The sequence below is a fragment of the Streptomyces sp. NPDC018833 genome (genome assembly GCF_044390825.1).
In the GTDB taxonomy this organism is placed as follows: Bacteria; Actinomycetota; Actinomycetes; order Streptomycetales; family Streptomycetaceae; genus Streptomyces.
On the sequence record NZ_JBIRZM010000004.1, the window covers coordinates 1 to 48,085 of the forward strand.

General features: G+C 69.2%; 38 protein-coding genes and 1 pseudogene. 20 read left to right on the top strand and 19 right to left on the bottom strand.

Going from position 1 to position 48,085, the window contains the following annotated elements; all coding sequences use genetic code 11:
- Positions 1 to 477: 477 nt before the first annotated feature.
- From ACH5AF_RS09790 to thyX, 3 genes are all read right to left on the bottom strand, one after another.
- Positions 478 to 2,163: a ribonuclease J gene (locus ACH5AF_RS09790; protein ID WP_398901029.1), complete on the bottom strand. Its 1,686-nt coding sequence runs from the start codon at positions 2,161 to 2,163 to the stop codon at positions 478 to 480.
- A 181-nt stretch (positions 2,164 to 2,344) separates the two neighbouring features.
- Positions 2,345 to 3,244, bottom strand: a complete 900-nt coding sequence (dapA, locus tag ACH5AF_RS09795; RefSeq protein WP_398901030.1) for a 4-hydroxy-tetrahydrodipicolinate synthase — start codon at positions 3,242 to 3,244, stop codon at positions 2,345 to 2,347.
- A 201-nt stretch (positions 3,245 to 3,445) separates the two neighbouring features.
- Positions 3,446 to 4,186 carry an FAD-dependent thymidylate synthase gene (gene thyX, locus ACH5AF_RS09800; protein ID WP_398901031.1) on the bottom strand — a complete coding sequence of 247 codons (741 nt, stop codon included), beginning with the start codon at positions 4,184 to 4,186 and terminating at the stop codon, positions 3,446 to 3,448.
- A gap of 229 nt (positions 4,187 to 4,415) precedes the next feature.
- Between thyX and ACH5AF_RS09805 the strand changes: the two genes are divergently transcribed.
- Both ACH5AF_RS09805 and ACH5AF_RS09810 read left to right on the top strand, forming a co-directional pair.
- On the top strand, positions 4,416 to 4,682 hold the full coding sequence (locus ACH5AF_RS09805; protein WP_398901032.1) for a hypothetical protein: 267 nt from the start codon (positions 4,416 to 4,418) through the stop codon (positions 4,680 to 4,682).
- Between the two features lie 125 nt (positions 4,683 to 4,807).
- Positions 4,808 to 5,356 (top strand): hypothetical protein, encoded by a 549-nt coding sequence (locus ACH5AF_RS09810; protein WP_398901034.1) that lies wholly within the window; start codon positions 4,808 to 4,810, stop codon positions 5,354 to 5,356.
- A 56-nt stretch (positions 5,357 to 5,412) separates the two neighbouring features.
- Here ACH5AF_RS09810 and ACH5AF_RS09815 read toward each other — a convergent pair whose 3' ends face one another.
- The 8 genes and pseudogenes from ACH5AF_RS09815 to eccD all read right to left on the bottom strand — a co-directional run bounded on the left by ACH5AF_RS09815 (position 5,413) and on the right by eccD (position 13,078).
- On the bottom strand, positions 5,413 to 5,577 hold the full coding sequence (locus tag ACH5AF_RS09815) for a hypothetical protein (RefSeq protein WP_398901036.1): 165 nt from the start codon (positions 5,575 to 5,577) through the stop codon (positions 5,413 to 5,415).
- A 30-nt stretch (positions 5,578 to 5,607) separates the two neighbouring features.
- Positions 5,608 to 5,964: pseudogene (locus ACH5AF_RS09820) on the bottom strand (transposase); the annotation flags it as partial.
- Positions 5,965 to 5,998: 34 nt separating this feature from the next.
- Positions 5,999 to 6,451, bottom strand: a complete 453-nt coding sequence (locus ACH5AF_RS09825; RefSeq protein WP_215187277.1) for a tetratricopeptide repeat protein — start codon at positions 6,449 to 6,451, stop codon at positions 5,999 to 6,001.
- A 13-nt stretch (positions 6,452 to 6,464) separates the two neighbouring features.
- Positions 6,465 to 7,217: a 4-hydroxy-tetrahydrodipicolinate reductase gene (dapB, locus tag ACH5AF_RS09830; protein ID WP_398901037.1), complete on the bottom strand. Its 753-nt coding sequence runs from the start codon at positions 7,215 to 7,217 to the stop codon at positions 6,465 to 6,467.
- A 20-nt stretch (positions 7,218 to 7,237) separates the two neighbouring features.
- Positions 7,238 to 8,617, bottom strand: coding sequence for a M16 family metallopeptidase (locus tag ACH5AF_RS09835; protein ID WP_398901038.1), 1,380 nt, complete (start codon positions 8,615 to 8,617; stop codon positions 7,238 to 7,240).
- Positions 8,614 to 10,830, bottom strand: a complete 2,217-nt coding sequence (locus ACH5AF_RS09840; protein WP_398901039.1) for a polyribonucleotide nucleotidyltransferase — start codon at positions 10,828 to 10,830, stop codon at positions 8,614 to 8,616. The genes ACH5AF_RS09835 and ACH5AF_RS09840 overlap by 4 nt, the downstream gene beginning before the upstream one ends.
- A 296-nt stretch (positions 10,831 to 11,126) precedes the next feature.
- Positions 11,127 to 11,414 carry a 30S ribosomal protein S15 gene (gene rpsO / locus ACH5AF_RS09845; RefSeq protein ID WP_073949078.1) on the bottom strand — a complete coding sequence of 96 codons (288 nt, stop codon included), beginning with the start codon at positions 11,412 to 11,414 and terminating at the stop codon, positions 11,127 to 11,129.
- 164 nt (positions 11,415 to 11,578) lie between these two features.
- Positions 11,579 to 13,078, bottom strand: coding sequence for a type VII secretion integral membrane protein EccD (eccD, locus tag ACH5AF_RS09850; RefSeq protein WP_398901040.1), 1,500 nt, complete (start codon positions 13,076 to 13,078; stop codon positions 11,579 to 11,581).
- A 224-nt stretch (positions 13,079 to 13,302) separates the two neighbouring features.
- On the opposite strand from eccD, the gene eccCa reads away from it, so the two are divergent.
- The 5 genes from eccCa (at position 13,303) to ACH5AF_RS09875 (ending at position 21,069) form a co-directional block, all read left to right on the top strand.
- Complete coding sequence (gene eccCa / locus ACH5AF_RS09855) at positions 13,303 to 17,274, top strand: type VII secretion protein EccCa (protein WP_398901041.1); 3,972 nt, start codon at positions 13,303 to 13,305, stop codon at positions 17,272 to 17,274.
- Positions 17,274 to 17,927 (top strand): hypothetical protein, encoded by a 654-nt coding sequence (locus ACH5AF_RS09860; RefSeq protein ID WP_398901042.1) that lies wholly within the window; start codon positions 17,274 to 17,276, stop codon positions 17,925 to 17,927. The genes eccCa and ACH5AF_RS09860 overlap by 1 nt, the downstream gene beginning before the upstream one ends.
- 69 nt (positions 17,928 to 17,996) lie before the next feature.
- Positions 17,997 to 18,443: a hypothetical protein gene (locus tag ACH5AF_RS09865; RefSeq protein ID WP_398901043.1), complete on the top strand. Its 447-nt coding sequence runs from the start codon at positions 17,997 to 17,999 to the stop codon at positions 18,441 to 18,443.
- Positions 18,443 to 20,524 (top strand): hypothetical protein, encoded by a 2,082-nt coding sequence (locus ACH5AF_RS09870; protein WP_398901044.1) that lies wholly within the window; start codon positions 18,443 to 18,445, stop codon positions 20,522 to 20,524. The genes ACH5AF_RS09865 and ACH5AF_RS09870 overlap by 1 nt, the downstream gene beginning before the upstream one ends.
- Entirely contained in the window at positions 20,521 to 21,069 is a 549-nt protein-coding gene (locus ACH5AF_RS09875) for a hypothetical protein (RefSeq protein WP_398901045.1), read from the top strand. The genes ACH5AF_RS09870 and ACH5AF_RS09875 overlap by 4 nt, the downstream gene beginning before the upstream one ends.
- Positions 21,070 to 21,179: 110 nt before the next feature.
- Here ACH5AF_RS09875 and ACH5AF_RS09880 read toward each other — a convergent pair whose 3' ends face one another.
- Positions 21,180 to 21,656, bottom strand: coding sequence for a hypothetical protein (locus tag ACH5AF_RS09880; RefSeq protein ID WP_398901046.1), 477 nt, complete (start codon positions 21,654 to 21,656; stop codon positions 21,180 to 21,182).
- A 793-nt stretch (positions 21,657 to 22,449) separates the two neighbouring features.
- On the opposite strand from ACH5AF_RS09880, the gene ACH5AF_RS09885 reads away from it, so the two are divergent.
- The 4 genes from ACH5AF_RS09885 (at position 22,450) to ACH5AF_RS09900 (ending at position 28,071) form a co-directional block, all read left to right on the top strand.
- Positions 22,450 to 22,611, top strand: a complete 162-nt coding sequence (locus tag ACH5AF_RS09885; protein WP_398901048.1) for a GntR family transcriptional regulator — start codon at positions 22,450 to 22,452, stop codon at positions 22,609 to 22,611.
- A gap of 197 nt (positions 22,612 to 22,808) precedes the next feature.
- Positions 22,809 to 23,732, top strand: coding sequence for a serine/threonine protein kinase (locus ACH5AF_RS09890; RefSeq protein WP_398901049.1), 924 nt, complete (start codon positions 22,809 to 22,811; stop codon positions 23,730 to 23,732).
- Positions 23,733 to 23,737: 5 nt separating this feature from the next.
- Complete coding sequence (locus tag ACH5AF_RS09895) at positions 23,738 to 25,960, top strand: protein kinase (protein WP_398901050.1); 2,223 nt, start codon at positions 23,738 to 23,740, stop codon at positions 25,958 to 25,960.
- Positions 25,961 to 25,989: 29 nt separating this feature from the next.
- Positions 25,990 to 28,071 carry a serine/threonine-protein kinase gene (locus ACH5AF_RS09900; RefSeq protein WP_398901051.1) on the top strand — a complete coding sequence of 694 codons (2,082 nt, stop codon included), beginning with the start codon at positions 25,990 to 25,992 and terminating at the stop codon, positions 28,069 to 28,071.
- A 140-nt stretch (positions 28,072 to 28,211) separates the two neighbouring features.
- Here the strand turns inward: ACH5AF_RS09900 and ACH5AF_RS09905 are convergent, their stop codons facing one another.
- The 7 genes from ACH5AF_RS09905 to eccB all read right to left on the bottom strand — a co-directional run bounded on the left by ACH5AF_RS09905 (position 28,212) and on the right by eccB (position 35,595).
- A complete protein-coding gene (locus tag ACH5AF_RS09905) occupies positions 28,212 to 28,511 on the bottom strand; it encodes a WXG100 family type VII secretion target (RefSeq protein WP_398901052.1) in 300 nt (99 codons plus the stop codon).
- Positions 28,512 to 28,570: 59 nt separating this feature from the next.
- A complete protein-coding gene (locus tag ACH5AF_RS09910) occupies positions 28,571 to 28,933 on the bottom strand; it encodes a WXG100 family type VII secretion target (protein ID WP_398901054.1) in 363 nt (120 codons plus the stop codon).
- Positions 28,934 to 29,043: 110 nt separating this feature from the next.
- Positions 29,044 to 30,285 (bottom strand): S8 family serine peptidase, encoded by a 1,242-nt coding sequence (locus tag ACH5AF_RS09915; protein ID WP_398901055.1) that lies wholly within the window; start codon positions 30,283 to 30,285, stop codon positions 29,044 to 29,046.
- 38 nt (positions 30,286 to 30,323) lie between these two features.
- Positions 30,324 to 32,093 (bottom strand): hypothetical protein, encoded by a 1,770-nt coding sequence (locus tag ACH5AF_RS09920; RefSeq protein WP_398901056.1) that lies wholly within the window; start codon positions 32,091 to 32,093, stop codon positions 30,324 to 30,326.
- Positions 32,094 to 32,096: 3 nt separating this feature from the next.
- On the bottom strand, positions 32,097 to 32,567 hold the full coding sequence (locus ACH5AF_RS09925) for a hypothetical protein (RefSeq protein ID WP_398901057.1): 471 nt from the start codon (positions 32,565 to 32,567) through the stop codon (positions 32,097 to 32,099).
- Between the two features lie 245 nt (positions 32,568 to 32,812).
- The gene (gene mycP, locus ACH5AF_RS09930; protein WP_398901058.1) at positions 32,813 to 34,054 is read right to left on the bottom strand and encodes a type VII secretion-associated serine protease mycosin; all 1,242 of its coding nucleotides are present in this window, start codon (positions 34,052 to 34,054) and stop codon (positions 32,813 to 32,815) included.
- A gap of 14 nt (positions 34,055 to 34,068) precedes the next feature.
- Complete coding sequence (gene eccB, locus ACH5AF_RS09935; protein ID WP_398901059.1) at positions 34,069 to 35,595, bottom strand: type VII secretion protein EccB; 1,527 nt, start codon at positions 35,593 to 35,595, stop codon at positions 34,069 to 34,071.
- 179 nt (positions 35,596 to 35,774) lie between these two features.
- On the opposite strand from eccB, the gene eccE reads away from it, so the two are divergent.
- The 9 genes from eccE to ACH5AF_RS09980 all read left to right on the top strand — a co-directional run bounded on the left by eccE (position 35,775) and on the right by ACH5AF_RS09980 (position 47,934).
- Entirely contained in the window at positions 35,775 to 37,109 is a 1,335-nt protein-coding gene (gene eccE / locus ACH5AF_RS09940) for a type VII secretion protein EccE (RefSeq protein ID WP_398901062.1), read from the top strand.
- Positions 37,109 to 37,825, top strand: coding sequence for a hypothetical protein (locus ACH5AF_RS09945; protein ID WP_398901063.1), 717 nt, complete (start codon positions 37,109 to 37,111; stop codon positions 37,823 to 37,825). The genes eccE and ACH5AF_RS09945 overlap by 1 nt, the downstream gene beginning before the upstream one ends.
- 261 nt (positions 37,826 to 38,086) lie before the next feature.
- A complete protein-coding gene (locus tag ACH5AF_RS09950) occupies positions 38,087 to 38,320 on the top strand; it encodes a DUF397 domain-containing protein (RefSeq protein WP_215187253.1) in 234 nt (77 codons plus the stop codon).
- A 454-nt stretch (positions 38,321 to 38,774) separates the two neighbouring features.
- Positions 38,775 to 41,831: an SCO5717 family growth-regulating ATPase gene (locus ACH5AF_RS09955; RefSeq protein WP_398901064.1), complete on the top strand. Its 3,057-nt coding sequence runs from the start codon at positions 38,775 to 38,777 to the stop codon at positions 41,829 to 41,831.
- 200 nt (positions 41,832 to 42,031) lie between these two features.
- On the top strand, positions 42,032 to 43,921 hold the full coding sequence (locus ACH5AF_RS09960) for an ABC transporter substrate-binding protein (RefSeq protein ID WP_398901065.1): 1,890 nt from the start codon (positions 42,032 to 42,034) through the stop codon (positions 43,919 to 43,921).
- A gap of 3 nt (positions 43,922 to 43,924) precedes the next feature.
- On the top strand, positions 43,925 to 44,974 hold the full coding sequence (locus ACH5AF_RS09965; protein WP_398901066.1) for an ABC transporter permease: 1,050 nt from the start codon (positions 43,925 to 43,927) through the stop codon (positions 44,972 to 44,974).
- Positions 44,971 to 45,891, top strand: a complete 921-nt coding sequence (locus ACH5AF_RS09970; RefSeq protein WP_398901067.1) for an ABC transporter permease — start codon at positions 44,971 to 44,973, stop codon at positions 45,889 to 45,891. Before ACH5AF_RS09965 ends, ACH5AF_RS09970 begins: the two co-directional genes overlap by 4 nt.
- The gene (locus ACH5AF_RS09975; RefSeq protein WP_398901068.1) at positions 45,888 to 46,865 is read left to right on the top strand and encodes an ABC transporter ATP-binding protein; all 978 of its coding nucleotides are present in this window, start codon (positions 45,888 to 45,890) and stop codon (positions 46,863 to 46,865) included. The genes ACH5AF_RS09970 and ACH5AF_RS09975 overlap by 4 nt, the downstream gene beginning before the upstream one ends.
- Positions 46,866 to 46,947: 82 nt before the next feature.
- On the top strand, positions 46,948 to 47,934 hold the full coding sequence (locus ACH5AF_RS09980; RefSeq protein WP_398901069.1) for an oligopeptide/dipeptide ABC transporter ATP-binding protein: 987 nt from the start codon (positions 46,948 to 46,950) through the stop codon (positions 47,932 to 47,934).
- Positions 47,935 to 48,085: the final 151 nt, after the last annotated feature.

Below are 48,085 nucleotides of genomic sequence, written 5' to 3' on the forward strand. Positions count from 1 at the left end.
GAGGAATAGTCCCGACCGTTCACAGCGTCCTCGCTGTGTATTGCCTGTCGACCACATGGGCCGGCAGGACTTTCAAAGGAACCTCATCTCCCGAGGGAGACGGGGTATCAACATATCTGGCGTTGATTTTTGGCACGCTGTTGAGTTCTCAAGGAACGGACGCTTCCTTTGTACTCACCCCGGACACTGTCCGACGCTTTCCTCCGGGCGCTTCCCTTCGGTCTTGCGTTTCCGACTCTATCAGATCTTTCCGACCCGATTTCCTCGGTGCTTTCCAGTTCTTCGCTTTCGCGCTTCCCTTTCCAGCGGCTCCGACTTTATCAGAGATTCTGAGTCGGAATTCCCGCCCCGTTCGGGCACCCGTTCGCGCACATGACTGTGCGGGGTTCCCGTTCAGGCGGAGATGTAAACGTACTGGAGCGGGGCGCCCCGATGCAAATCGGGGGCCCCGCTCCGGTGTGACGATGTGTCGGGGCGTCAGACCTCGACGACGACGGGCAGGATCATCGGCCGTCGGCGGTAGGTGTCGGAGACCCACTTGCCCACCGTGCGCCGCACGAGCTGCTGCAGTTGGTGCGGCTCGGCGACGCCGTCGGAAGCAGCCTTGGCGATCGCGTCCTCGATCTTCGGCATGACTGCCGCGAACGTCGAGTCCTCGATGCCTGAACCCCTGGCATGGATGTTGGGCCCGCCGAGGACCTTGCCTGTCGTGCTGTCGACGACGAGGAAGACGGAGATGATGCCTTCTTCACCGAGGATGCGGCGGTCCTTGAGGGCCGGCTCCGTGACATCGCCGACCGAGAGACCGTCCACGTAGACGTAACCGGCCTGGACCTTCCCGACGATCTTGGCCTTGCCGTCGACCAGGTCGACGACCACTCCGTCCTCGGCGATGACGATGTGGTCCTTGGGGACACCGGTAAGGGCGCCCAGCTCGGCGTTGGCACGCAAGTGGCGCCATTCGCCGTGGACGGGCATCAGGTTCTTCGGCTTGCAGATGTTGTAGAAGTACAGCAGCTCGCCGGCCGAGGCGTGGCCCGAGACATGGACCTTGGCGTTGCCCTTGTGGACCACGTTCGCGCCCCAGCGGGTCAGTCCGTTGATCACGCGGTAGACCGCGTTCTCGTTGCCCGGGATGAGCGACGAGGCCAGGATCACCGTGTCGCCCTGGACGATGCGGATCTGGTGATCGCGGTTGGCCATCCGGGACAGTGCGGCCATCGGTTCGCCCTGCGATCCCGTGCAGACGAGGACCACCTCGTGGTCGGGCAGGTCGTCGAGGGTCTTGACGTCCACGACGAGTCCCGCGGGGACCCGGAGGTAGCCCAGGTCGCGGGCGATGCCCATGTTGCGGACCATCGAGCGGCCGACGAAGGCGACCCGGCGGCCGTACTCGTGCGCGGCGTCGAGGATCTGCTGGATGCGGTGGACGTGGCTCGCGAAGCTGGCGACGATGATCCGCTTCTGGGCGTTCGCGAAGACCGTGCGCAGCACGTTCGAGATGTCGCGCTCCGGCGGGACGAAGCCGGGGACCTCGGCGTTCGTCGAGTCCGACAGGAGGAGGTCGATGCCCTCCTCGCTGAGGCGCGCGAAGGCGTGCAGGTCGGTGAGGCGCCGGTCGAGCGGGAGCTGGTCCATCTTGAAGTCGCCGGTGTGCACCGCCATGCCCGCGGGGGTGCGGATGGCGACGGCCAGGGCGTCAGGGATGGAGTGGTTGACGGCGATGAATTCGCAGTCGAAGGGGCCGATGCGCTCTCGGTTGCCCTCGGCGACCTCCAGCGTGTACGGGCGGATGCGGTGCTCCTGCAGCTTGGCCTCGATGAGCGCGAGGGTCAGCTTGGAGCCGATCAGCGGGATGTCCGGCTTCAGGCGGAGCAGATACGGGACACCGCCGATGTGGTCCTCGTGGCCGTGCGTGAGCACGATGCCGTCGACATCGTCGAGGCGGTCCCGGATGGTGGTGAAGTCCGGCAGGATCAGGTCGATCCCGGGCTGCTCCTCCTCGGGGAAGAGGACCCCGCAGTCGACGATGAGCAGCCGGCCGTCGTACTCGAAGACCGTCATGTTGCGGCCGATCTCGCCGAGACCGCCGAGGGGCGTGATGCGTAGTCCGCCCTTGGGCAGCTTCGGGGGCGCGCCGAGTTCAGGATGCGGATGACTCAAAAGACTCTCCTCACCATGTACGCCACGCGCCGCTAGGCACGTGGCGTACATGACATTCATGCCACTTGCTGATGTGTGTTTTCCGGCCGGTCCGATCGGGGTCGCGGCTCACCGATTCCGCGGGTGTGCGACCTCATCGATCACGTCGGCCGGTTCTTCTATTCAGTTGTGAAGTCTGTATTCAGAGCTGTACCCCGCCGGCGGCGAGGTCGATCTTGAGCTGTGCGGTTTCCTCCGGGGAGAGCTCCACGAGCGGCAGGCGCAGCGGCCCGGCGGGCAGTCCCTGGAGGGCCAGTGCCGCCTTGGTGGTGATCACGCCCTGGGTTCGGAACATGCCGGTGAAGACGGGAAGCAGCTTCTGGTGGATCTCGGTCGCCTTCTGGACGTCGCCGCCGCGGTGGGCGTCGAGGAGGGCGCGCAGCTCCGGGGTGACGACGTGGCCGACCACGGAGACGAACCCGATCGCGCCGACGGACAGCAGCGGCAGGTTGAGCATGTCGTCGCCGGAGTACCAGGCGAGGCCGCTGCGGGCGATGGCCCAGCTGGCGCGGCCGAGGTCGCCCTTGGCGTCCTTGTTGGCGACGATCCGGGGGTGCGCGGCGAGGCGGACGATCGTCTCCGTGTCGATCGGGACGCCGCTGCGGCCGGGGATGTCGTAGAGCATGACGGGCAGCTCCGTCGCGTCGGCGATCGCCGAGAAGTGACGGAAGAGGCCCTCCTGAGGGGGCTTGTTGTAGTACGGCGTGACCGCGAGCAGGCCGTGTGCGCCGGCACGCTCGGCGGCGCGGGCGAGCTCGATGCTGTGGTGGGTGTCGTTGGTGCCGATACCGGCGACGACGTGGGCACGGTCTCCGACCGCCTCCAGGACGGCCCGTACGAGCTGGTCTTTCTCCGCGTCGCTGGTGGTGGGCGACTCGCCGGTGGTGCCGTTGACGACCAGGCCGTCGTTGCCTGCGTCCACCAGGTGGGCGGCCAGTCGCTGGGCGCCTGCGATGTCGAGTGCGCCGTCCGCCGTGAAGGGCGTGACCATGGCGGTGAGGACTCGCCCGAAGGGAGTCTGCGGAGTGGAGATCGGAGCCATGGGTAACACGCTACTCGCTGCTCAACGCCCGGGGTCCCTCCGGGGGACGTGACGTACGACGTGGCATGTGGAACCCGGCACTGCCTGCTCGGGGGTTCAAGCAGTGCCGGGTCCGTTTGATCAGCCTAGATGAACTTCACGAAACGCCGCAATACGGACACTTCGCCAGGCTGACCGCACATCTGTGCCCTGCGGCTGCCATCAGGGGGCGACGCGCCCATTGGCGTTGAAGGCCGCGTACGTGAGCGGCATCAGCTTGGCCCAGTGCTGCTCCATCTTCTCGCCGACCATTTCGATCTCACGCTGCGGGAAGGACGGGACCGTCGCGTCCTCGTGCTGGGTACGCAGTCCGAGGAAGTGCATCAGCGAGCGTGCGTTGCACGTGGCGTACATCGAGGAGTAGAGGCCGACCGGGAGGACGGCGCGGGCCACCTCGCGCGCGACACCGGCTTCGAGCATCTCGTGGTACGCCTCGTACGCGTGGAGATACGCGTCCTCCATGACCCGGCCGGTGAGCTCCTGCTGCGCCTGGGTGCCCTCGACGAAGACGTACTTCCCCGGGCGGCCCTCCTGAACGAGCTTGCGCTCCTCGTCCGGGATGTAGAAGACGGGCTCCAGGCGGCGATAGCGGCCCGACTCCTCGTTGTACGACCAGCCGACGCGGTGGCGCATGAACTCGCGGAAGACGAAGATCGGGGCGCTGATGAAGAAGGTCATCGAGTTGTGCTCGAAGGGGCTGCCGTGGCGGTCCCTCATCAGATAGTTGATCAGGCCCTTGGAGCGCTCGGGGTCCTTCGAGAGCTCGTCGAGGGACTGCTCGCCCGCGGTGGAGACCCGGGCGGCCCACAGCACGTCGGAGTCACCGGCGGTGTGCTTCACCAGCTCGACCGTGACATCGCTGCGGAAGCTGGGCTTGACGTTCTCTGCGGGGGTGTCGCTCACCGGCGGGTCCTTCCAGTTGCATCGCTCGGGCGGCGCCCACTCTACGGCGCACCACCGACACCAGCGGAAACGGTGGCGGTGGGGGGCCTTCTTTGGTCAATTCGTGGAATTCGGGCACCGAATGACCGCGTTGCACGTCTGTATGTACAGCAGCTGTGTGAGCAGCAGCTGTGTGAGCAGCAGCTGTACAGACAGTGCAGCACATCACGAGTGTCAAGGAGAGTCCCAGATGTCCCTCCCCCAGCTACCGCTGGGCGGTGCCTCCAGGCGAGAGGCCGTTCCGTTCTCGTTCGTCGCGGAGGCGGACGCCTTCCGCAGTAACGTCACTCCCCCACCCCGGGAGCGGCCGAACAGGTCGCAGCTGCTGGGGCGGGTGATGATCGGGCTGACCATCGTCGGCGGTCTTGTCGGTTCCCTGCTGCTCGGGATGCCCGCCCTGGAATCGGGCCAGGCTCCCACCCACTCCCAGAAGTCCGAGGCGTCGCAGGGGCGATGACCTCCCGGTGCCCGGCCGGCGTGGCGACCACCCCCATGGCCCCCCGGGGGTGGTCGTGCCCCGGGCGCCTCGGTAGCCTCACCGGGCACAGCCCAATCGAGTGTGCTGGTGAGTGAGGATCAGTCGTGCCCCTGCCCTTCCTGACGGCCGACCGTGCTTTTGACACGCAAGCGGACGACGTCGCGCTGCCCTTCGACGACCACGACCGCTGGCGGCGTCCCTACCGTCCGGGTCCGTGGCGGGTCGGTGCCGCGGCACTGCTGCTGTTGTTCGCCTCGTTCGTGCTCATCGCCGGGATGATCACCGCGTTCGCGGGCGCGCTGGCCGGGGCCGCTGGGTGCATGGGCCTCGGCGCCGTCGTGATCGTCGCCGCGATGCGGCTGCTGCGCATGGGCACCTGGGTGAGCCGCCACGGCGTGCGCCGGGTGGCGTTCTTCTCGACCACCACGGTCCCGTGGCACCGCACGACCGCGCTGCGCACCGTGCAGCAGCCGGTGCGCTGGCTCGTGATGCCCCGGACGGTGCAGGGCCAGGCACTGCTCCTCGTACTGCAGGGCGGTGAGCAGCTGCCCCTGCTCACCGACCACGACGGAGACTTCCTGTCGCGGCTCGAGGCGTTCGACCGGGCCACGGACAGCATCGAGGCGTGGGGCGCGGAGTACCGCGCCGGCTGACCGGCGACGGCAGACGGCCCGGGCCGCGCCGCCCCGGGTGAAGCTCCTATAGATCGTCAAGCGGTCTGAAGGAGCGGTTGACGATTGATGCGGGGGCTGGCGAGGTGCTTGTAGACCTCGCGGGCGATGAAGCGTTTGAGGCAGCGCAGGATGTCCTTCTTGGACATGCCTTGAGCGGTTCGTCGGATCACGTAGTCCTTCGTGCGTGCGTCGTAGCGCATGCGGACGAGCGCGATCGTGTGCAGGGCGTTGTTGGCCTGGCGGTCGCCGCCGCGATTGAGGCGGTGGCGGTGCGTGCGGCCCGAACTGGCCGGGATCGGTGCTGCCGCGCACAGGTGTGCGAAGGATGCCTCCGACCTGAGCCGATCGGGGTTGTCGCCGGCAGTGATGAGGAGTTGGGCGGCGGTCTCGGTGCCGACGCCGGGCAGTGCGACCAGATTGGGGGCGGCATGTGCGACCAGGGGCTTGAGCTCGGCGTCGGCGTCGGCGTCGGCGATCTCGTCGGTGAGGTACCGGTAGCGGCGGGCGAGGCGCCGTAGGGCGGTGCGGACCGCGCAGGCCGGGTCGGACGAATCCGCACCCGGGCGGGAGCGGGCCAGGTGCCGGATGGCACGCGCCGGCCGGCCGTCTACATCCTCACAGTCAGTCGGTCACGGGCTTGCCGTCGTGCAGGGCGATCGCCCGCTGCATCGCCTTGCGGGCGCGCGGGGTGTCGCGTGCGTCGTGGTAGGCGACGGCGAGCCGGAACCAGCAGCGCCAGTCGTGAGGCGAGTCCTCCGTCTCGGCGCGGCGCCTGGCGAACACCGCGTCGGCGGAGTCGCGGTCGATACGGCCGCCCGGGGTGCGGACCAGCTCGTCGACCGGCAGGCCGCCCTCGGCGTCCAACTCGGCCGCGAGCCGGTTGGCCCTGCTGACGAACTGGGTGTTCTTCCACAGGAACCACAGGCCGATCACCGGCAGGATCAGCACCGCCACTCCGAAGGTGACGGTGAGCGCGGTGCCGTGCCGTAGCAGCATCAGACCACGGCTGCCGACCAGGACGAAGTAAACGACCAGGACGGCTGCCGTGACGAAGTACGTGATCTTTGCGCGCATGTGAAGTTCCCGGTCAGCCCAGGTCGAGGAAGTTTTCCAGCCCGAAGGTGAGGCCGGGAGCGGACACCACTCGGCGGACGCCGAGCAGGATGCCGGGCATGAAGCTGCTGTGGTGCAGCGAGTCGTGCCGGATGGTCAGCGTCTCGCCCTCGCCGCCGAGCAGGACCTCCTGGTGGGCGAGGAGGCCGCGCAGGCGGACCGCGTGTACCGGCACGCCGCCGACGTCGGCACCGCGGGCGCCGTCGAGGGCGGTGACGGTGGCATCGGGTTGCGGCGCACAGCCGGCCTCGGCGCGAGCGGCGGCGATGAGCTGGGCGGTGCGGGTGGCGGTGCCGGAGGGGGCGTCGGCCTTGTTCGGGTGGTGGAGCTCGATGACCTCGACGGACTCGAAGTACCGCGCCGCCTGCTGGGCGAACTTCATGGTGAGCACCGCACCGATGGAGAAGTTCGGTGCGATGAGCACGCCGGTCTCCGGGGAGGCGGCGAGCGAGGCGTTCAGCTGCGCGAGGCGTTCGTCGGTCCAGCCGGTGGTGCCGACGACCGCGTGCATGCCGTGGCGTACACAGAAGTCGAGGTTGCCCATCACCGATGCCGGCGTGGTCAGCTCGACCACGACCTGCGTGCCGGATTCCACGAGGGCCTCCAGCTTGTCGCCGCGGCCGAGGGCCGCGACCAGCTCCATGTCGTCGGCGGCCTCGACGGCTCGTACGGCCTCGGAGCCGATACGGCCCTTGGCACCGAGAACAGCCACGCGCAGCTTGCTCATTGCACTCTTCCTTCAGGGGGTTACGAGACCGCTTCGTGCAGGCGGTCCGCCTGCTTGTCCTTGAGCGGGCCGATGACCGACAGCGACGGGCGCTGCCCGAGGATGTCAACGGCCACCGCCCGCACCTCGTCGGGTGTGACGGCCGATATCCGGGCGAGCATTTCGTCGACCGACATCTGGGAACCCCAGCACAGCTCGCTCTTGCCGATGCGGTTCATCAGGGCGCCCGTGTCCTCCAGGCCGAGGACCGTGGAGCCGGCGAGCTGCCCGATCGCACGGCCGATCTCCTCGTCGGACAGGCCCTCCTTCGCAACCCGGTCGAGCTCGTCCCGGCAGATCCCCAGGACGTCGTGGACCTGGCTGGGCCGACAGCCCGCGTAGACGCCGAACAGTCCCGTGTCGGCGAAGCCCGAGGTGTACGAGTACACGCTGTAGGCCAGGCCCCGCTTCTCGCGGACCTCCTGGAAGAGGCGGGAGGACATGCCGCCGCCGAGCGCGGTGTTCAGGACGCCGAGGGCCCAGCGCCGGTCGTCGGTGCGGGCGAGGCCCGGCATGCCGAGAACGACGTGCGCCTGCTCGGTCCTGCGGTTCAGGTGCTCGACCCGGCCCGCGGTCCGAAGGACGCGGCTTCCGTCGCGAGGCGGTGTGGGGACCGCGTCCGTACGCGTGAGGGCGCCGGCCTTCTCGAAGGCGCTGCGGACCTGGCGTACGACGGTGGCGTGGTCGACGTTGCCCGCCGCGGCGACGATCAGGTGGGTGGGGTCGTAGTGCTTCTTGTAGAAGCGGCGGATGCGGTCCGCCGTGAGCGCGTTGACGGTGTCGACGGTACCGAGGACCGGCCGGCCCAGCGGGGAGTCCCCGAACATGGTGTGCGCGAACAGATCGTGCACGCAGTCACCCGGGTCGTCCTCCGTCATCGCGATCTCTTCGAGGATCACGCCGCGCTCGGCGTCGACGTCCTCCTGGAGGATCAGCGAGCCCGTGAGCATGTCGCACACGACGTCGATGGCGAGCGGCAGGTCGGTGTCGAGCACCCGCGCGTAGTAGCAGGTGTACTCCTTGGCCGTGAAGGCGTTCATCTCCCCGCCGACCGCGTCGAGCGCGGAGGAGATGTCGAGGGCGGAGCGCCGGCTCGTGCCCTTGAACAGGAGGTGCTCGAGGTAGTGGGTGGCGCCGCCGAGCGACGGCGTCTCGTCACGGGAGCCGACGTTCGCCCAGATCCCGAAGGTCGCGGAACGGACGGACGGCAGCGTCTCGGTGACCACGCGCAGCCCGCCGGGCAGGGTCGTGCGCCGGACGGTGCCGATGCCGTCCTTGCCCTTGAGCAGGGTTTGGGTACGGGCGACGGCCCGCGCCTTCGAGGAGGCACGGGCCGTCGCCGAGGAACCACGGGACGTCACTTGTCGGTGTCGTCCTTGTTCTCATCGCTCTCTTCGCCCTCGACCACGGGGATCAGGGAGAGCTTGCCGCGCGAGTCGATCTCGGCGATCTCGACCTGGACCTTGGAGCCCACGGCGAGGACGTCCTCGACGTTCTCCACGCGCTTGCCACCGGCGAGCTTGCGGATCTGCGAGATGTGCAGCAGGCCGTCCTTGCCCGGGAGCAGGGACACGAACGCACCGAAGGTGGTCGTCTTCACGACGGTGCCCAGGTAGCGCTCGCCGACCTCCGGCATGGTCGGGTTGGCGATGCCGTTGATCGTGGCGCGGGCGGCCTCGGCGGCCGGTCCGTCGGCGGCACCGATGTAGATGGTGCCGTCGTCCTCGATCGTGATCTCGGCGCCGGTGTCCTCCTGGATCTGGTTGATCATCTTGCCCTTGGGGCCGATGACCTCGCCGATCTTGTCCACGGGGATCTTGACGGTGATGATCCGCGGGGCGTTCGGGGACATCTCGTCCGGCGTGTCGATCGCTTCGATCATCACGTCGAGGATGTGGAGGCGGGCGTCGCGGGCCTGCTTGAGGGCCGCGGCCAGGACGGAGGCCGGGATGCCGTCCAGCTTGGTGTCGAGCTGGAGGGCGGTGACGAACTCCTTGGTGCCGGCGACCTTGAAGTCCATGTCACCGAAAGCGTCCTCCGCACCGAGGATGTCGGTGAGGGTGACGTAGTGCGTCTCGCCGTCGATCTCCTGGGAGATCAGCCCCATGGCGATACCGGCGACGGGGGCCTTCAGCGGCACACCGGCGTTCAGCAGCGACATGGTGGAGGCGCAGACCGAGCCCATGGACGTCGACCCGTTGGAGCCGAGGGCCTCGGACACCTGGCGGATCGCGTACGGGAACTCCTCGCGCGTCGGCAGGACCGGCACGAGGGCGCGCTCGGCGAGCGCGCCGTGGCCGATCTCGCGGCGCTTCGGCGAACCGACACGGCCGGTCTCACCGGTGGAGTACGGCGGGAAGTTGTAGTTGTGCATGTAGCGCTTGCGGGTCACCGGGGAAAGGGTGTCCAGCTGCTGCTCCATGCGGAGCATGTTCAGGGTGGTGACGCCCAGGATCTGGGTCTCACCACGCTCGAACAGCGCCGAGCCGTGCACGCGCGGGATGGCCTCGACCTCGGCGGCGAGCGTACGGATGTCCGTGACGCCGCGGCCGTCGATGCGGACCTTGTCCCGGATGACGCGCTCACGCACCAGGGCCTTGGTCAGCGAGCGGTACGCGGCGGAGATCTCCTTCTCGCGGCCTTCGAAGGCCGGGAGCAGCTTCTCGGCGGCGACGGCCTTCACGCGGTCCAGCTCGGTCTCGCGCTCCTGCTTGCCGGCGATGGTGAGCGCCTGGGCCAGCTCGTCCTTGACCGCGTCGGACAGGGCGGCGTAGACGTCGTCCTCGTAGTCGAGGAAGATCGGGAACTCGCCCTCGGGCTTGGCGGCCTTGGCGGCGAGCTCCGACTGTGCCTTGCACAGGACCTTGATGAACGGCTTCGCGGCCTCGAGACCGGCGGCGACGATCTCCTCGGTCGGCGCCTCGGCGCCGCCCTTGACGAGCTGGATGGTGTTCTCGGTGGCCTCGGCCTCGACCATCATGATCGCGACGTCGCCGTCCTCCAGGACGCGGCCGGCGACCACCATGTCGAAGACGGCGTCCTCGAGCTCGGTGTGCGTCGGGAACGCGACCCACTGGCCCTTGATCAGCGCGACACGGGTGCCGCCGATGGGGCCGGAGAAGGGCAGGCCGGCCAGTTGCGTGGAGCAGGAGGCGGCGTTGATCGCGACCACGTCGTAGAGGTGATCGGGGTTGAGCGCCATGATCGTCTCGACGACCTGGATCTCGTTGCGCAGGCCCTTCTTGAAGGACGGACGCAGCGGGCGGTCGATCAGACGGCAGGTGAGGATGGCGTCCTCGGAGGGCCGGCCCTCCCGGCGGAAGAAGGAGCCGGGGATCTTGCCGGCCGAGTACATCCGCTCCTCGACGTCCACCGTGAGAGGGAAGAAGTCGAGCTGGTCCTTGGGCTTCTTGGACGCGGTGGTGGCCGACAGCACCATCGTGTCGTCGTCCAGGTACGCCACGGCGGAGCCGGCGGCCTGCTTGGCCAGGCGGCCCGTCTCGAAGCGGATGGTGCGGGTGCCGAAGGTGCCGTTGTCGATGACGGCCTCGGCGTAGTGGGTCTCGTTCTCCACTAGCGATTTCTCCTACGTGTTCGTCTTTTCGCCCCGGCACCCGTGTGGTGGCGGAACGGTGGCAGAGAAGCACGCCTGGTGTGCGGGCCGGTCTTCGATCGAAGCACCCGGGATGTGTCCGGGGGCCACTACCGAGGACCGGCGGCGAGGAGGCGTCTTCTCGCTCGATGAGTGTTGTGTTGTTGCGACCAGACTAATTGCCGTCCGGTACGTCGCGCACGTACAGCGCGACGACAGCCGGCGTACAGCAAAGGGAGCGGCCCCCTTCACGGGGAAACCGCTCCCTTCACGGCGTCTTACTTGGCGCCGGCCGCACCGCGGCGGATGCCGAGCCGGTCGACCAGCGCACGGAAGCGCTGGATGTCCTTCTTGGCCAGGTACTGCAGCAGACGGCGGCGCTGGCCGACGAGGATGAGCAGACCACGACGGGAGTGGTGGTCGTGCTTGTGCGTCTTGAGGTGCTCGGTCAGGTCCGAGATACGGCGGGAGAGCATCGCGACCTGAACCTCGGGGGAACCGGTGTCGCCCTCCTTGGTGCCGAACTCGGCGATGATCTGCTTCTTCGTAGCGGCGTCGAGAGACACTCGGTACTCCTCTAGGTGTTCGATGCGCCCACGAGTGCCCCTGGTCTTGGTCTCAGGGGAGCTTCCGTGACTCGGAGGCGAAGGTCCGATGAGCGCTGGTCCAGAGCTTTGAGGGCTCCGGGGATCGCGTACACAAACGGCCGTCACACAGAGTACCAGGCCGTTCAGGACGTCAGTGCCCGGATGGAGTGGTAGACGTCGAAGACGGCCAGACACAGCGGGATGAGCGTCAGCAGCACGAAGGTCTCGGCGACCTCCAGGAAGCGGCCCCAGAACGGAGTGACGCCCTTGCGCGGCACGATCAGGCCGATGGCAGTGATCAGCGCGGCGACGCCGGCGATCGCGGCGGCGAGCCAGATCGTACGGATGTCCAGCGCCGTGCCCTCACCCCTGAGCGCGTCACGGAAGAGGTCCGTGGGCGGGTTCAGGGACAGCCCGAGCCCGAGCAGCACGAGAGCGCCGAGACCGGCCGCGAGCGCGCAGCCGACCTGCGCGGTGTAACGGAAGAGGTGGGCCCGCATCAGCATGGCGACGCCCGTGGCGAGTGCCAGCAGCTGCCCCCACACGTTGTCCGAGAAGCCGAGCACGGCAGCGGCGCCGACGGCGACCAGCGCGCAGCCGCCGACGAGGCCGACGAGCAGTTCGTGGCCCCGGCGGACCTGGGCGGCGATGCGAACGGCGTCGACCGGCCCCTGGGGCTCAGGGTCGGCGCCGTAGCCCCCGACGCCGGTCCTCGGCGGCTCGAAGCCGATCGGAAGCCGGGCGAACCGGGTGGAGAGTCCCGGCAGGAAGGCGAGCGCACCGACGGCGAGCGGCGCGCAGACGGCGGCGGTCTCGGCGGGCTCCAGCTTGGTCAGGATGGCGACGAAGGTCACGAGGATGCCGACGGTCGCGGCGAAGACGAACGCGACGAACGGGCCGTCGCCGCCGGGGGCCACGATCGTGAGGATCACCGAACACACGAGGACGGCGGCACAGGCGAGCAGGAACTGAAGCTTGCCCACGCCTTCCCCCTGCGCGAGGGGCAGCAGTCCGGAACCGGCGACTGCGGCGTTCGCCATTGCACCGATGCCGAGGGCCACTGCCGAGCCGCGGTCGTCGTACACCCGGGCGCGGACGCCCGCGAGCGCCATGAGCAGCACGCCGGTGACACCGGCCAGGATGCCGGGCAGGCTGTGCATGTCGTGTCCGGGCTTGGCCGTCCACAGGGCGAAGGCGAGCAGGACGAGCAGGACCGAGCCCCCGAAAAGCCCGGAGCCGCGCATCAGGTCGTCGCTCCACAGGGTGCGGTCGCGGGCGACGGCGGACGCCACCGCGTCCGATACGTCGTCGAAGACCGCCGGCGGCAGCGACTCCGCGAAGGGCCGCAGCGACAACAGCTCACCGTCGAGAATGCGTTGGGCGGCGAGGGAACGGCCGCCGTCGAGCACCGTGCCGTCGCGGCGCACCAAGTGGTATCCGACCGGGGCGCCCTGTGCCGGGCTCTGGCCCGACAGGCGGAGCACCTCCGGGTAGAGGTCGGCGACGGCGATGTCCTCGGGCAGGGCGACGTCGACGCGACCGTCCGGTGCCACGACCGTGACCCGGCAGAAGCCGGTGCCGCCGCTGGACACGGTCGTGGGAGCGGACTGCCCGGCTCCGGTGGCCGTGGCTGGGGCCGTCATACTCACCTGCTGCTTCCCCTCGTGGTGATCCTGGCTAGCAAGCCTGACATTGCGCTCCGAATGACCCTTTTTTTGCGGTAGTTCATGGGCGCGCAAACATGTCGCGCCACCCTACCGCCCACCCGTGACTCCCCACGCAAGTAGGATCCCTCCCCGCGGATGGAGCCCGTCGCCACGGGGGCGCCGATAGGAACATTTCCGTCCGGCAAGGGAATTGGTGAGCTGTGAGTCAGATCGTCGTCAAGCGCCCACCACGGGCCCTGCCGTCCGAAGTGCCCGGAGAGCAGGTGCAGCTGCAACCCCCGCCCGAGCTGCCCCGCGGGCAGCAGGAGGGTGCGCTGATGCAACTCCTGCCCATGCTCGGCATGGGCGGTTCGGTCGTCTTCTTCTTCATGACCCCGAATCCGATCATGCGGATCATGGGCATGGTGATGATCGCCTCGACGGTGGCCATGGCCATCGCGATGCTCGTCCGCTACCGGCGCGGCACCCAAGGGCAGCTCGCGGACCTGCGGCGCGACTATCTCAAGTACCTCACACAGACACGGCGCACCGTCCTCAGAGCCGCGCATCTCCAACGGGACGCGCAGTTCTATCTGCACCCGTCCCCCGAGCAGTTGTGGGCGCTCGTCGCCGAGGGCAGCCGGGTCTGGGAGCGCCGGGTCGCCGACGACGACTTCGCGCAGGTGCGCATCGGGCGGGGCAGCCAGCAGCTCGCCACGCCGCTCATCGCTCCGGAGACCGCTCCCGTCGACGAGCTGGAGCCGCTCACCGCGGGAGCGATGCAGCAGTTCCTGAACGCGCACAGCACACTCGACGGCCTGCCCATGGCCGTTTCCCTGCGGGCCTTCTACCACTTGACGGTCAGCGGCGATCCCGACTCCGTGCGCTCTGCCGCACGCGCGATGGTGGGTTCCCTCGCGGCGCTCCACTCCCCGCAGGACCTGGTCATCGCCCTCGCCGCGGACTCCGCCGCGGCACCGCAGTGGGAGTGGGCGAAGTGGCTTCCCCACGTGCAGGCACCGGGTGCGGGTGACGGCGCGGGCAGCCGGCGTCTGATCACCACGGACGCACGGGACTTGCAGGACATGCTCGCCGTACGTCTGGAAGGACGCCCCCGCTTCCAGGGCGGGAGCCACCCCCTCCTGGACCAGCCGCACATCGTCGTCGTGCTCGACGGCCAGTCGGTCCCCCAGGCGTCGGCGCTCGCCGCCCCGGAGGGCCTTCAGGGCGTGACCATCATCGAGGTCGTACCGGGCGACATCACGGGAGCCCGCGGCGGCCTCTCCGTGATCGTGCACCCCGACTCCCTGCAACTGGAGTCCGGTCACGGCCTGGTGTACGACGGAACCCCCGACCGTCTGAGCCTCGAGGCCGCCGAGGCCCTTGCCCGTCAACTCGCCCCGCTCCGTATCGCCTCGGGGTCGGACGACGACGAACCGCTGCTCGCCAACCTGGACTTCACCGACCTGCTGAATCTCGGCGACGCCGCGTCGGTCGACGTCAGCCGTACCTGGCGGCCGCGGTCCCAGTCGGAGCGGCTGCGCGTGCCGATCGGTGTCGGCGAGGACGGCACTCCGGTCATGCTGGACCTCAAGGAGGCGGCGCAGGAAGGCATGGGGCCCCACGGTCTGTGCGTCGGCGCCACTGGTTCCGGTAAGTCGGAGCTGCTGCGGACGCTCGTGCTCGGCCTGGCCGTCACGCACTCCTCGGAGACGCTGAACTTCGTCCTCGCGGACTTCAAGGGCGGCGCCACCTTCGCCGGCATGTCCCAGATGCCGCACGTCGCCGCGGTGATCACCAACCTCGCGGACGACCTCACCCTGGTGGACCGCATGGGCGACTCCATCCGCGGTGAACTCAACCGCCGCCAGGAGATGCTGCGCGACGCGGGCAACTACGCGAACATCCACGACTACGAGAAGGCCCGCGCGGCGGGCGCGCCGCTGCAGCCCATCCCGTCGCTCGTCCTGGTGATCGACGAGTTCAGCGAGCTCCTCACCGCCATGCCGGACTTCATCGAGATGTTCGTGCAGATCGGCCGTATCGGACGTTCGCTCGGTGTCCACCTGCTGCTGGCGTCGCAGCGCCTGGAAGAGGGGCGGCTGCGGGGCCTGGAGACGTATCTGTCGTACCGGATCGGTCTGCGCACCTTCTCCGCTGCCGAGTCCCGTGCGGCCATCGGTGTCCCCGACGCCTACACGCTGCCGAACGTCCCCGGCTCCGGGTACCTCAAGTACGGCACGGACGAGATGGTGCGCTTCAAGGCGGCCTACGTCTCCGGTGTGTACCGCTCCAACCAGCAGGCAGTCGTTCCCGGCGGGCCCCTGCCCGTCGACCGCCGGCCGGTGCCCTTCACGGCTGCGCCGGTCGCGGTCCGTTACGTCCAGCCGACCAACCAGGCGCGCGTTCCCGACGCCCGGCCGGCGGAGGACGACGCGCTGGCCGACTCCGTACTCGACGTGATCGTGCGGCGTCTGGAGGGGCGCGGCGCCGAGGCGCACCAGGTGTGGCTGCCACCTCTGGACAACCCGCCGCCGTTGGACGAGATCCTGCCCGGCCTCGCGGGTGTGGATGGCCGCGGCCTGACGCAGCCGGGGTACGAGGGCGCGGGCCGGCTCGTGGTCCCGCTCGGCGTGGTCGACAAGCCCTTCGAGCAGCGCCGCGACACGCTGTACCGGGACTTCTCCGGAGCAGCGGGTCACATGCAGATCGTCGGCGGTCCGCAGTCGGGCAAGTCGACGCTGCTGCGGACGCTCATCTCCGCGTTCGCTCTGACGCACACCCCGCAGGAAGTGCAGTTCTACGGGCTGGACTTCGGTGGTGGCGGCATGTCATCCATCGCGGGCCTTCCCCACGTGGGCGGCGTCGCCTCCCGGCTCGACCCGGAGCGGGTGCGGCGTACGGTCGCCGAGGTCTACGGCATCCTGTCGCGGCGCGAGGAGTACTTCCGCAGCGCGGGCATCGACTCCATCGCCACGTACCGCAGGCTGCGGGCCCGCGGCGAGATCTCGGTGACCGACCAGCCGTGGGGCGACGTGTTCCTCGTCATCGACGGCTGGGGCAACTTCCGCAGCGACTACGAGGGCCTCGAATCCGCGGTCGTCGACATGGCGGCCCGCGGGCTCGGCTACGGCATCCACGTGATCCTGACGGCGTCGCGCTCCATGGAGGTCCGCTCCAATCTCAAGGACCACCTGATGAACCGTCTGGAGCTGCGCCTCGGCGACACGATGGACTCCGAGGTGGACCGCAAGGTCGCCGCCAATGTCCCGGCAGGCGTTCCGGGGCGTGGTCTGACACCGGAGAAGCTGCACTTCATGGCCGCGGTGCCGCGCATCGACGGCATCAACTCGGACAGCGACCTGTCCGAGGCGACCGCCGCCATGACGCAGGAGGTCACCCGGCACTGGACGGCGCCCGGGGCCCCGGCCGTCCGGCTGCTGCCGCGCGAACTGCCGGCCCAGAACCTTCCGGCCGGCTTCGCGGAACCGACGCGTGGCGTCGCGTTCGCCATCGACGAGAACGCGCTGGAGCCGGTCTTCGTCAACTTCGAGCGAGACCCGTTCTTCCTGGTCTTCGGTGAGAGCGAGTCCGGCAAGTCGAACCTGCTGCGGCTGCTCATCAAGCAGCTGACGGAGAGGTACGACGGAGACTCCGCCAAGTTCTTCGTGATCGACAACCGGCGTGCGCTGCTGGACGTCACCCCGGCCAGCCACCTGGCCGAGTACGTCCCCATGTCCAACAACATGGACCACCACGTGGACGCGCTCGCCGACCTGATGCAGCGACGCACTCCTTCTGCCGACGTCACCGCCCAGCAGTTGCGTGACCGCAGCTGGTGGCGCGGCCCGTCGGTGTACGTGGTCGTCGACGACTACGACCTGGTGTCCACGTCGAGCGGCAACCCGCTGGCGAAGCTGACGGAACTGCTGCCGTTCGCACGGGACGTCGGTGTCCGCTTCATCATCGCCCGCAGCGCGGCGGGGGCGAGCCGGGCGGGCTACGAGTCGTTCATGCAGCGGATGATGGAGCTGGGCGCGCAGGGTGTGCTGCTCTCGGGCGATCCGCAGGAGGGCGACGTGCTCGGCGGCGTGCGTATGCGTCCGATGCCGGCGGGCCGCGGCATCTTCGTCTCGCGCCAGCGGGGGAACCCGCTGGTACAGACGGGTCTGATGCCGCCGGAGCTGTCCTGATGATCGGGGCCGCCGTCTTCGCCGGGGTGTTCGCGGTGGCGTTTGTCGCCTGCGGCCTCTTCGTCGACCCGCGCAAACTGTGGTGGCGCTTCCGGGCCCGTCACTTCGACAACCCGGAGGCACACGAGCCGTCGGCGTCGTCGTTCATGTGGCGCCGGGTGGCACTGGTGGTGGTGGGGCTGTTCCTGGGGTGGCAGGTGATCAGCCTGCTACGGCTGGCGGGCGTCTTCGAAACGGGACCGGATCACGCGGAGATCCTGGATCGGGTGGAGAACGCCGCACTGAATCTGGAGACCGAGGACGGCGAAGGCCGCCACAAGTGGTCTTTTGGAGACGGCTCATGGGGCGCGTTCATCGACCCACGGCTCAAGGGGCCAGAGCGTGACGACCCGGTCGCGTCGCTGGTGGAGGACGAGGACGACTCCGGCGGCAAGTGGGACTCCGAGGCCAGCAGGGAAGGGATCGGGGCGGGGTCGGAGTCCGACAGCGAGTCGGGCACTCCCGGCCCGTTCGTGGAACGGTACGAGGTCGACGGCAGCATCTGCCTGACGGTTCACGCGGTTCCGCTGCCGGGGCAGTCGGAGAGGGATGCTGCGATCGACAACTTGCTGTACGGCATCACCACGGATGTCGTGGACGGCCCTTGCACTTAGGCGCAACGCATCACATAGGTTGATTCGGAATTGCAGCCTCATCGTTGTACGGGGGAAGGAGCCCTGCGGATGGCTTGGGACGAGTGGGAGCAATTGAAGGCATCGGCAGCCGAAAAGGACTCGGCGGCGATGCAGCTCAACCGTGTGCCGGACGATCCGGGCGGAGCCGCACCGGGGGGTGACCTGAAGGTCGGCCAGCAGGATCTCGCGGCTGTCGGTGACGCGGCGTTCCGGCTCTTCGACAATCTAGGCAAATACGGCCGTGACGCCTGGTCCATCAGCCAGACGGCCGCGAAGGACCTGAGCACCCAGGGCTTCGCACTGGGCGGCGCGCTCGACCATGTACAGGAGCGCTGGGAGAAGCAGCTCAAGACCCTGCTGGACGCCTGCGCACACATTTCCAATCACATGGATTACACAAAAGGTGCACACGCCGGTGACGAGTACTACATCTACGGCGTTGTGAGCAGCATCGCGACGCTGGACGACGGATTCACCGAGAGGACGCAGCGCTGATGGACCTCGAAACGCTGCGCCATGGGAACTTCGCCCAGCTCGGCCGAGCCATAACTGCGTGGAAGGGCGTGGTGGACAAACTCAAGACGCTGGAATCGGACGCACGGGACGATCTGAAGGCGAAGGCGGACAAGGCCAACTGGGCCGGTGTGAACGCCACGGTCTCCCGTGAGTTCATCACCAAGACGGCGGGTGAGTTCTCCGACGCCCACACCCAGGCAAAGAGCATCCACGACATCCTCAATGACACCCGTGACGAGCTGGTGAGCTACAAGGAGCAGCTGGAGCAGGCACTGGAGCGGGGCCGCAAGAAGAACCTCACGGTGACCCCGACCGCCGGCGGCGGCTTCACCGTGACCATGCTCATCCACCCGGACCGCGCCGCAAAGGGCCACGAGGTCCCGGACCATTCTCCGCAGGACGCGGAGCAGCTGGCGGACGACGTACAGCGCATCCTGAACCGGGCGACGGAGAGCGACACGACGGCGGCGACCGTCCTGCGCGCCCTCGTCGACCAGGCCGAGGTCGGCTTCTCGGGGGCCTCGTACGGCGACCGTGACTCCGCGATCGACGCCATGCGCAAGGCGGAGGAAGCAGCCAAGCTCCTCAAGGAGAAGGGCGACGAGATGTCGCCCGAAGAGTTCCAGCGGCTGAACGGGCTGCTCGCCTCGTACAAGAACGACCCGCTGTTCCAGGAGAAGTTCGCCACGCAGGTGGGACCGAAGGGGATGCTGGAGTTCTGGGCGGACCTCTCAAGCCCCGACACAACGAAGGACCTGACCCGCACGCAGCTCAACCAGCTCGGCGAGTTCCAGAAGAACCTGGGCCACGTCCTGGGCGGCGCCACCCAGTCGGACAGCCCTGCCATGCGGCAGTGGGAGAACGACATGGTGAGGCTTTCGGGCGAGCGGTACAACACCCGTCACGGGGACGTGTGGGGCTTCCAGATCATGAGCAATCTCATGCGCACGGGCGACTACGACGACCAGTTCCTCAACAAGTACGGCAACGAGCTGGTCGCCAAGGAAAAGGAGATGAAGCTCCCGGACCGCTACTGGAACATGCAGCCGAAGCCGAAGATGAACTTCATCGGTGACGAGGAGTTCGGCCGCGACCCGATGACGGGTTTCCTCACCGCACTCGCCAACAGCCCGGACGCTTCAACGGACTTCTTCAACGCGAAGGAGCCTCAGGACAACGCGCAGTGGGTGCTGAAGGACCGCCCGTACTTCGACGACTCCCCATTGGACGACGGCCCGAACGAGGCCAAGGACGCGGCGGGCAAGGCCATGTTCGCGGCCGTGTCGGGCGTCACCGACCCGGAGGCGCCCGGGGCAAAGTTCGAGGAGCACACCCCGGAGCAGCGGGAAGCCATGAAGCGCTCGCTGGCCATCCTGGCCGGCACGGGTAACGACTTCCCGCCGGAGATGCGCGACAGCATGGCGTACGCCATGGGCAACCACGGTGACTGGGTCCACAAGGCCATGAGTGACCCGGTCGGGCGCCACGAGTTGGATGCCGGCCAGCTGATGGAAGTCAGCAAGCAGATCTCGCGGAACAGGGACGACTACCAGACCCTCACCCAGGTCATGCATCAGTCGGTCGTGGCCGACATCGTCACGGAGAAGGCGCACCCGGAGGACAGCCTGGACCGCGCCGGCCGCACCATCGGTTTCCTGGAGGAGGCCCGCTACCAGGCGACCAACACGGACAAGGGCGAAGCCCTCGCCGACGCCTCGTGGGAGAAGTCGTGGAGGTACCACATCGTGGGTGGTCTCCTCACGCCGTGGCATCCGGCCGGCGACGCGGTACAGCGCGGCGTGGACCTGATCACCGCGAAGATGCTCGAGGACGAACAGAACAGGATCAACGCCCAGGCCACCGCCGACCACACCAAGACATACGAGAACCGCAGCGAGGAGCTGCGGGGGCTCGCAGACCTCTGGTACAGGGAGAACAAGGAGTGGGCCGAGGACCCCACGCACGAGGGCTACTCAAAGGATCACGGCATCTACTCGCAGATCGAGGGCGCGGCCAACGACGGCAACAAGAAGGCCGAGGGGGTGTCGGGCACCCAATGACCAGGACACTGCGCCGCACCGCCGCCTCCGCCGTTACCGTGTGCCTCGCCCTGTCCCTCACCGCGTGCGGCGGTGGACGCGAGTACACGGTTCCGAAGGAGGCCTGCGGGGTGCCTCTGAACGAGAAGGTACTAGAGCCGTTCCTCGTGGACGGCGAGAAAATCGACGTCAAGGGCGGCTCCGTGATCGAGACTGGCACGGATACCCGGGGCGCGTGCTGGATCCGGGTGGACGGGAAGCTGGTCGTCAACCTCCAGGTCGACAAGGTCGACAAGCTTTACGACCCGATGGACGCGTCGGAGGAGTTCCGGTTCACCAACCGGGCCAAGATGGAGGACCTGCCGTTCGCAGGGCTCGGGGCGTTGGGCGACTCCTTCTCCATGGTCAGCACGGACTGCTCCGGACCCAAGGCCGACTACCTCATCGCGTACGTCAGCGTCGACGGTGAGGCTGGCGGTGACGTCGCCGAACGCCGCAAGAACATCGAGGCCTTCACGTTGGACTTCGTGCCGAAGGTCAAGAAGACTCTCGGCTGCACGACCTGACGCATCGGCAGCCCTGGCCTTCGAAGGTTCGGCCACGCCTGTGATCCTGCGGACCGCACGCGGTCCGCAGGATCACAGGCCAGGGGTACGAGGCACGCCCTGGCCCAGCTTCAGCACGGCCCCTCCGCGACGTCCACCGTGAGCTCGACGGTCAAGCTCGACATACCTGTTTCCGGCCTCGGAGGAGACACGCGCATGCAGTAGGTGGTCTCGACGTCGTCCGTGGTGATCTCGAAGGCGTCAGCATCGACACCGGCCGCGTCCGAGTCCTCGATTTTCTCGACGTGGACAAGCCCGGGCTCAGGCCCCTCCCCGGTCTCCTCGATGGCGTCCCCGATCAAACCCTCGTAACCGTAGTAGCCCCGCAATGTCTGCGGCTCTGCTTCCATGTGGCGAGCGGACTCGTGGACGGCGTCACGTAGCTCGCCCTCGCTCCACTGCGCGCTGTCGAAGAGGTCGTACAGGTACGCGATCAGCAAGACGGCGCTGACCGCGATCAAGGCCCTCCCGATGGGGTTGTTCGGGTTGTACGCATACCCTCCCCACCTGCGGACGAAGATCGGCTCATCATCATGGGCTCCGCTCACGCCGTGAGCGTAACGAACGACCAGTCGCGGCCCGCGGCGAAGTCCCCGCCACGACGAACACCGAGCCGGGAGGCAACGTCGGCCGGCGGTGAGCGTGCAGTCGACGAGAGCTGGCGCAGCGCCGCGCCCGAACCGAACCCGAGGGAAAGGCAGAGGATGTCAAGGCGTCATGGCCTGTCGCCGTTGGTCTGACCGGGTCCGGGGCATGGCAGGGGCAGCCACAGATCAGGTGGTACACCCCGGGCACGCCGCTGCCGCAGACCACGTGATCCCGGCGGCGGTCGTGGCGGTGCCGACGATGCAGAGCGGCGACCGGAACTCGGGTTCGGGGGCATGGTCCGTCACTGGTCCTGCTCCGGCTGCCCGAACGCGCCGGGCAGCCGAGGGCGAGCAGGGTCACGTTCACCGCGTCGGCGATCTCAGGGCTGACCCACCAGGCGTCCCCCACGCCGTCGCGATGTGGACCCTCGTGCCCCGTTCCGCCAATACACAGACCGATCCATCACACACCGGCCTGACCACGGCAGCGACGGTGAACACACACCGCCGCACCCCGCAGCTGCCCATCACGCCCCGGCTCACCGGGCAACCTCGACGACGTGGATGTTCCGGTGGTCGTTGTCCACGCGCGACCGTGGCCAGCCACAACGCCCGCCGCCTCCTGTGCTGCGCGGCTGGGCAGGAGTAGGCCGGGAGGTACGGGCACCAGGGGTGACCGGGCGCCGTCCCGCTGTACATGCAACTGGCTGACGCGATCGCAGCAAAGATCGCCAGCGGGGTGTAGCAGGACCGCATGATTCCCACCCCTGCCCGCCTCGCCGATGAATATGGCATCGCACAGATGACGGCGCGTCGCGCCATGCGTGAACTTTGCGAGCGCGGCCTGATCTTCACCGTGCCCGGCAAGGGCTCTTATGTCACGCCCGCCGCCGGGGCACCAGGGTCCCGCCGATGAGCCGCGCAAAGCGTAACGACACCTCTCGAGTTGGACAGCCAACGCTGACAATCGTGGGAGCAGGAGGCAGCGGTTCTCCACTGACCACCGATTGACGCAATGACGCCCGCTCGCGAGCCCGTGAACCCCGGACGCGAAACAACCCCTACCTCTCGATAGGCTCCCGTGGTTGTTCACTTTCAAAGGGGGATTCGCAGATGGAACGCGGGCGCACGGAACGCCCCACGGGCGACGGCGTGCGCCGGATCGGCCCGTACCAGCTGATCACCCGGCTCGACCCGATGGGCCCCGGTATCCCGCCCGTGCCGGAGCACCGGTTCGTCGCGCGCAGCGCGGACGGTGACCGCACGGTCCTGGTCAGCGCGCCGTTGGAGGGGATCGACGGAGGGCGGTTCCTCGTCGAGGCGCAGGCCGCGCGCGGGTTCGGCGGGCCGTGGGTGCTGCCCGTGACAGAGGTGTCGCCGACTCCGGCCGCAGCCTGGTACGCGACGCCTTATCTCCCCGTGCTCCCTCTGCCCGTCGCGCTCGACGTGCACGGCGGCCCGTTGCCCGAGCACACCGTACGAGCCCTGGGAACGGCCCTCGCCGACACCCTGGCGACCGCGCACGCGGCGGGCGTCACCTATGCGGGCCTGTCCCCCGCCGCGGTGCTGGTCGCCTGGGACGGGCCACGTCTGACCTGCTTCGGCTCCGTACGGGCGGCTGCGCCGGACGGAGAGCCGCGCAGCGGCCGTCCCGGGCTGGAGCCGGGCAGCCTGGCCCCGGAGGCGGCAGCCGGCGGACGCCCGCGCCCCGCGGGCGACATCCACGGCCTCGGCGCGGTCCTCGCGTACGCCGCCACCGGCCACACGGTCCCGGAGCGCTCCGAACTCCCGGAGTCCCTGCGCCCCTTGATCTCACGCTGCCTGTCCCGCGATGCGGCCGACCGCCCGACGGCCTCCGAGCTGCTGCTCGCGCTTCCGCCGGCCTCCTCGGCGCCGTCGGCGACGGTGCTGGACTCGTCGGCGTCACTGCTGTCACCCGGCTGGCTGCCGGGCCGTGTGGTCGCGGCACTCGCCCGCCAGTCGGCCCAGCTCCTCGCGGCCGAGATCCGTGTCCCCCAGACCGCCCCCAGGACCTGATGACCATGCTTGCGCCACTGACCCACGACGACCCGGGCGAGATCGGCGGCCACCGGCTCCTCGCCCGCCTCGGCCACGGCGGCATGGGCACCGTCTACCTCGCCCGCACCCCTGGCGGACGCACCCTCGCCCTCAAGACGATGCACGCCCGCATCGCGACCGACCCCGCGGCGCGCACCCGTTTCCACCTGGAGACCGACGCCGCCCGCATCATCGGCGGCCACCACGGCGCCACTGTCGTCGACGCCGACCCCACCGCCGAAACCCCCTGGCTCGCCACCGAGTATGTGCTCGGACCACCCCTAGACGACGCTGTCGCCCTGTGTGGCCCCCTGCCCGAGGCGTCCCTCCGTGCCCTGGGCGCGGCCCTCGCGGGCGCCCTTGCCCAGCTCCACGGCTCCGACGTCGTCCACCGCGACCTGAAGCCCTCCAACGTCATGATCACGGCCCACGGCCCCAAGATCATCGACTTCGGCATCGCTCGCGCGGCCGGCGACGACCGCCTCACCCGCACCGGCACCGCCGCAGGCACCCCCGCGTTCATGTCCCCGGAACAGGCCACGGGCCAGGAACACACACCCGCCGGCGACGTGTTCGCGCTCGCCGGGGTCCTGGTCTTCGCGGCCTCGGGCCACGGCCCCTTCGGCACGGGCCAGGCGGCCGACCTCCTCTACCGCGTCCGCTACGCCGACCCAGACCTGGCAGGGGTGCCGGCGGGGCTGGCCGCGATCTTCCAGCGCTGCTTGGCGAAGGACCCTGCTCAACGCCCCACCACCGGCCAGCTGGCGGCCGAACTGCACGACGGGCACGGCGAGTTTGCCGACCACCTTCCGGCCCCACTGCTCACCGACATCGCCCGCCGGGCGACGGAGGTCTGGCAACACCGGCCACAACGATTGCCTGCACCGGCAGGCCACACCGCCGAGGACACCGTCCCGGCACCCCTCCGGGAAGTCAGCCGCCGCAAGCTCCTCACAATCGGTGGCGCGGGTCTCGTCGGCGCTGCGGCGATCGGTGGTGGCATCTGGACGTGGGCGACCTCGGCGGACAGCAGTAGCGCCCCGGGCCCCAGGAACACATCCCCCACGCCGGTGGCCGAGAAGGGCGACTGGCTGTGGGAGCTTCCGCTGCGTCTGGAGGGAGCCTCGCTGGCGCCGCCAATGCCCCTGTCGTTCGGCCCGACGCTCGCCATCGCGGACGACGACGGGCTGCGGACCATCGACGTCAACACGGGTCGCGTCGACACCCCCCTGCTGAAGGGCCCGGCCCACCGGTGCGTTTCCGACGAAGACATCGACTCGAGCGGGGTCTACGCCTCCGAAGCCCTGCCCTCCAGCCACCACACGCTTTCCATCGCGTGGATCAGAAGCTTCCGCGACCTGAAGCCCGCTGTCGTAGAACTCAAGGACTACAACGGAGCTCTCCCCGCGACTCAACTCCTGGGCGCTTACGCTGGTGTCGTCTTTCTTGCGGCAGGACAGGGTGAGCACTCCGGCACGGGCGTCGGCTACGACAGTTCCCAGAAGTGGTACCTGCTCGCTGTCGACGTGCACACTGCCAAAGTGCGGTGGCGGCAGCCGCTTCCCTCCCGACCGCGAACGTCGGACCGGTTGCATTTCCTGGCCGCGCGGTCGGTCAAGGACCATCTGGTCGTCCTTCAGGAAATGCCCGACGGCACGGTCACTCTGGCCGTCCACGACTCGCGCCGGGGAAAGGAACTGTGGCGGCAACCACTCGACGTCCCCGACCCGGACGCCATCAGGGGAATCCTGGAGGCCGATGACTGGGGCGTTTACCCCCCGGTGGGTCAACTACGCGCGCTCGAGCTGAAGGACGGTAAGGAGAAGTGGTCCTTTGGGCCGGGCCGCGCCAAGGCACAGACGGGACCGCCCGTAGAGAAGGGAAGTGAGTTGTACGCCGTCGAGGAGGGCCTCGGTCTTGTTGCCCTCAACTCGATCACGGGGGACCTGCTGTGGCGAACCCCCGACCGCAGCGGGGCCGACCTAGACGTGACGCTGCCGCCCGCACCCGGCGTCGGCGAAGTTTACGCATACAGCAGCGAGTCCGGACTGCTGCGGTCGTTCTCCATTTCCATCGAACCGAGCAACGGAGGCAAGGCAGGCAGGACCCGCAAGGCTCGAGGGGATCGCTTCTATGCATACCACGGCATCCCGGAGGCGATTGTCGCCATCGGCAAGGATTATTTCGCCGCCTATCCATACAGCTGACCCCGATCGCATAGAGAGCAGCCTCCCTCGTGAAACCCCTCGGCACCGGCGACCCGCTCCGACTCGGACCGTACCGACTCCTCGGCGTCCTCGGCGAGGGTGGCATGGGCAAGGTCTACTTCGGCCAGGACTCGTTCGGCAGAAAGGCCGCCGTGAAGGTCCTCCGCCCTGAACTGGCACATAACACGAATCTGACGCAACGCTTCGTCCGCGAGGCCCAGATGGCGCAGTCCGTCACCAGCACAGGCGTGGCAAGGGTGCTCGGGGCGGACACCGAAGGCGGCCGCCCGTGGATCGCCACCGAGTTCCTGACGGGTCCGACACTGGACGATGCCGTCCGCAGTCATGGGCCACTGGACGAGCCGACACTGCGCGTATTGGCCTCCTCACTGGCCCGGACACTGGCCGACATCCATGCCGCCGGGCTGATTCACCGCGACCTCAAGCCTGCCAACATCGTGCTGACCTCGGCAGGACCGCGGGTCATCGACTTCGGCATCGCCCGGCCCGAGCACGGGCTCACCCTCACGACCACCGGACAGATCCCTGTCACTCCCGGCTTCGGCGCTCCCGAGCAGGTGTTGGGGCAGCGTGTCGGGCCGGCGGCGGACGTGTTCTCGCTGGGTGCCGTGCTGATCTACGCGGCCACGGGGAACCAGGCATTCACCGGAACCCACGTCGCCGCGGTGCAGTACGAGGTCGTGCACGGAACACCCCGTACGGACCGCGTCCCACCGCATCTCGCGCCACTCATCGGCCCCTGCCTCGCCAAGGACCCCTCGCACCGACCGACACCCGGTCAGCTGGCGGCGGCGTTTACTCCCGCCCGTGGCGCTGAACGGGTGTGGCGCCACGGGCCGCTGGCCTCGGACATCAAGGAGCTGGAGCGTACGATCCACCACCTGACGACTGTGGTGACCTCTTCGGCCTCTGAGCGAATGTCGCGACGACGCCTGCTCACCACGCTTGCGGTGGGCGGCGCGGTGCTTGCAGCCGGAGCCGGGGCGACGGCCTGGTGGCTGGGAAGCGGTGGTGACTCGGGTCCCTACGCCCTGCCTCCGGCGGCCGACACCCCGATGGCTGACCCGGTCGACGCGACGGCCAAGGGGCCCAAGCCACTGTGGGGCCCCGTGCGGCTGCTCGGTGAGCAGGGGGGCGGGCTGGTGCCTGTACGCGATGTCGTGCTCGCTATAGGCAACGCGGAGACTGGAGTGACTGCCCACAGCGTCGTCGACGGCAAGCGCCGCTGGCACGCCCCCAGCCCGGTCGCGGCCGCCGGCATCATCACCTTGTCGGACGCCCTCGTCGCGGGCGTGGACAAGAAGGGCGACGTCGTGACGTTCGTCGCCTCGTCGGGCGAAGCCCGGTGGTCGGTCCCCGCATCCGCGAAGTACATCCTCGCGGCCGACGACTCGGCCGTGTACATCGTCACCCAGAACGACCGCCTCCGCGGCATCAGCCGCTCCGACGGCACCATCCTCTGGACCGTCCGCCCCAGGGTCTTGCTGGATGCCGAGACCCGTCCGCGCAGCGTCGCCGGGGGCGGCCGACTGGTGATCGCGACGGGCAAGGGCCGCATTCTGGTCGTCGACACGGCCGACGGACACGAGGTGTGGAACATCGACGACCAGGGGCCCATCGGGTCGGGTCTCCGCCCCGTGTTGCACGAGGACATGGTCCTCATCAACGGTGGCACGCTGACCGCCCGCAGTCTGTCGGACGGCACCGAACGGTGGGCGAAGACCATCACGGACCACGGCATGCTGCGGCCCTCGGGCCCCCCTCTCGTCCAGGACGACATCGTGTACAGCACACAGGGCCAGCACATATGGGGCTTCGACGCCGCAGACGGCACCGAGATCTGGAGATCACCAGGGGGCTACTTCGCGGACAGCCCGGTGGTGGTGCAGGGCGATGCGGTGTGTGCCATCAGTTCGAGGACAAGCGATGGCGACGACTGGGCACTCCATGCAATGTCGCGCAGCAATACCAAGCACGTCTGGAGCCGCCCACTGCCGAATGACGGCGGCACCAACTGGGTGTACGGCGACGGCAACCGCCTCTTCGTGAGGTCGGGCAAGGAAGCGGTGGTGCTTCCGGTGTTTGAGTGACACCTGATCCGCGCGACGACTTCGCGACAGCCCTCTGGCGTGCGGCACATCGGCGGGGCCGGAGCATAGGCACAGGGTGGGCACCTCCCGCGCGTGCCCACCCTGTCGGTTGTCCAGCTGTCTGTTGTTCGACCGTGGGCCTAGAAGTGACCGGCTGCCTTCTTGTCGCCGGTCTGGTAGGCCGGGCCCGCCTCCCGAACTACCTTCGCAATGCCCTTCAGCGCCGTGTGAATCGCGCGCGTCTCGTCGTCCCACTTCTTGTGGGCGCCGTCGGCCGCAGTCTTCGCCTCACCCTCCCAGTTGTTGGAGGCGGTGCGGATCTGCGTCTGGATGGCCTCCAGCGTGTCGTCCAGGCGCTTGGCCTGCTTCTCGATGGTCGTAGCGGCCTCTTCGAGCGAGGCGTAGGTGACGAGCATGACGCCGTCGTTCTTTGTCGACATGGTTCCTCCAGGTTCTGTGGATGCCTATGAGTTGGCTGGTGTGGTTTCCGACGCGTATGTCAGTAGCCCGCGATGTTCGACGTGGCCTTCTTCTCGGCTCCTGCGTCGCCCGAGAAGCCCGCGGTCACGTCGACGCCCTTCAGGGCCGCCTCGATCTCGTCTTCGGTGTTGCCTGCGGTCACCCGCGTCACCTGGATGGCTTCCTGGAAGTTGAGCATCAGCTTGGCGATGCGCACCATGCCCTGGTTGATCTCGTTCTGCGTACGGTCGAAGGCACCGGCGCCGATGCCCTTCCAGCGACCTTCGAGGCTGTCGATGACGCCCTGGAGAGTCTTCAGCTGTCCCTTGACGTCCTCGAACTTGCGGGTGAGTTCGTCCTGGAAATCCTTGAGACTCTGATCGCCAACCTTCTGCACTGACATGTGTCGCTTCCCTTTCCTGGGTTCTCATTGGAGCTGCGCCCGCCCTGTCGCGCGCACGCAGAATGGTCTGAGTCGAGCGTCCCGGCCGGTGCCTCCGGGCCGGGACGCTGTCAGGCGGTGCGCCGCTTGCGTGCGAACGCGTAGGCCGCCCCCGCAACAACGACCACGGCTGCGGCACCACCGATGATCAGTCCGAGCCGGCTGTCGTCGTCGGCACTGTTGTCAGACCCTGTCACGGCGGCAGCGGAGTCGGGCTTGTCCTTGGGGGCTTGTGACGAAGCTGGTGCAGAGGGCTTTGGTGAGGCGGATGAGCCAGGAGCACCGCCGACCTTCTCATTTGTGAGAGGGCTGATGCTCGGGTCACCCGGCTTGCCGATGCCTCGGTTGATGTGGGCGCCGGGACGGACGATGCCGTGACCGAGGTACCGGCTGAGAGTTCCCTCTTCCCAGTCGTCTCCACGTGCGGCTGACTCGAACATGACGCGGAGGACCTGGTTGGCGGTCCAGTCGGGGTGCGCGGACCAGATGAGGGCGGCGGAGGCGGAGGCGAGGGCGCTGGCCGAGCTGGTGCCGCCGTCTCCATCGCAATAGCGAGTGAAGTCCTCGTCACACCAACCGGGGATGTCGTTAGCGGGAGCGGCAAGATCCACGAAGTCGCCGTGCTGGGAGTAGTCGGCTACTTGGCCATCTCGATCGGTTCCGGCGACAGCAATCGCCTCGGGGTAACTCGCCGGATACTGCGGCTTGTTGCCCTTCTTGGCGGTGTTCCCTGTACCCGCGAAAAGTAGCTTCCCCTTCTGTTGAGCATACTCAACCGCGTCCCGAACTGCCGAGCTGTAGTAGTCGCTGGCCATCGAGATATTGATGATCTGGGCCTCGCTGTCGGCTGCGGCCTTGATCGCCTCCTCCATGTCGAAGGCGTTCACACCCTGATTGTTCTGCAGCTCGGTATCGCTGACCCGAAACGGAATGACCTTGGCTCCGGGTGCCAGACCCTTAAGGCCGCCGCCAGCCCCGGTGCCGGCAATGAGCTCGGCCATCGTCGTTCCGTGACCACTGTAGTCATCGGTCTCGTCGCCCTTGGCCTCCGCGACATCTATTCCCTTCAGGACCTGGCCCCTGAGGGAGGATGTGCTCGGGTTCACGCCGGTGTCGATGACGGCGACTTTGATCCCTTGGCCAGTTGAGGTCTTCCAGATTTCCTCGGCGTGCATGGCGTCCAAGTACCACTGCTTCGACTGTGCATCAGCAGCATTTGCGGCTGGTGCGATCCCCGAGAAACTTGCTGTCAGCGCTGCGACCACCGTCACGGGGCCCATCAATCGCCGTCGAAACCCTCGGACCTCAATCATTCCTGCCGTCATCCTGACTTCCGAACCTTCCCCAGTGCTTACTCGATCACCGGCGGCACGGGTCCACGCCGACGGTTGGCCCACGTCTCTTCGTCTTCTGTCAGGTAGTCCGGGCGAGTCGATCCCTCGCGGTCCGTACCGTCATCACCTGCCTGGCGTCGGTTTCCACGACCGCCCACAGAATCCGCGCCCCTGGACACCTTCGCCCCGGTGCCGGGGCGAGAGCCGGGAGTACGCGGCATCCCGACAACTCCGTTCGCGCTGGGAGTACCCCGCCCGACCGGCCTGTTCGCCTTGTCACCGGTTCCGGCACCGACGACACCCGCCTGGCTGGGCCGACCCACGGAGGGCCGGCGCGCGCCCGGGCTCTCCCCACCGATGACCGTGCCCTTGGGAAGCCGCGATACTGCGGTCCCGCCGGTGGCGCTCTGTGGCCTGCCCCCGACGATTCCATCAGCCCGTCCACCACGGGTGACCGCAGGGCCGGTGTTGCGCCCGCCGACGGGCAGTCCGGTACTGGTGGGCCGACCGACAACAGGCGGCTGGCCCTTGCCGCCACCGACGGCCGGCCGCATTGTGTTGTTGGGCGGAGTACCCATGACAGGAGGGCGTCCGGTTGGGTTGGCGCGCCCGGTGGTCGGCGCAGGAGCCCGCCCCGGAGGAACTGTGTTCCTTCCGGCAGGTCCAGTAGTCCGTCCAGTCGGAGGTTCACCGGCCTTGCCAAAGCGCTCCATTGGGGGCCTCGTGCCCGAGGGACCAGTCCTTCGGGAGTCGCCGGCCGGGCCGAACCGAGGCACCGCCTTGGACACCGGGGGGGCAAAGTTCTCCGCCATGGGGGGAACAGGACCCTGGTTTGTGGGGGGCGTTCCCGTCGTAGGGGAAGGCGGCGTTGCGGTGGGCGAGGGCGGAAGCGTCGTGACGGTATCGATCTCCATGGAGGTCGAGTCCGGAACCGGCTCCGCCTTGCCGAGCGCCCCGGTTCTGGGTGCCGTCTCCGCGGGGCCGACCTCAGCAATGCCCGTGCCCCCGCTGGACGACTGCGACAGCTCGCCCCGAAAGGCGCCAGAGCTGGAGTCCTCCGGAGGCCGGATTGACCCCGTTGGCGCCGGCACCGCCGCCCTGTACGACTTCGGCGGCGGCGGCATCTCCTGGCTTGCCAGCGTCGACTGCGACACCACGTAGTACGAGCCCAGACGGTTCATCTGGTTGATGGCCTCCTGCCGGTCCTTCTCGACCTGCAGCGCCTTCTGGTACTCGGGGTTGTCCTGCCGCTTTTCCTCCGCCTTGAACTGCTGCGGCGTCCTCTGCTCGGCAGGAGCACGGTCGTCGCGTGGCGGCCTCGCGTTCCGCACCGATGCGAGACCCGTGCTGGCAACCTTCATCTGCGCGCCGACGGCATTGGAGACCTTGGCGATCTTCCACGCGTAATCGACCACACCGAGGCCGTACTCCTGGAAGGCGGTGGCTCCCTCGCCCTCCCATTCGGTCTTCTTGACGAAATCGTTCAGGTCTTTGGCCGCCTTGTTGATGGCAATCGTCGCCTTCTCCAGGGCCTCGCCGGCGTTCTCCAGGTCGGCGGGTTTGGCGTGCTCCACGAGGTCCAGCAGGTAGTTGAGCTTCTCGCCCTCGAAGGAGGTCTCGCCCAGGGCGATGTAGCCCGCGCCGGGGCCGAAGATGTCGACAATGTCCGACACGCGCGCCAGCATGTCGATGCCGGCGAACTTACCCTGAATCTGGGCCTCTTCTGCCTGCTGCTGCTGCTCCGGCGTCTTCGGCTTCTCAGGCGTCGGCTGCTTCTCTTCACTCATCGGTCATCCCCCATATCCGCCACCGCTCTTGGCGTCATTGCGAACAGGCGGGGGAGGAGCAGGCTTGTCGCCCTTGCCCTTCTCCCGCTCCTCCTTCTCCCGCCGTTCCACCTCCTGCTGGCGCTCGAACTCGTCCCGCTCCTTGTCCAGGCGACCCTGAATCTCGTGGAATCGACGACGCTCGTCCTCGTCCACGTTGTCGTAGCCGACGTCGGCCGCGTGGACTCCGATCGTCAGCAGCTCGATCTGATCGCCCAGTTTCTTCGACAGCACAACGAGCGCCTTGTGAACGCGGTTGTACTCCTGGTAGAAGTCCTCCGCCTGCGCGAAGTTGCCGCCGAACGAGGCTCGCGTCACTCGCTCCGCAGCGACCTTGGCCGTACCCCCGTCGCCGCCCTCCAGGTCCGCGAGCACGGCGTCGACCCGATCACGGAACTTCTTCAGCGCGCCTACACCGCGCTCGAGGTCACTCACCACTGCCGCCCCCGTCACCAACTACCTCGAGCACGATGCCCATTCCTCCCCGTTTGCTACAGCCGTCCTGCATGGCGATCGTGGTGACTCGCCATCCCCCGATCGATTGCATCGGATACCACTCTAACCACCGGCTACGACAGTCCCAAGTGCCTTATCCGTCACGGGACTTCAACGCTTCGACCCGCCCACGCCGTGTGCGGCTGCAATCGTCACCGCCCTGTCACGGTCTTGGCACAACCGCCTCAGCCGGCCGCCCGCCGCGTGACCCTTCGGCTCCTGCGCCGGGAGTCGCGGAGAGCGACCGCCGCGCCCGTGATCGCCGCGACCAGCACACCGCCACCCACCATGACGTACGTCGCGAGGCGGGCGTTGCGTTCCTCCGGCGTCTCGCCCAGGTGCAGTTCGGCCGGGGTCGGGGCCTCCGCGCGGGTGACGCCTTCGTGTGCGACCGGCTTCTCGATCGGCTTGTCGTCCTCGGTCAGGGCCCGGACCGGGTCGACCACTCCCCAGCCGACGAGGCGGTCATGACCGGCGATCGAGCGCTCCGCGGTCTGCTGGATCTGGGCGACGATCTGCTCCTGGGTCCAGTCGCCGTGCTTGGCCTTGACCAGGGCGGCCAGTCCGGCGACGTAGGGGGCGGAGAAGCTCGTGCCGGTGTCGGCGCAGTGGCCGCCTCCCGGCACCGTGGAGATCATGTCGACGCCCGGGGCGGCCACGCCCACGAAGTCGCCGGACTGGGAGAACTGGGCCCGTTCGTTGTTGCGGTCCGACGAGGCGACGGCCAGCACGCCGTCGTACGAGGCGGGGTAGGTCCGCTTGACGTTGCCGCCCAGTCCGTCGTTGCCCGCCGACGCGACGACGACGATGTCCCGCGCCAGGGCGGCATCCACGGCCTGCTTGAGCGCGGGTGCCGGTTCCACGGCATTCGCCGTGTCCTGCGAGATGTTGATGACGTCGGCCCTTTCGTCGATCGCGTGGCGGATCGCCTGGGCCAGGGTCTCCGCGGTGCCGCGACCGTCCGCGTCGTTCTGCTGGATCGGGATGATCGTGGCGTTCGGCGCCAGCCCGACGAAACCGGTGCCCTTGGCGGGGCGGGCGGCGATGATGCCGGCCACCTTGGTGCCGTGCCCCACCGTGTCCGTGGTGCCGTTCTCCTTGCCGCGCTCGATCTTGTTCCCGTTGTCGTCCTTCGCGTTCTTCGGGATCAGGTTCACGCCGCTCTTGGTGTCCACGGCCTTCGTCAGCTGGGGGTTCCTGACGTCGACGCCCGTGTCGATGACGGCCACACGAACCCCCTTGCCGGTCGACTGCTTCCACAGCTCGTCCAGCAGGACGCGCTGGAGCGACCAGGGGCGGCCTTCGTACTTCTTCCCGGGAAAGGTGCACTGCGTGTCATCCGCCGCCGCGGTGGTCATGGGCAGGCCGATGACCGTGAGCGCGGTGGCGGCCGCGACGTTGAGCAGGCGCCGGCTGGTGTTCGTCATCTTCGTACCGGCCCTCACGAGCCCTGGGGCTGCCGCGCGGCCCCGGTCGACAGGCGCGGCCCGGTGGGCAGGAACGTCGACCACTCCGCGGGGATGGGCAGCGGGTCGACGCCCTTGTAACCGAGCCGGTTCTGGGCCTGCTGGGCTTCCGCCTGGCGCGCCTGCTTCTCCGCGGCCGAACCGGAGGAGCCAATGCCTGAATCGTCGGTGGCGCTGTCGCCGTTGGACTGCATCGCGTAGCGCAGCCCGGTGTCGGTCACGAGGAAGAGGAAGCCGCTGCCGGTCGTGGATCCCTTGAACTGCCGGAACAGCTGGCCGGATCCGGGCGTGACGTAGGCGCTGCTGGAACCGGTCGGCATCGTGGCCGGGAAGTTGGTGCCCGCCCAGGTGCTGAGCGTGGTGGCTCCGTTGTCGGCGTCCACCGATCGCAGGACGTTGCACACCGTGTTGCGGCTGTCCTGGGCCGTGCTCGCGTCGTTGACGGGCACCGGTGCCGCCTGCGGCCACTTCTTGTCCTGGCCGAACGCCCGGCCCGGCTGGAAGGCGCCGGCGCTGACCGCGGTCGCCTCGCCGGCCTGGCCGAGGTCGACGAGCTGCCGGCTGTTGAGCAGCAGCTTGGCGGTGAAGTCCGACACGGGGGCGACCCGTCCCTGCAGGACGACGTACATCTGCTTCTTCGTGCCACTGGTGGCGGACAGGACCATGCCGACCCTGTTGACCTGGGGGTCGAGCTCACCGGGGATGTTGGCGGGGGTGTTGACCTGCCCGGGGACGGTCGGGAAGGTGATGGTGTCGCCCTTGTGGAGGGTGGCGAGCCACGCCTCGGACACCCGCTGCGCCGCGCGGTCCTGGCCGACCAGCTGGCGCAGCAGCAGTTCGTCCTTGTCCACGCGGTAGGCCGTGCCGGCCGCGTCGACCACGTAGCGGGTCTTGTCGGGGCCTTCGACGTAGAGCAGTTCGCCGCCGGTCAGACGGTTCGCGCCTTCCGTCTTCTTCGCCTCGCGCTCGGCGAGGACGAACGCCGCCTTCTGGATCGCCCGGCCGCCCTCGCCCGGCCGTTCGCACACGGCCCAGCGCTTGGCCGCGCCGGCTTCCTTGCTGTCGGGCAGGCGGTCGGGGGCGTACGGGATGCCGAGCGTGGCGCCGTGCGGGATCTTGCCGCTGTCGAGGACCGACTCGTCGACGTTGATGACCTTGCCCTTGTCCGGGTTGAGCAGGAGCTTGGCCGACGACATGTTCAGCACCGGATGCAGCTGCGTCTTCTTCCCGGTGGTGAGCACGACGTAGCGAGTGGTGGACTTGCTGGCGATGATGACGTTCTCACCCGGCTTGTCCCAGTCCTTGGGGGCAACCGGCTTGAACATTCCCCAGGCACCGAAAATCGCGAGAATCACCACACCGACGATCGCTCCGGGAGCCACCGCACGCAGCGGGCGCGGTGCACCTTCCTCCGAGCCGGTCGCATTCGGCTGCACGAACTGTGCAATAAGCCTCCGCTTCGCGAAGGTGTAGGCGTTCAGTTCGTCCCGTCGTGATGCCATCTGTTCGCTGTCCCTCTCCCCGCTGGGCGACCAGGTTCCCACACTCATCGGAACGGCCTGCCGTCCTGCCGCCCCTACTATGCCTGCTGGCGCTTGCGTCTCACTGCTCAGGTAGGGTGATCGCCCGGTCAACGCCCATGGGAATTTGGTTATTACGGACACGAGGGGGCAACGCGGCGATGGGTACGGCGACGCGTGCGCGTAACGGGCGGACCACCGGTCAGGCCCCTGGGACTTCCCGACGGCAACGCAGCAATGCGCCGACTGCACCTGCCGCGCGGGGCGTTCCGGCGGTGACAACACTGCGCCCTCTGTCGCGCACCAGCCGTGTCGGTCCGTTCCAGCTGCGGCAACTGGTGCTGGTGGAGTCGGCGTTGGCCCTGGTCGCGGTCGGATTCGCACTGGGCGGTCTGTGGCTCGTGCCGACGTGCGTCGTCGCGGGGCTGCTGGTGCTGCTCGCGGTGATCCGCCGCCGTGGCCACGCCCTTCAGGACTGGCTGGCCACGGCGATGTCATTGCGTACGCGCAGGAGGAACACGGCTCCTTCGGCGCCCGATGCCGACCCCTCCCTGGCACCTGTCACGGAAAGCGTTCCGGGCCTGCGCCCCTCTCCGTTCGTCGACCGGAACCGTCGCACCGTCGGAATGCTGGGTGACGGCACCTTCCTGACCGCCGTGGTGCGCGTCGAGGCCAGCGGGTCGGCGCTGCGGCCGGCGTTCGGCGCCCGTGCACTCCCCCTTTCCCTCCTGGGCGATGCCCTCGCGGTGGACGACATCGTGGTCGAGTCGGTGCAGTTGGTACAGCAGGTTCGGCCGGCTCCGGCGCCCCACCTCCCGCAGCAGTCGGTGGCCCGGCTCTCGTACGCGCCGCTCCAGGAGCAGACGGGTGCACCCGCGCTGCGGATGACCTGGGTGGCCGTGAAGATTGATCCGGAGCTCTGCCGGGAGGCCGTGGAGGCCCGTGGGGGCGGCTTCGAAGGGGCCCAGCGCTGTCTGGTGCGCGTCGCGGACCATGTCGCGAGCCGTATCACCGGAGCGGGCTTCCAGGCCGTCGTCCTGGATCAGGAGGAGCTGAACTCCACTGTCGCGACCGCGGCATGCGCCAGTCCGCGCGCGGCGGCCCGCGCCGGGCGGCCCGACGCGGCCCCCGCGCGCCGTACCGCGGAGACCTCCCGGGTCTGGCGGTGCGACGACCGGTGGCACACCACGTACGCGGTCGGCCGGTGGCCCGAGCTCGGGCGGGGAGCGGCTCCCCTGCCGAAACTGGTGTCGCTGCTCACCGCGGTCCCCGCGTACGCGACCACGTTCAGCCTCACCGTGCGGCGCGGATCACGCCAGGGAGCGATGGACGTGGGCGGCCACGTACGGATCACGGGTGGCTCGGACACGGAACTGGTCGGAGTCCGGCGTGCGTTGGAGCAGGCCGCGCGCACCGCGAAGGTCGGTCTGCTGCGACTGGACCGCGAACAGCTGCCCGGCGTGCTCGCGACGATGCCTCTGGGAGGTGCTCGGTGATGGCTCGTGCCGGAACGTCGAAGGGTCTGCGGGGTCTGATCGGGCCGCGTCACGCGGGGCACACCATGGCCGCCGATCACCTCGGTGCCCTCTCCCTGCCGGTGGGTGACGACGGCGTGGTCATCGGCGACGACGCCGAGGGCCGTCCGCAGATGGTGGGCTTTCACCGCTCGACCCCGTACGAGGTGCTGCTGATCGGCGGCCTGTGGACCGCGCAGATACTGGCACTTCGGGCGGCGGGTACCGGCGCGAGGGTCGCGGTGGAGACCGGGCGCGCACGGGAGTGGAGCGTTCTGGCCCAGGCGGCCGGCGCGGGCCTGGAGTGCATCACGCTCCATGACGTGGGCCGTGTGCCTCCGATGGGTGCGACCGTCGGCAGTCCCGTCGTGGTGGTGCGCGACTGCGGTATGCGGCCGCCGCGCGGGCGCGTCGTGTCCTCGCCGTGGCAGTCCGTTCTGACCCTGCTGCCGTATCTGAGTCCGGTGGCGCCGCGGTTGTTGCGTTCCGCGACGCTGGTCGGTGTCCAGCGGGTCTCGCCGCAGGAAGCGCACCAGATCGGACGCATTCTGGGGCTTGCCCAGGGCGAAATCGATGCTCTGCCGACGCTGGCTGACGGCGTCACGCTGTGGTGCGCCGGACGTGAGCGCCACTGGGTCATGACGAGCGCGACGGATGCGGAGTCCGGTCTGCTCGGCGTGGCCCGCCGGATGGACTGACCCTGTGCGTGAGGTCTGTGGACCCTGCGCGTGAGCTCCGCGGACGTGGATTCTCCGGCGGACGCCACGTAGGGGTGAACGGCCGCGGTATCCGGCGACACGTCACCTCACCGAGGGCGGTCCCGAAGTCGTCCACCCGCGCGGCCCACTGGCCTAGGATGTTCCACGGTGACGGAGAGCGACGCTGAACTACGCGGCGCCACGAGGCACTTGGGCCGTTCACCCGGCTGCCGACTGTCGGCTGTAGCGAAAGGAACCCTGATGGGGAGCGCGCAGGAGAAGGACGAGCTGTACGCCCTGGACATCTCCGACGTCGAATGGCAGGGCCCTCCCGGCACCAGCCCGGACGAGGAGCGGGTCGAGATCGCGCACCTCCCGGGCGGCGCCGTCGCCATGCGTTCCTCCCTGGATCCGGACACGGTGCTTCGGTACACGGAGGCGGAGTGGCGCGCGTTCGTGCTCGGCGCACGGGACGGCGAGTTCGACCTGCGCTGAGGCTTCCGTTCCACGCCGAGGCATCGGCCTCTTCGCATCGAGCCGGCGGCTCACGACGACCGGGCAGGGGTCGCGGGACCGCCGGTTCGTCACGACAGGCGGTTCGTCACGACGCAGGCCGGCGACGCCGAGACCGGATTGTTGGGCAGTGCCTGGCACATGGACTGAGCAGTCGCACATCTCGGCGTAGTTGTACCGGTTTACCCCAATGGGATTCTGCACGCTCCGGCGTACCGTCGTCACCTGGGGGCAGTGCGTGACGTACGGGACAGCGGACGGGGACGGGCGGGCCTGACGCGGTGGCGTTGTTGGCGATTAGGGTGGGTCGGGGCACGGCAGAAGAACCTCCGGGCATGTTCACCGCGTCCCCAGGGGGAGAGCCGGGCCGATCGGAAGTCAACGGTGGCCCCCACCCACGACGGCACAAGGGTGCTCGACCACACCAGGAGGCAAAGTGAACGGCGATCGGGACGACATCCACGGGGGCTGGAACCTTCCCGTCGACGAGTCCGACGCGGAGCCCGCCGAGCTGACGGGTGAGTTCACCATCGACTACACCCCGCCTGCCTGGTACACGCAGAACGCGTCGGGCGACACCTCGGGCGGGAGCACCGGTCAGCACACCCCGCCTCCGCCGCAGGGCGCTCCGGTCGCCGTGCCCGGGCTGCCCGCGGGGAGCGGTTTCGAGCCGAACTGGGCACCGGCGCCGCCCGCGACTGCCGCGACGCAGGAGCCCGCGCCGCACATAGCACAGGAGCCGGGCCCCGCCGCACCGCCGCCCGCGCCCGCTCCCGTGGCGCACGAGCCAGGTCCCGTCGCACCGCCGCCGGCTCCGGCTCCCGCACCCTCCGCGCCCGCCCCCGTCGTGCCGCTGCCCGCACCCGCGCCCGCACCGGTGGCCGAGCAGGCGCCGCCGGTGGCTCCGGTCGCGCCCGTGGCGGACGAGGCATCGTCGCAGTCCCTCGGGGGCGGCGATCTGGAGAGCGGCGCCACCATGCGCTTCTCCGCGGCGGCGCTGAAGCGGGAGATGGCCGAGCTCGCCGCCGCCCAGGACGCCGCGGACTCCCGGGCCGCGGAGGGCGCCGAGGGCGCCGCAGGCACCGGCGACGCCGATGCGGCGGAGCCCTCGAGCGACGCCGGTGCCGCCCGGCAGGACGACGAAGCGGGCGAGTCCGAGAGGTCCCGCGCCGGTTCTGAGGCCGACGCGGACGACCACCGGGTCGAGCCCGCGGACTCCTCAGAGATGGCCGGGGCCGACGGCGACGCCCCCGGCGACGCGGTTGCCGACGTCACGCCGGCGGAGGACGAGGCGGCTGCCGACAACGACGTCCAGGACGCCGTGCCCGCCGCCGTCGCCGACGTCCAGGACGCCCCGCCCGCAGCCGAGGTCCAGCCGTGGACCCCTGCGTCCGCCCCTGTCGCGCCGCAGAGCGAGCTGCCCCCGCTACCGGCCGCGTACCAGCCCGCCGCACCGGCTCCCGCCCAGCAGTGGCCCGCACCCACGCCCACCGCCGACCAGTCGGCGCAGCCGCAGTCGCCCTCGGCGCCATGGCCCACGCCTGCGCCCGGCCAGCCCGGTGGTTACGGTTTCCCGCAGCAGACGCAGCCTGGCCAGACACCGCATGCCCAGACACCTCAGCCGCAGCCAGGCCAGCAGCAGCCCATCCCCCCTGCCCCGCAGGGCGGTTACGGCTTCCCCCAGCAGGGCCAGCAGCCCGGACAACCGGCACAGCCCACACCCAACACCCCCGCACCGCAGAGCGGTTACGGCTTCCCCCAGCAGGGCCAGTACCAGGGACAGCAGCCCGGACAACCGGCACAGCCCACACCCGCACCGCAGAGCGGTTACGGCTTCCCCCAGCAGGGCCAGCACCAGGGACAGCAGCCCGGTGGCTACGGCTTCCCGCACCCCGGACAGCAGGGACAGCCCGCCCCGCAGGCTCCGCTCCCCGTTCCGCCCCAGGCCCAGCAGCCGTACCCCCAGCCCGGTCAGCCGCTTCCGCCGGCGGCCCACCCCGGGCAGCTGCCGCCCCAGGCACCCGATCCGCAGGTCCCCGGCGCACCCGGCCCGCAGGGCGAGGCCGTCGACCCGCGGACCGGTGGCGCGTGGCCCACGCCCGTCACGCACGACCAGCGCGAGCGGTCCGTCCCCGGCGCGCCCCTCGGGTACACGGCCGCCGTCGAGCTCTCCTCCGACCGGCTGCTGCGCAACAACAAGCAGAAGCCCAAGTCGAGCCGCAACCCCTCCAGCGCCGCCCGCTTCAAGCTCGGTGGCAAGAAGGAGGAGGCGGAGCGGCAGCGCAAGCTGGACCTGATCCGCACGCCGGTGCTCTCCTGCTACCGGATAGCGGTGATCAGCCTCAAGGGCGGTGTCGGCAAGACCACCACGACCACCGCACTCGGCTCGACCCTCGCCACCGAGCGCCAGGACAAGATCCTCGCGATCGACGCCAACCCCGACGCCGGCACGCTCGGGCGGCGGGTGCGCCGGGAGACCGGTGCCACCATCCGTGACCTCGTCCAGGCGATCCCGTACCTCAACTCGTACATGGACATCCGCCGTTTCACCTCGCAGGCACCCTCCGGACTGGAGATCATCGCCAACGATGTGGACCCGGCCGTCTCCACGACGTTCAACGACGAGGACTACCGGCGCGCGATCGATGTGCTGGGCAGGCAGTACCCGATCATCCTCACGGACTCCGGCACGGGGCTGCTCTACAGCGCCATGCGCGGGGTGCTGGACCTCGCCGACCAGTTGATCATCATCTCGACGCCGTCCGTCGACGGTGCGAGCAGCGCGTCGACGACGCTGGACTGGCTGTCCGCGCACGGGTACGCCGACCTGGTGCAGCGTTCGGTGACGGTCATCTCCGGTGTGCGCGAGACCGGGAAGATGATCAAGGTGGACGACATCGTGCAGCACTTCCAGACGCGCTGCCGCGGTGTGGTCGTGGTGCCCTTCGACGAGCACCTCGCCGCAGGTGCCGAGGTCGACCTCGACATGATGCGCCCCAAGACGCGTGAGGCGTACTTCAATCTGTCGGCGCTGATCGCCGAGGACTTCGCACGTGCCCAGCAGCAGCAGGGGCTCTGGACGGCGAACGGCAACCCGCCGCCGCAGGCCGCGCCGCCGATGCCCGGCCCTCAGGGCCAGGGACAGCCGCAGTGGCAGGGCCAGCCGCACGCGCAGGGCCAGCCCGTCCCAGGTCAGCCGATGCCCGGTCAGCCGTACCCGCAACAGCCGCAGCATCCGCAACAGCCGCAACAGCCTTACGGCGGCCCGCAGCAGGGTTACCCGCCGCAGGGCTGGCAGCAGTCGCCGCCGTCGCAGGCGCAGTCGCCCGCGACGCCGGCCGGGCCGCCGCCCGGCGCGGCCGGACATCCGGGCGCACCCGCCGTTCCGGGTCATCCGGGCGCCATGGGGCAACATGATTCGGGGGCACCCGTGTTGCCGGCCGCATGGCCGCAGCAGCAGCCTCCTCAGGCACCGCCAGCCCCTCAGCAGTAACGCTACAGAGGTCTGAACCAATGAGGGCCCGCACCGGCTTCCCGGTGCGGGCCTTCGTCGTATTCCCGCAGCCCACACGGGGTTTGAGGGGCCGTTGACGCGGCATGACCACCCTGATAAACCTTCGCTTCACCAGCTGGCGAACCCGTGATCACCCATCTGCCTTCTCCGAGCGAGTCATGACGTGAGGTCACCGTCCCATGGTCCATAAGGCTCCATCCCGCTCCGTCCGGCAACGCCCCCGCTACCGACTGGTCCTCGCCGCCTGCGCCGCCGCCTCCGCGCTGCTGATGTCCGGCGCGATGGTCCCGCCGGCCCACGCCGGCGCCCACGAACGCGCGCTCTCTCCCGCCCTGGCGGCAGCCGGGGAAGAGGCGAAGGACGGCAAGCAGGTCCTCACCGTCGCCGTCTCACAGAGCGTGGACTCCCTGAGTCCGTTCCTCGCGGCACGGTTGGTGAGCACCTCGATCCACCGGCTGGCGTACGAGTACCTGACGAACTACGACCCCCGGGATGGTCGGACGGTCCCCGGGTTCGCCACCGCCTGGAAGCCGTCCGATGACAAACTCACGTGGACGTACACCATCCGCGACGACTCGAAGTGGTCGGACGGCAGGCAGGCCACCGCCGAGGACGCGGCGTGGACCTTCACCAAGATGATGACGGACGAGAACGCGGCCACCGCCAACGGCAGCTTCACCGCGAACTTCGAGAAGGTCACCGCGCCCGACCCGAGGACGCTCGTCATCGAGCTGAAGAAGCCCCAGGCCACGATGACGGCCCTGGACGTGCCGATCGTGCCGAAGCACATCTGGGAGAAGGTCGGCGACTTCTCGAAGTTCAACAACGACAAGCAGTTCCCGATCGTCGGCAACGGCCCGTTCGTCATCACGGACTTCAAGGTCGACCAGTATGTGAAGCTCCGTCCCAACAAGGACTTCTGGCGGGGCGCGCCGAAGTTCGACGAACTGGTCTTCAAGTACTACAAGGACGGTGACGCCGCCGTCGCCGCGCTGCAGAAGGGCGAGGTGTCCTTCGTCCAGGCACTGACCCCGGCGCAGGCCGCCGCACTGAAGAACGCGGAGAACATCAAGGTCAACGACGCCCCCGGCCGCCGCTTCTTCGCGTTGGCGACGAACCCGGGCGCACGGGCCAAGGACGGCAGCAGCTTCGGCAGCGGGCACAAGGCGCTGCTCGACCCGGTCGTGCGCAAGGCGCTGTTCCACGCGACGGACCGCAGGACGATCGTCGACAAGGTCTTCCAGGGCCACGCGGTCGAGGGCGAGGGCTACATCCCACCGCGCTTCACCTCGTACTTCTGGAAGCCTGATGCCGATCGGAAGATCGGCTACGACCCGGCCGAGGCCGCCAGGCTCCTCGACGGCGCCGGCTACCGGAAGAACGCCACCGGCAAGCGCGTCGGCAAGGACGGCAAGGCACTGGACTTCCGCGTCCTGTGCCACGCCACCGACCCGAACGACAAGGCGATCGGCAAGTACCTGCAGGAGTGGTGGGGCGAACTCGGCATCGGGCTGAAGGTCGAGTGCCTCGACAACGTCTCGGACCCGTGGCTCAAGGGCGACTACGACCTGGCCTTCGACGGCTGGTCCGTCAACCCCGACCCCGACTTCGTCCTGTCGATCCACACCTGCGCAGCACTGCCGGCCACCCCCAAGGACACCGGCGCCACCGACAACTTCATCTGCGACAGGCAGTTCGACGAGCTGTACGCGAAGCAGGCCGCGGAGTACGACCCGGCCCAGCGCGCCGAGCTGGTCAAGCAGATGCAGGCGCGGCTGTACGACACGGGCTACATGCATGTCCTCGCGTATCCGAACGCGGTCGAGGCGTACCGTACCGACCAGATCAAGTCCATCACGACGATGCCCGAGGCCGCCGGCAACATCTACGGCCAGGACGGCTACTGGAGTTGGTGGTCGGCCGAGCCTGCCGCGGGTGACGGCAGCGGTTCCGGAGGCAGCTCCTCGACGGGTGCCGTGATCGGTGTCGGCGCGGTCGTCGTGCTCGCCGCCACCCTCGGGCTCTTCGTCGCGATGCGGCGCCGTTCCACCGCGGAAGACCGTGAATAGTCGATGAGCACCACGAGCACGACCGGCACGACCGCTGTGGCGCGGGCCCCTGAGGCCCGCGCCGCGAGCGGCAATGTACGTGCCTATCTCCTGCATGCGGCGGGCAGGCTCGGCGGTGCGGCGATCTCGCTGTTCGCCGTGCTCGTCACCAGCTTCTTCCTCTTCCGGATCATCCCTGGTGACCCGGTGAAGGCCATGACCCATGGCATGCCGACGTCCGCAGAGCAACTGGCCACCCTGCGCCGCCAGTTCGGGCTCGACCAGCCGATGTGGCAGCAGTTCACCGACTACTGCGGCAAGGCCCTGACGGGTGATCTCGGCATGTCGTACCAGTTCCACGCGCCAGTGGGCGATCTGATCGCCCAGAAGGTTCCGGCGACGCTGCTGCTCACCGGGGTCGCCGTGGTGGTCTATTCGGCGCTCGGGCTCTGGCTCGGCACCCGCTCGGCCTGGCGGCACGGCAGTCTCGGCGACAGGCTCAACACGGGTGTGGCACTGACGCTGTGGTCGGTGCCCGCGTTCTGGCTGGGCCTGCTGCTGATCATCGTCTTCGCGGTGGGAATCGGCCCCATTCCCGGAATGTTCCCGACCGGAGGAATGGAGTCGGGCAGCGAGAGCGGTTTCGCGTACGTCGCCGATGTCGCGCACCACATGGTGCTTCCGGTGATCACTCTCGTCGCCGTCGGCTATGCGCAGACGCTGCTGGTGATGCGTTCCTCGCTGCTCGACGAGATGGGCGGCGACTACCTGACGACGGCCCGCGCCAAGGGGCTCCGGGACGACGCGGTGCGCCGCAGGCACGCTGTTCCGAACGCGCTGCTGCCGACGGTGACGATGGTCTTCATCAACCTGGGGCATGTGGCGGCCGGTTCGATCCTGGTGGAGACGGTGTTCTCCTGGCCCGGCCTCGGCGGACTGTTCTACCAGGCGCTCAGCGTGCCCGACCTGCCCCTCGTGCAGGGCCTGTTCGTCGTGTTCGCCGGCGCGATGATCCTGATGAACCTCCTCGCCGACCTGCTGTATCCGTTGCTCGATCCCCGGGTGGGCCGATGACGACGACCCCGGTCGAGAAGACCGCACGTTCCGCAACGTCACTGGCATGGGCGCGCCGCCGGCATTCGGTGGCCCGCTTCTGGCGGGAGTACCGCGGGCACCGCGCCGGACTGTACGGGCTCGCCGGACTCGCGCTCATCGCCGCGCTGGCCCTCGCCGCACCACTGCTGGTCGGCCCTGACGTGCAGAGCGTGGCGAACGCGTCCGGTACGGCGCTGGAGCGGCCGAGCGGCGAATTCCCGCTCGGGACCGACCAGTTCGGCCGTTCGCTGCTCGGGCTGCTGGTGTGGGGGGCGCGGATCTCGCTGACCGTCGGGCTGCTGTCGGCCGCGCTGTCAGTGGCCATCGGCACCCTCGTCGGCATCATCGCCGGCCACTACGGCGGCTGGTTCTCCACCGTTCTGATGCGGATCACGGACTGGTTCCTGGTCATGCCGACGCTGGTGCTGGCGATCGTGCTCGCGACCGTGATGTCACGCAGCATCTGGACCGTCGTCATCGCGATCGGCGTCACCAGCTGGCCGACGACGGCGCGGCTGGTGCGGGCCCAGACCATCGCCGTGGAGTCCCGGCCCTACATCGAGCGCGCCAAGGCGCTCGGCGGTGGACACGGGCACATCATGAACCGGCACGTCCTGCCCAATGTGATGCCGCTGGTGCTCGCCCAGACCACGCTCGGCATCTCCAGCGCCATCCTCACCGAGGCGACACTCGCGTTCCTCGGCCTCGGTGACCCGACCGTCGTCTCCTGGGGCGGCATGCTCCAGGACGCACGCGAGGCGGGCGCGGTGTCCTCCGGCCACTGGTGGTACCTCGCCCCGCCCGGGATCGCCATCGCACTCGTGGCACTCGCCTTCACCCTGTGCGGGCGTGCGATCGAGTCCGTACTCAACCCGAAGCTGGGAGTGGCGCGTTGAGTCTGCTCGAGGTCAGGAACCTCCATGTGACCTACGGCTCCGGAACACACGCCGTGCCCGCCGTACGCGGGGTCGACCTCTCCCTCGCCGCCGGGCAGAAGCTCGGCGTCGCGGGCGAGTCGGGCTGCGGCAAGTCGACACTGGCCCTGGCCCTGCTGCGGCTGCTGCCCGCCTCCGCCCGGCTGACCGGCGAGATCCGGCTCGGCGGCGAGGACGTGCTGACCATGAAGTGGGGACGGCTGCGGGCCGTCCGCTGGGCCGGGGCGTCGATCGTCTTCCAGGGGGCGATGCACTCGCTGAACGCGGTGCACCGCATCGGCGACCAGATCGCCGAGCCGATCCTGTTGCACCGCAAGGCCACCGCCGCCGAGGCCAGGACGCGCGTCGGAGAACTCCTGAAGCACGTGGGCCTGCCGGTCTCGCGCGCCGACGCCTATCCGCACGAGCTGTCCGGAGGACAGCGCCAGCGGGTGATGATCGCGATGGCGCTGGCCTGCGATCCCCGGCTGATCGTCGCCGACGAGCCGACCACCGCACTCGATGTGATGATCCAGGCGCAGATCCTGCGGCTGATCGAGCACCTGGTCGCCGAGAAGGACATCGCGCTGCTGATGATCAGCCACGATCTGGGCGTCCTCGCCGACACCTGCGACGAACTGGCCGTGATGTACGCGGGCCGGATCGTCGAGGAGGGCCCCGCGCGGGCGGTGTACGGCGCGGCCCGGCACCCGTACGGGCAGGCCCTGTCCGCCGCGTTCCCGCGCATCGGGGACCCCGCGTCGCGCCGTGCCCCGCGCGGCCTTCCGGGCGACCCGCCCGACCCGGCGTCGCTGCCGGCCGGCTGCACCTTCCACCCGCGCTGCCCCGTCGCCGTGGACGCCTGCGCCACCGAGGACCAGGTGCTGGTGACGGCCGGTGAGGCGCACCGGGCGGCCTGTCTGCACGTCGGTCCGGAGCGGGCGGAGCAGTTGTGACCGCGCCCCTTCCCGGCCCGTGCCGGGCCCGCCCGTTCCGTCATCCGGTGCAGTGTGCCGGGGCCGTACCGAGGAGCCGCGCATGACCACCACTCCCCTGCTGTCGGCGGCCGGGCTGCACATCACCTTTCCCGGGCGGCGCGGCCGTCCGTCCGCGCGGGCGGTCGACGGGGTCGATCTCGATATCGGTACGGGCGAGATCGTCGCGCTGGTCGGCGAATCGGGCTGCGGCAAGACCACCCTCGCACGGTCGCTGCTCGGTCTGGTGCCGCCGACGTCGGGCCGCGTGACGTTCGGGGGAGAGCCGCTGGACTACGCCTCGCGCTCGCTGAAGCGGTACCGCAAGCGGGTGCAACTGGTGCTCCAGGACCCGAGCGGCTCGCTCAACCCCCGGCACACCGTGTACGACGCGGTCGCCGAGGGCCTGCGCATCCACGGCTACGGGGGCGACGAACGGGCGGCGGTGGCCGAGGCGCTCTCGCGGGCCGGGCTGCGCCCGCCGGAGCGGTTCTTCCTGCGCTATCCGCACGAGCTGTCGGGCGGTCAGCGCCAGCGCGTGGTGATCGCCGGCGCGCTGGTCCTGGAGCCCGAACTGATCGTGGCCGACGAGCCGGTGGCATCGCTGGACGCCTCCGTACGCGGCGAGATCCTCGCGCTGCTGCTGCGCCTGCGGGACGAACTGGGCCTGTCCGCCCTGGTGGTGACGCACGACCTGGGCCTCGCGTGGAACATCGCGGACCGGGTGGCGGTGATGTACCTGGGCCGGATCGTGGAGTCGGGCCCGGTGGAGGAGGTGCTGACCGCGCCCCGGCACCCGTACACGAAGGCGCTGCTGTCGGTGCTCCCGGAGTCGCGGGACGAACCGGTGGTCCTGACGGGCGAGCCCCCGGACCCGTCCCGAGTCCCGGCCGGCTGCCGCTTCCACGCCCGCTGCCAGGTCCTCTCCTCGGGCGAGGCTGCGCGGGCGGGGGTGGCGGAGCTGTGCCGTACGCGAGACCTCCCAGTGCTGCCCGCGCTGCCGAACGGCGGGGCGGGGGTGGCGTGCCACTGGGCGGCGGCGGGGGGCTAGGGCGGCACGTGGCCGCCCGATCCCGGCGGCGGCCTGTGTCACCGGGGGTGGGCAGTCCCCCACCCCACCCCTTCCCGAAACTCTGCCGAGACCCGGGGGCCCCGCCCCGTGACCCCCAACCACCCCCGCCGCCCGGCGCGCACACCGGCGG

Excerpts from the sequence above, each read along its gene's own strand:
- ACH5AF_RS09920 (WP_398901056.1), bottom strand. The coding sequence starts at position 32,093 with ATGAGTGAAGAGAAGCAGCCGACGCCTGAGAAGCCGAAGACGCCGGAG.
- dapB (WP_398901037.1), bottom strand. The coding sequence starts at position 7,217 with ATGAGCAAGCTGCGCGTGGCTGTTCTCGGTGCCAAGGGCCGTATCGGC.
- eccB (WP_398901059.1), bottom strand. The coding sequence starts at position 35,595 with ATGGCATCACGACGGGACGAACTGAACGCCTACACCTTCGCGAAGCGG.
- ACH5AF_RS09865 (WP_398901043.1), top strand. The coding sequence starts at position 17,997 with ATGGCTTGGGACGAGTGGGAGCAATTGAAGGCATCGGCAGCCGAAAAG.
- ACH5AF_RS09915 (WP_398901055.1), bottom strand. The coding sequence starts at position 30,285 with ATGATTGAGGTCCGAGGGTTTCGACGGCGATTGATGGGCCCCGTGACG.
- mycP (WP_398901058.1), bottom strand. The coding sequence starts at position 34,054 with ATGACGAACACCAGCCGGCGCCTGCTCAACGTCGCGGCCGCCACCGCG.
- ACH5AF_RS09910 (WP_398901054.1), bottom strand. The coding sequence starts at position 28,933 with ATGTCAGTGCAGAAGGTTGGCGATCAGAGTCTCAAGGATTTCCAGGAC.
- ACH5AF_RS09825 (WP_215187277.1), bottom strand. The coding sequence starts at position 6,451 with ATGCGCGCAAAGATCACGTACTTCGTCACGGCAGCCGTCCTGGTCGTT.
- ACH5AF_RS09965 (WP_398901066.1), top strand. The coding sequence starts at position 43,925 with ATGAGCACCACGAGCACGACCGGCACGACCGCTGTGGCGCGGGCCCCT.
- ACH5AF_RS09815 (WP_398901036.1), bottom strand. The coding sequence starts at position 5,577 with ATGCGCTACGACGCACGCACGAAGGACTACGTGATCCGACGAACCGCT.
- ACH5AF_RS09885 (WP_398901048.1), top strand. The coding sequence starts at position 22,450 with ATGATTCCCACCCCTGCCCGCCTCGCCGATGAATATGGCATCGCACAG.
- ACH5AF_RS09945 (WP_398901063.1), top strand. The coding sequence starts at position 37,109 with ATGGCTCGTGCCGGAACGTCGAAGGGTCTGCGGGGTCTGATCGGGCCG.
- eccE (WP_398901062.1), top strand. The coding sequence starts at position 35,775 with ATGGGTACGGCGACGCGTGCGCGTAACGGGCGGACCACCGGTCAGGCC.
- ACH5AF_RS09895 (WP_398901050.1), top strand. The coding sequence starts at position 23,738 with ATGCTTGCGCCACTGACCCACGACGACCCGGGCGAGATCGGCGGCCAC.
- ACH5AF_RS09960 (WP_398901065.1), top strand. The coding sequence starts at position 42,032 with ATGGTCCATAAGGCTCCATCCCGCTCCGTCCGGCAACGCCCCCGCTAC.
- ACH5AF_RS09905 (WP_398901052.1), bottom strand. The coding sequence starts at position 28,511 with ATGTCGACAAAGAACGACGGCGTCATGCTCGTCACCTACGCCTCGCTC.
- ACH5AF_RS09805 (WP_398901032.1), top strand. The coding sequence starts at position 4,416 with ATGTCCCTCCCCCAGCTACCGCTGGGCGGTGCCTCCAGGCGAGAGGCC.
- ACH5AF_RS09970 (WP_398901067.1), top strand. The coding sequence starts at position 44,971 with ATGACGACGACCCCGGTCGAGAAGACCGCACGTTCCGCAACGTCACTG.
- ACH5AF_RS09860 (WP_398901042.1), top strand. The coding sequence starts at position 17,274 with ATGATCGGGGCCGCCGTCTTCGCCGGGGTGTTCGCGGTGGCGTTTGTC.
- ACH5AF_RS09980 (WP_398901069.1), top strand. The coding sequence starts at position 46,948 with ATGACCACCACTCCCCTGCTGTCGGCGGCCGGGCTGCACATCACCTTT.
- dapA (WP_398901030.1), bottom strand. The coding sequence starts at position 3,244 with ATGGCTCCGATCTCCACTCCGCAGACTCCCTTCGGGCGAGTCCTCACC.
- ACH5AF_RS09950 (WP_215187253.1), top strand. The coding sequence starts at position 38,087 with ATGGGGAGCGCGCAGGAGAAGGACGAGCTGTACGCCCTGGACATCTCC.
- ACH5AF_RS09870 (WP_398901044.1), top strand. The coding sequence starts at position 18,443 with ATGGACCTCGAAACGCTGCGCCATGGGAACTTCGCCCAGCTCGGCCGA.
- eccD (WP_398901040.1), bottom strand. The coding sequence starts at position 13,078 with ATGACGGCCCCAGCCACGGCCACCGGAGCCGGGCAGTCCGCTCCCACG.
- ACH5AF_RS09890 (WP_398901049.1), top strand. The coding sequence starts at position 22,809 with ATGGAACGCGGGCGCACGGAACGCCCCACGGGCGACGGCGTGCGCCGG.
- ACH5AF_RS09875 (WP_398901045.1), top strand. The coding sequence starts at position 20,521 with ATGACCAGGACACTGCGCCGCACCGCCGCCTCCGCCGTTACCGTGTGC.